Source organism: Delftia sp. WSY_7 (genome assembly GCF_043104845.1).
In the GTDB taxonomy this organism is placed as follows: domain Bacteria; phylum Pseudomonadota; class Gammaproteobacteria; order Burkholderiales; family Burkholderiaceae_C; genus Comamonas; species Comamonas tsuruhatensis.
In genome coordinates this window covers 278,571-334,065 of sequence record NZ_JBICLB010000033.1, presented here as the reverse complement: position 1 = coordinate 334,065, position 55,495 = coordinate 278,571, and the positions used below count along the sequence as shown (strand labels likewise).

General features: G+C 67.6%; 48 protein-coding genes and 1 riboswitch (2 of these 49 only partly in view). Of the genes, 20 read left to right on the top strand and 28 right to left on the bottom strand.

All coding sequences use genetic code 11. The features are described from left to right. The 3 genes from rng to ACF8ME_RS13660 form a co-directional block, all read left to right on the top strand. Nucleotides 1-31, top strand: the 3' end of a protein-coding gene (gene rng, locus ACF8ME_RS13670; RefSeq protein ID WP_016453532.1) for a ribonuclease G. 1,457 nt of this gene lie to the left of the window's left edge; 31 of the gene's 1,488 nt are visible here — the last part of the coding sequence; the start codon falls outside the window, past its left edge; it ends in the stop codon at nucleotides 29-31. Between the two features lie 179 nt (nucleotides 32-210). Further along, nucleotides 211-2,112 (top strand): LodA/GoxA family CTQ-dependent oxidase, encoded by a 1,902-nt coding sequence (locus ACF8ME_RS13665; RefSeq protein WP_392416936.1) that lies wholly within the window; start codon nucleotides 211-213, stop codon nucleotides 2,110-2,112. A 15-nt stretch (nucleotides 2,113-2,127) separates the two neighbouring features. Then, a complete protein-coding gene (locus ACF8ME_RS13660; RefSeq protein ID WP_392416934.1) occupies nucleotides 2,128-3,357 on the top strand; it encodes an NAD(P)/FAD-dependent oxidoreductase in 1,230 nt (409 codons plus the stop codon). On the opposite strand, the gene ACF8ME_RS13655 is transcribed toward ACF8ME_RS13660, so the two are convergent. The 8 genes from ACF8ME_RS13655 to lptF form a co-directional block, all read right to left on the bottom strand. After that, complete coding sequence (locus tag ACF8ME_RS13655) at nucleotides 3,293-4,288, bottom strand: tripartite tricarboxylate transporter substrate binding protein (RefSeq protein ID WP_017407653.1); 996 nt, start codon at nucleotides 4,286-4,288, stop codon at nucleotides 3,293-3,295. The two genes, ACF8ME_RS13660 and ACF8ME_RS13655, sit on opposite strands and share 65 nt — an antisense overlap. A gap of 439 nt (nucleotides 4,289-4,727) precedes the next feature. Further along, a complete protein-coding gene (locus ACF8ME_RS13650) occupies nucleotides 4,728-6,947 on the bottom strand; it encodes a TonB-dependent siderophore receptor (RefSeq protein ID WP_392416932.1) in 2,220 nt (739 codons plus the stop codon). Nucleotides 6,948-7,024: 77 nt separating this feature from the next. Beyond that, nucleotides 7,025-7,987 carry a helix-turn-helix transcriptional regulator gene (locus tag ACF8ME_RS13645; protein ID WP_392416930.1) on the bottom strand — a complete coding sequence of 321 codons (963 nt, stop codon included), beginning with the start codon at nucleotides 7,985-7,987 and terminating at the stop codon, nucleotides 7,025-7,027. An 83-nt stretch (nucleotides 7,988-8,070) separates the two neighbouring features. Next, the gene (locus tag ACF8ME_RS13640) at nucleotides 8,071-9,237 is read right to left on the bottom strand and encodes a pyridoxal phosphate-dependent aminotransferase (RefSeq protein ID WP_212645686.1); all 1,167 of its coding nucleotides are present in this window, start codon (nucleotides 9,235-9,237) and stop codon (nucleotides 8,071-8,073) included. Nucleotides 9,238-9,295: 58 nt separating this feature from the next. Further along, entirely contained in the window at nucleotides 9,296-10,237 is a 942-nt protein-coding gene (locus tag ACF8ME_RS13635; protein WP_016445880.1) for a CysB family HTH-type transcriptional regulator, read from the bottom strand. A gap of 64 nt (nucleotides 10,238-10,301) precedes the next feature. Then, nucleotides 10,302-10,715, bottom strand: coding sequence for a sirohydrochlorin chelatase (locus tag ACF8ME_RS13630; protein ID WP_392416928.1), 414 nt, complete (start codon nucleotides 10,713-10,715; stop codon nucleotides 10,302-10,304). A gap of 10 nt (nucleotides 10,716-10,725) precedes the next feature. Beyond that, nucleotides 10,726-11,835: an LPS export ABC transporter permease LptG gene (gene lptG, locus ACF8ME_RS13625; protein ID WP_392416926.1), complete on the bottom strand. Its 1,110-nt coding sequence runs from the start codon at nucleotides 11,833-11,835 to the stop codon at nucleotides 10,726-10,728. Then, nucleotides 11,835-12,962: an LPS export ABC transporter permease LptF gene (lptF, locus tag ACF8ME_RS13620; protein ID WP_016445883.1), complete on the bottom strand. Its 1,128-nt coding sequence runs from the start codon at nucleotides 12,960-12,962 to the stop codon at nucleotides 11,835-11,837. Before lptF ends, lptG begins: the two co-directional genes overlap by 1 nt. Nucleotides 12,963-12,985: 23 nt before the next feature. Here lptF and ACF8ME_RS13615 point away from each other — a divergent pair, with 23 nt between their 5' ends. The 3 genes from ACF8ME_RS13615 to ACF8ME_RS13605 are packed head-to-tail and all read left to right on the top strand — an operon-like array spanning nucleotide 12,986 to nucleotide 15,871. Continuing rightward, on the top strand, nucleotides 12,986-14,575 hold the full coding sequence (locus tag ACF8ME_RS13615) for a leucyl aminopeptidase (protein WP_392416924.1): 1,590 nt from the start codon (nucleotides 12,986-12,988) through the stop codon (nucleotides 14,573-14,575). Nucleotides 14,576-14,620: 45 nt separating this feature from the next. Further along, the gene (locus ACF8ME_RS13610) at nucleotides 14,621-15,052 is read left to right on the top strand and encodes a DNA polymerase III subunit chi (protein WP_016445885.1); all 432 of its coding nucleotides are present in this window, start codon (nucleotides 14,621-14,623) and stop codon (nucleotides 15,050-15,052) included. 3 nt (nucleotides 15,053-15,055) lie between these two features. Then, nucleotides 15,056-15,871, top strand: coding sequence for a hypothetical protein (locus ACF8ME_RS13605; RefSeq protein ID WP_392416922.1), 816 nt, complete (start codon nucleotides 15,056-15,058; stop codon nucleotides 15,869-15,871). 53 nt (nucleotides 15,872-15,924) lie between these two features. Here ACF8ME_RS13605 and ACF8ME_RS13600 read toward each other — a convergent pair whose 3' ends face one another. Next, a complete protein-coding gene (locus ACF8ME_RS13600; protein WP_016445887.1) occupies nucleotides 15,925-16,941 on the bottom strand; it encodes a D-2-hydroxyacid dehydrogenase family protein in 1,017 nt (338 codons plus the stop codon). Nucleotides 16,942-17,377: 436 nt separating this feature from the next. Continuing rightward, on the bottom strand, nucleotides 17,378-18,022 hold the full coding sequence (locus ACF8ME_RS13595) for a DUF4124 domain-containing protein (protein WP_392416921.1): 645 nt from the start codon (nucleotides 18,020-18,022) through the stop codon (nucleotides 17,378-17,380). A 167-nt stretch (nucleotides 18,023-18,189) separates the two neighbouring features. Beyond that, a riboswitch (Fluoride riboswitch) is annotated at nucleotides 18,190-18,253 on the top strand. 81 nt (nucleotides 18,254-18,334) lie between these two features. Between ACF8ME_RS13595 and crcB the strand changes: the two genes are divergently transcribed. Both crcB and ACF8ME_RS13585 read left to right on the top strand, forming a co-directional pair. Beyond that, nucleotides 18,335-18,721 carry a fluoride efflux transporter CrcB gene (crcB, locus tag ACF8ME_RS13590; protein ID WP_016445889.1) on the top strand — a complete coding sequence of 129 codons (387 nt, stop codon included), beginning with the start codon at nucleotides 18,335-18,337 and terminating at the stop codon, nucleotides 18,719-18,721. 178 nt (nucleotides 18,722-18,899) lie between these two features. After that, nucleotides 18,900-19,451, top strand: coding sequence for an ATP-binding protein (locus tag ACF8ME_RS13585; RefSeq protein ID WP_016445890.1), 552 nt, complete (start codon nucleotides 18,900-18,902; stop codon nucleotides 19,449-19,451). Nucleotides 19,452-19,508: 57 nt separating this feature from the next. On the opposite strand, the gene ACF8ME_RS13580 is transcribed toward ACF8ME_RS13585, so the two are convergent. The 3 genes from ACF8ME_RS13580 to ACF8ME_RS13570 all read right to left on the bottom strand — a co-directional run bounded on the left by ACF8ME_RS13580 (nucleotide 19,509) and on the right by ACF8ME_RS13570 (nucleotide 22,006). Beyond that, nucleotides 19,509-20,486, bottom strand: a complete 978-nt coding sequence (locus ACF8ME_RS13580; RefSeq protein ID WP_392416919.1) for a FecR domain-containing protein — start codon at nucleotides 20,484-20,486, stop codon at nucleotides 19,509-19,511. Between the two features lie 4 nt (nucleotides 20,487-20,490). Then, nucleotides 20,491-20,967: a sigma-70 family RNA polymerase sigma factor gene (locus ACF8ME_RS13575; RefSeq protein WP_017405010.1), complete on the bottom strand. Its 477-nt coding sequence runs from the start codon at nucleotides 20,965-20,967 to the stop codon at nucleotides 20,491-20,493. A 157-nt stretch (nucleotides 20,968-21,124) separates the two neighbouring features. Next, nucleotides 21,125-22,006, bottom strand: a complete 882-nt coding sequence (locus tag ACF8ME_RS13570) for a helix-turn-helix domain-containing protein (RefSeq protein WP_160852488.1) — start codon at nucleotides 22,004-22,006, stop codon at nucleotides 21,125-21,127. Nucleotides 22,007-22,147: 141 nt separating this feature from the next. On the opposite strand from ACF8ME_RS13570, the gene ACF8ME_RS13565 reads away from it, so the two are divergent. Continuing rightward, nucleotides 22,148-23,329: an MFS transporter gene (locus ACF8ME_RS13565; protein ID WP_392416917.1), complete on the top strand. Its 1,182-nt coding sequence runs from the start codon at nucleotides 22,148-22,150 to the stop codon at nucleotides 23,327-23,329. Between the two features lie 83 nt (nucleotides 23,330-23,412). Here ACF8ME_RS13565 and ACF8ME_RS13560 read toward each other — a convergent pair whose 3' ends face one another. Both ACF8ME_RS13560 and lexA read right to left on the bottom strand, forming a co-directional pair. Continuing rightward, nucleotides 23,413-23,820: a hypothetical protein gene (locus ACF8ME_RS13560; RefSeq protein WP_016445895.1), complete on the bottom strand. Its 408-nt coding sequence runs from the start codon at nucleotides 23,818-23,820 to the stop codon at nucleotides 23,413-23,415. 159 nt (nucleotides 23,821-23,979) lie between these two features. After that, nucleotides 23,980-24,654 carry a transcriptional repressor LexA gene (lexA, locus tag ACF8ME_RS13555; RefSeq protein ID WP_016445896.1) on the bottom strand — a complete coding sequence of 225 codons (675 nt, stop codon included), beginning with the start codon at nucleotides 24,652-24,654 and terminating at the stop codon, nucleotides 23,980-23,982. A 98-nt stretch (nucleotides 24,655-24,752) separates the two neighbouring features. Here lexA and ACF8ME_RS13550 point away from each other — a divergent pair, with 98 nt between their 5' ends. Next, a complete protein-coding gene (locus ACF8ME_RS13550) occupies nucleotides 24,753-25,742 on the top strand; it encodes an asparaginase (RefSeq protein WP_392416915.1) in 990 nt (329 codons plus the stop codon). Between the two features lie 90 nt (nucleotides 25,743-25,832). Here the strand turns inward: ACF8ME_RS13550 and adk are convergent, their stop codons facing one another. The 6 genes from adk to ACF8ME_RS13520 form a co-directional block, all read right to left on the bottom strand. Further along, a complete protein-coding gene (gene adk / locus ACF8ME_RS13545; RefSeq protein WP_016445898.1) occupies nucleotides 25,833-26,489 on the bottom strand; it encodes an adenylate kinase in 657 nt (218 codons plus the stop codon). 256 nt (nucleotides 26,490-26,745) lie between these two features. Then, the gene (gene kdsB / locus ACF8ME_RS13540; RefSeq protein ID WP_392416914.1) at nucleotides 26,746-27,540 is read right to left on the bottom strand and encodes a 3-deoxy-manno-octulosonate cytidylyltransferase; all 795 of its coding nucleotides are present in this window, start codon (nucleotides 27,538-27,540) and stop codon (nucleotides 26,746-26,748) included. Nucleotides 27,541-27,593: 53 nt separating this feature from the next. Then, complete coding sequence (locus ACF8ME_RS13535; protein ID WP_016445900.1) at nucleotides 27,594-27,776, bottom strand: Trm112 family protein; 183 nt, start codon at nucleotides 27,774-27,776, stop codon at nucleotides 27,594-27,596. Nucleotides 27,777-27,840: 64 nt separating this feature from the next. Next, nucleotides 27,841-28,857, bottom strand: a complete 1,017-nt coding sequence (gene lpxK, locus ACF8ME_RS13530; RefSeq protein ID WP_392416913.1) for a tetraacyldisaccharide 4'-kinase — start codon at nucleotides 28,855-28,857, stop codon at nucleotides 27,841-27,843. Between the two features lie 12 nt (nucleotides 28,858-28,869). Continuing rightward, complete coding sequence (locus ACF8ME_RS13525; RefSeq protein ID WP_012205405.1) at nucleotides 28,870-29,295, bottom strand: biopolymer transporter ExbD; 426 nt, start codon at nucleotides 29,293-29,295, stop codon at nucleotides 28,870-28,872. A gap of 22 nt (nucleotides 29,296-29,317) precedes the next feature. Further along, on the bottom strand, nucleotides 29,318-29,950 hold the full coding sequence (locus ACF8ME_RS13520; RefSeq protein ID WP_016445902.1) for a MotA/TolQ/ExbB proton channel family protein: 633 nt from the start codon (nucleotides 29,948-29,950) through the stop codon (nucleotides 29,318-29,320). 395 nt (nucleotides 29,951-30,345) lie between these two features. Between ACF8ME_RS13520 and xseA the strand changes: the two genes are divergently transcribed. Both xseA and ACF8ME_RS13510 read left to right on the top strand, forming a co-directional pair. Further along, nucleotides 30,346-31,671 (top strand): exodeoxyribonuclease VII large subunit, encoded by a 1,326-nt coding sequence (gene xseA / locus ACF8ME_RS13515; protein WP_392416911.1) that lies wholly within the window; start codon nucleotides 30,346-30,348, stop codon nucleotides 31,669-31,671. Nucleotides 31,672-31,989: 318 nt separating this feature from the next. After that, nucleotides 31,990-32,571, top strand: coding sequence for a superoxide dismutase (locus ACF8ME_RS13510; protein ID WP_016445904.1), 582 nt, complete (start codon nucleotides 31,990-31,992; stop codon nucleotides 32,569-32,571). A gap of 103 nt (nucleotides 32,572-32,674) precedes the next feature. Here ACF8ME_RS13510 and ACF8ME_RS13505 read toward each other — a convergent pair whose 3' ends face one another. Further along, entirely contained in the window at nucleotides 32,675-34,219 is a 1,545-nt protein-coding gene (locus ACF8ME_RS13505; RefSeq protein WP_392416910.1) for an MFS transporter, read from the bottom strand. A 113-nt stretch (nucleotides 34,220-34,332) separates the two neighbouring features. Between ACF8ME_RS13505 and ACF8ME_RS13500 the strand changes: the two genes are divergently transcribed. Continuing rightward, nucleotides 34,333-35,214, top strand: a complete 882-nt coding sequence (locus ACF8ME_RS13500; RefSeq protein ID WP_016445906.1) for a LysR family transcriptional regulator — start codon at nucleotides 34,333-34,335, stop codon at nucleotides 35,212-35,214. 34 nt (nucleotides 35,215-35,248) lie between these two features. Here the strand turns inward: ACF8ME_RS13500 and ACF8ME_RS13495 are convergent, their stop codons facing one another. Next, the gene (locus ACF8ME_RS13495; RefSeq protein WP_392416908.1) at nucleotides 35,249-36,469 is read right to left on the bottom strand and encodes an MFS transporter; all 1,221 of its coding nucleotides are present in this window, start codon (nucleotides 36,467-36,469) and stop codon (nucleotides 35,249-35,251) included. A 123-nt stretch (nucleotides 36,470-36,592) separates the two neighbouring features. Between ACF8ME_RS13495 and ACF8ME_RS13490 the strand changes: the two genes are divergently transcribed. Then, nucleotides 36,593-37,189 (top strand): TetR/AcrR family transcriptional regulator, encoded by a 597-nt coding sequence (locus ACF8ME_RS13490; RefSeq protein WP_026062285.1) that lies wholly within the window; start codon nucleotides 36,593-36,595, stop codon nucleotides 37,187-37,189. A 17-nt stretch (nucleotides 37,190-37,206) separates the two neighbouring features. On the opposite strand, the gene ACF8ME_RS13485 is transcribed toward ACF8ME_RS13490, so the two are convergent. Genes ACF8ME_RS13485 through ACF8ME_RS13475 form a run of 3 tightly spaced genes read right to left on the bottom strand, consistent with a single transcriptional unit; the run spans nucleotide 37,207 to nucleotide 40,177 of the window. Beyond that, on the bottom strand, nucleotides 37,207-38,067 hold the full coding sequence (locus tag ACF8ME_RS13485) for an oxaloacetate decarboxylase (RefSeq protein WP_016445909.1): 861 nt from the start codon (nucleotides 38,065-38,067) through the stop codon (nucleotides 37,207-37,209). Between the two features lie 44 nt (nucleotides 38,068-38,111). Then, on the bottom strand, nucleotides 38,112-39,122 hold the full coding sequence (locus ACF8ME_RS13480; RefSeq protein WP_392416906.1) for a Bug family tripartite tricarboxylate transporter substrate binding protein: 1,011 nt from the start codon (nucleotides 39,120-39,122) through the stop codon (nucleotides 38,112-38,114). Between the two features lie 44 nt (nucleotides 39,123-39,166). Beyond that, the gene (locus tag ACF8ME_RS13475; RefSeq protein ID WP_017405022.1) at nucleotides 39,167-40,177 is read right to left on the bottom strand and encodes a tripartite tricarboxylate transporter substrate binding protein; all 1,011 of its coding nucleotides are present in this window, start codon (nucleotides 40,175-40,177) and stop codon (nucleotides 39,167-39,169) included. 218 nt (nucleotides 40,178-40,395) lie between these two features. Here ACF8ME_RS13475 and prpR point away from each other — a divergent pair, with 218 nt between their 5' ends. Further along, nucleotides 40,396-42,393: a propionate catabolism operon regulatory protein PrpR gene (prpR, locus tag ACF8ME_RS13470; RefSeq protein ID WP_392416905.1), complete on the top strand. Its 1,998-nt coding sequence runs from the start codon at nucleotides 40,396-40,398 to the stop codon at nucleotides 42,391-42,393. On the opposite strand, the gene ACF8ME_RS13465 is transcribed toward prpR, so the two are convergent. After that, nucleotides 42,394-43,314 carry a LysR family transcriptional regulator gene (locus ACF8ME_RS13465; RefSeq protein WP_016453509.1) on the bottom strand — a complete coding sequence of 307 codons (921 nt, stop codon included), beginning with the start codon at nucleotides 43,312-43,314 and terminating at the stop codon, nucleotides 42,394-42,396. It lies immediately after the preceding gene. Between the two features lie 67 nt (nucleotides 43,315-43,381). Between ACF8ME_RS13465 and ACF8ME_RS13460 the strand changes: the two genes are divergently transcribed. After that, complete coding sequence (locus ACF8ME_RS13460) at nucleotides 43,382-44,314, top strand: pyridoxal-phosphate dependent enzyme (protein WP_392416904.1); 933 nt, start codon at nucleotides 43,382-43,384, stop codon at nucleotides 44,312-44,314. 34 nt (nucleotides 44,315-44,348) lie between these two features. On the opposite strand, the gene prpF is transcribed toward ACF8ME_RS13460, so the two are convergent. Further along, the gene (gene prpF, locus ACF8ME_RS13455; protein WP_392416902.1) at nucleotides 44,349-45,560 is read right to left on the bottom strand and encodes a 2-methylaconitate cis-trans isomerase PrpF; all 1,212 of its coding nucleotides are present in this window, start codon (nucleotides 45,558-45,560) and stop codon (nucleotides 44,349-44,351) included. Between the two features lie 655 nt (nucleotides 45,561-46,215). Here prpF and ACF8ME_RS13450 point away from each other — a divergent pair. The 4 genes from ACF8ME_RS13450 to ligA form a co-directional block, all read left to right on the top strand. Beyond that, nucleotides 46,216-49,422, top strand: a complete 3,207-nt coding sequence (locus ACF8ME_RS13450; protein WP_392416900.1) for an EAL domain-containing protein — start codon at nucleotides 46,216-46,218, stop codon at nucleotides 49,420-49,422. A gap of 133 nt (nucleotides 49,423-49,555) precedes the next feature. Then, nucleotides 49,556-53,083: a chromosome segregation protein SMC gene (gene smc, locus ACF8ME_RS13445; protein ID WP_392416898.1), complete on the top strand. Its 3,528-nt coding sequence runs from the start codon at nucleotides 49,556-49,558 to the stop codon at nucleotides 53,081-53,083. A 57-nt stretch (nucleotides 53,084-53,140) separates the two neighbouring features. Beyond that, nucleotides 53,141-54,481, top strand: coding sequence for a cell division protein ZipA C-terminal FtsZ-binding domain-containing protein (locus ACF8ME_RS13440; RefSeq protein ID WP_016445918.1), 1,341 nt, complete (start codon nucleotides 53,141-53,143; stop codon nucleotides 54,479-54,481). Nucleotides 54,482-54,528: 47 nt separating this feature from the next. Continuing rightward, nucleotides 54,529-55,495: the start of an NAD-dependent DNA ligase LigA gene (ligA, locus tag ACF8ME_RS13435; protein WP_034363903.1), read on the top strand. It continues 1,169 nt past the right edge of the window; 967 of the gene's 2,136 nt are visible here — the first part of the coding sequence; its start codon is at nucleotides 54,529-54,531; the stop codon falls past the right edge of the window.

Here is a 55,495-nt window from a genome sequence, read left to right as displayed (position 1 = left end):
ACAGGAGCAGTACGACATCGTGCTGCTGTGAACCGGTATTTATCTTGCCAATTCATTATCAATAGCGATTCGGCATCTTTTGCGCAAATGGGTTCATATGAATCGATTTGCGCCCTGCTATGGATTGTCGATTCCCGATAATTAACTTTGTCTCGGCATTTTTGATACCGTTTGTTGCAATCAGTGCCTCAGCAACTGAAAGGGCGACAAATGGGAATCGACTCCACCATTGTGCGTGCTGCCATACACCCGGGAATTGGTGTGGCGCGTATTGGCAATAGCCCGGATGAGTACTATGTCGGCCCCGAGCTGATGCATGTGCCGCCCATGGCGCCGGGCAGCCTGCGTGATGCGCAGGGCGCGCTCAAGCGCCAGGCTGCGCGCTTTCGCATCTACGGCTACAACGCCGCGGGCGAGGTGGTGCGTGAACTCACGGCCGACCAGGACGAAATCGAATGGGAAGTCGAACTGGCCAATACCAAAGCCGCCTGGTATCAATTCCAATTGGCGCTGGACGTGCCTGAAGCCGCAACGGCCGATCCCACGATTTTGCGCAATGCCACGGTGAAGGACCGGAAAAGCCTGGCCATTCGACCGGGAGCCCGCCGCATTGCCAAAGGCTCGGCCCCGGTGGCATTCGATAGCGGCAGTTTCTGCGGCAAGCCGGTTTATCTGGGCGAATTGCGCATTGAAAAGACGGGCCAGCTTCTCGTGCTGGGAGGCCGGGGCGTCTCTGCCTCCGTGGATGGCTCCAAGGCCACCACGTTCGCGAACAACGAGGGCTGGCATGACGATGTGGCCGACGGCCCGGTGCGCGCGAAGGTCGTCGTGGCCGGCGTTTCCGTGCCGGTGGATGCGGCATGGGTCACGGTTGCGCCGCCCAACTACGGCCCGCAGATGAAGTCGGTGCGCACCATGAAGGACCTGATGGAGGATGTTTTCATCCGCTCGGGCATGGCTGTGTTTCCGCTGCAGGTCTCCTTCAGCCGGCACATTCTGCCCATACTCCAGCGCCAGAGCAGCCTGCAGTGGGCGAACAAGGGCTTTGCCGCCCAGTTCGGCTGGGGTGCCGCCGCCAGTGCGGATGACGAGGCGTGGATCGCCAGGCTCAACAGCCCGGGCACGACCTGGGCCGAGCTGCGCCAGCAGGTGGCCAATGCCTTCCGGCGCTTTGACCGGGACGGCGCATCCCCCCAGCCCTGGCCCTGGCTGTATGGCGACGCCATGGCCGTGCCGCCGGCCGACACGCCGCGCCAGCATGCGGCGCTGACGGCCACGCAGCTGAGGATGCTGGACCTGTGGGCCGCAGGCCACTTTCTCTCCGACTGGACGCGCGGCCAGAAGTACCCGGCCCAGCTGTCCGATGTACCGCTGCAGGAGCAGCCCACCATGCTCGACCATGCCGCCATGGACGACTGCCTGGCCGATGCCTTTCACCCGGGTTGCGAGATCACCTGGCCCATGCGCCACGCCAGCATGTACCGGGCGCCATTTCGCATCCGCGAGGCGGCCGAGAACCCGCCCGAGCTGCAGCTCTACGGCTCGCGGCTCACCCCCGCCGTGGCGCTGTCCGAGAGCGGGCCGCTGTATGCACAGGTGGCCGGTGACCTCACGCGCTGGATGGCCGTTCCCTGGCAGACCGACACCGCCAGCTGCCGCAGCGGCTACTACGCCGGCTACGGCCCGCGCTACGACCCCTACCTGCCCACGTTCTGGCCGGCCCGCGTGCCCAACCAGGTGCTGACGCAGGAGGCCTATGAAAAGGTCATCGATACCGAACTGCCGCGCGAGCAGCGTGTCGCCGCCTTCAACCGGCGCGAGTCGTGGTTCCGCACCCTGGGCGAGGGAGGCTATGAGAGCGAGATCAACCGCATGATCAGCCACTTCGGTGACATGGGCGTCATCGAGAATCGGCCGGGCCCGCGTGGCGACAAGGACTTCCCGCCGGTGATGCAGGTGGAAAACCGCATCGCCCCGGCGCCGTCGCACATGCTCAAGACTGCCGTGCAACCGGCCGGGCAGGAAGCGCCTCCCCGCATCGAGCCCTTCGACGCAGACAACGAAGAGCAGCTGCGCGCCCTGACGCAGCGCGGCCCGGTGCTGCCGCGCTGAATGGCGGCCACGTCTATGTCTGCGCATGCCATGGCCACCGCGCCGCTGCCGGATGAACTGGATGTGCTCGTCGTGGGCGTGGGACCGGCGGGCGCGGCCGTTGCCGCGCAGCTGGCAGGGCATTGCCGCGTGGCGCTGGTAGGACGCGCCGTGCAGGCTGGGCGGGCCATTGGCGAAACCCTGCCCGCTGCGGCCCGGGTGATTCTGTCCGACCTGGGCGTGTGGGATGCGTTCGCGGCACAGGGCCACCGTCCTGCCTGGTCGCGGCGGTCATTGTGGGGAAGCTCCGAGGTCATCTTTCAGGACGCACTGTTCGACCCGCATGGCGCGGGCTGGCACCTGGACCGCAAGCGTTTCGACGCCATGCTGCTGGAGGCTGCGCGCAGCCGTGGCGTGCCCTGCCTGGTGCCCGCCACGCTGCGCAGCCTGCAGCGCCAGCCACCGGGCGCACCCATGCGCTGGCGCTGCCTGATCGATAGGGCGCAGGGCGACCCGGCGCACGGCCCGTTGGAGCTGTCCTGCCGCATCGTGGTCGATGCCACGGGCCGCGCGGCCCGGGTGGCCCGGCAGGCGGGTGCCGAGGTCCGCCGCGACGGCCGCCTGGTCTGTTTTCACGCCTGGGTGGAGCCGCCATCGCATGAGCATGCAGGCACCACCATGATCGAGTCGGATGCCGAAGGCTGGTGGTACAGCGCCGATCTGCCTGATGGCAGTTGCGTGATTGCCTGGCAGACCGATATCGACCTGCCCGAAGCCCGCCGCCTGCGCAGCACGGCGGATCTGCTGGACATGGCCGATCGCACGGCCCTGGTGGGCGCGCGCAGCGTGGGCAGCCAGGTGCTGGAGCCGTTGCGGGTGGCCGCCGCCCACGAGCAATGGCTGGATGCAGCCAGCGGGGCGGATTGGCTGGCCGTGGGCGATGCCTGCCTGTCCTTCGATCCGCTGGCATCGCAGGGCCTGCTCAACAGCCTGGTCACCGGCAGCGAGGCCGCCCTGGCCGTGCGCCGCAGCCTGACGGGCGACGCCGGTGCGTTGCCTGCCTGGGATGCGTGGATCCGGCCGATACGCGCCGCGTACCGCAGCCATCACGAGCACTACTATGCGCTGGAGCCGCGCTGGGCGAACGAGACGTTCTGGGCCCGCCGCCAGCGGGCGCCGGAGGCGGGGAACGGAGCCGGCGTTATTGCCGCTCCAGCTTCGCCGTCTGAACGATGGCATTCCAGCGCTGGTACTCGGCCCGCGTGAATTCGCGGAAGGCCTTGGAGTCCAGCAGGCGCACTTCGCCGCCCAGCGCCGTCACCTTGGACTTGAAGTCGGCATGGCCCGCCACCTTGAGCGTGGCATCCTCCAGCCGCTTGACGATGGCTGCCGGCGTGCCCTTGGGCGCCAGCACGCCGTTCCAGGTGCCGGTCACGAAGGCGGGGTAGCCGCTTTCCTTCATGGTCGGCACATCGGGCAGGGCGGGCAGGCGCTGCTCCGAGGTCACGGCCAGGGCCTTGAGCTTGCCAGACTGCACGAAGGGCAGGGCGGGCGTCACGTTCTCGAAGATGAAATCAATCTGGCCGCCCAGCAGGTCGGTCAGGGCCGGCGCGCTACCCTTGTAGGGCACATGCACCATGTCCAGCTGGGTGGCGCTCTTGAACAGCTCGCCCGACAGGTGGACCGTGGAGCCGCTGCCCGGCGAGCCGTAGCTCATGCCGGTCTTTTGCGCGGCGGCGCGTGCCACCAGGTCCTTCACCGTCCTGGCCGGCGTGCGCGCCTCGTTGACCACCAGCACGTTGGGGATGGTGGTGACCAGGGCCACGTATTCGAAATCGCCCAGGTTCTTCTCGCTCAGGTTCTTGTACAGGCTCTGGTTGATGGCCTGGGTGCCGGCCGTGCCGAACAGCAGCGTATAGCCATCATTGGCCGCCGAAGCCACGCGGCTGGCGCCGATGGAGCCGTTGGCGCCGGAGATGTTTTCCACGATCACGGGCTGGCCCAGCGACTCGGACAGGCCCTGTGCCACCATGCGCGCCAGCACATCGGTATTGCCGCCAGGGGCGAAGGGCACGACCAGCTTGACCGGCCGGGTGGGATAGGCATCCGCCCAGGCCTGGGGCAGGGGCAGCAGCGTAGTGGCGCCAAGCAGCGCGGCCGCGCGCAGGAATTGCTTGCGTGAAAGGGTACGGGGCATGGGGATGTCTCCTTGTCGATGTTCTGGTGGCGCAGCGGCTGGGGCCAGCGGCGGATTTTTCAGGCGGGCCAATGCTGGGCGGTGGCTGTCTTGACGTCAATCAATGTTTTGGCAGGACGTCATGCGGCGGGCGAATGACCTGTTCGGCCTTGCTCGGCAAATGAGAAGGATTGCGTTGACATGCGCCCTTCATTGCACCTGCCATCACGGCGCAAGGCTCCCGGACTCGCCTGTGGCATGGACCGCACCGCTGCTGAATCCGCCTCCGGCGCTGCCGTGCAACTGCCCGCGAACATGCGGCTTTGCGGCGCCTGCGTGGACTTGCGTGGATCTGCGTGGACGTGCACGATGCGCCCCATGGCATGGGCCGGCGCCCGTTACGGCGCCGGGGTGGGGCGGGCATTGCCGATGTCCATGCCGACGCCCATGCCGATGCAGCTCAGAAATCCGCCTTCAGGCTCACCGTCAGATTGCGTGGCTCGCCCCACCAGCCCTGGTTGTAGAAGCCGATCTGGCTGTAGTACTGGCGGTCCAGCAGGTTGTTGAGCTGCACGCTGGCCGACCAGGTGGGGTCGATGCGGTAGTGGGCCGAGAGGTTGACCACCAGGTAGCTGCCCTGGCCGACCTGCACGCTCTGGCGCAGCGGGTTGGTCACGTTCTGCCAGATGCGGCTTTGCCAGCGCAGGTTGCCGCCCAGGCTCAGGCCCTGCAGCGCACCCTCGAAGCTGCGCATGGCCGTGAGCTTGGCCAGGCTGCGCGGGTGCGTGGTGTTGAAGGCTGCGCCGCTGGCGCTGCGCGCCGTGTAGTGCGTGTAGCTGGCGCCCATGCGCCAGCCCCGGGCCGGCTCGCCGCTGAGTTCCAGATCGATACCGCGCACCTGCGCGCCCTTGACTCCCCGGTAGGCCTTCTGGTCCGTGGTGCCGTCGATGAATTCGCCCGTGTCCTGTGCCAGGTTGTCCTGGCGGGTCTGGAACAGCGCGGCAGAACCCTGCAGCCGGTCCTGCAGCCAGGAGCCCTTGAGGCCCAGCTCGAAGGCCTGGCCGGTGACGGGGTCCAGGATGCTGCCTTGCTTGTCGCGGTAGTTCTGGGGCGTGAAGATTTCCGTGTAGCTCAGGTAGGCCGTGTGCCGGGCATCGATGTCCCACAGCAGGCCGGCGTAGGGCGTGATTTCGTTGCTGTAGCGGTAGTCGCGCAGGCTGCCGAAGTAGTTCTGGCGCGTGGACCAGCGGCTCAGGCGGGCGCCGGCCACGGCCGTCCAGCCATCGGCCAGCGAGAAACGCCCCACGGCATAGCCGCCGCTTTGGCGCATGCGGCTGTCGTCGCCGCCGTTGGAGACGTCGGACCAGCCGGGCTCGGCCAGGCTGCCGTTGCGCCAGTCGAGGAAGTTGTCCGTGGCGGGCGGCGTGCCCAGCGGTGCGTAGCGGCGGATGTCGATGTCGTCGCGCACATGGTTCCAGCCCACGGCAATCTCGTGCTGGCGCCCGAACAGCGCGACCGGGCCGCTGGCCGTGAGGTGCAGGCTGTCGCGCGAGCGGTCGCCCCGGTATTTGATGAAGGAGTTGGCCATGCCCAGGCCGGTGCTGGCGTCCGGCGCGCCGCCCCGGTAGACGTAGCGCATGTCGTAGTTGCCGTCGTTGCGGCTGTAGGCGGCGCGCAGCAGCCAGCGGTTGTCCAGCCGGTGCGTCAGGTCCAGCGTGGCCGTGGTGTTCTCCGTGCCGAAATGCGACCAGCGCGTGTTGTTGGACACCGAGCGGTCGAAGTCCGTGCGGCTGCCATCCGCATGGAACAGCGGAAAGCCGGCGCCCATGCCGGGGCTGGTGTTCTTCTGGTATTCGAGGCTGGTCACGAGCCGGGTGGCGGGCGTCAGGGCCGCGCTCACCACGGCGTACAGGCCCTGCCTGCGCTGGCCGAAGTGGCTGACGTAGCTGTCGCTGTCCGATTGCACGGCCACGACGCGGCCATGCACGCGGCCTTCGCGGTCCAGCGGCAGGGACAGATCGGCCTCGGCGCGGCGCAGGTTCCAGCGGCCCAGCGTCAGCGATGCATGGCCCCCCGCCGTCTCGCGCGGCTGCTTGCGCACGAAGTTCACCGTGGCCGACGGATCGCCCGAGCCATTGAGCAGGCCCGTGGCGCCGCGCACGATTTCCACGCGGTCGTAGAAGGCCGTGTCCATGTCGGTGGCGCCGAAGTTCCACAGGCTGTTGATGGGCGAGGCCAGACCGTCGAACTGGAAGTTGCTGACGCCGAAGCCGCGCGAGGAAAACTGGTAGCGGTTGCTGTCGCTGCGGCTGACCGACAGGCCGGGCGCGGAGGCCTCCAGCGTCTGCGAGACCGTGAGCTGGCCTGCATCGTCCATGAGCTGGCGCGTGATCACGCTGACCGACTGCGGTGTCTCGCGCGCCGACAGTTGCAGGCCCGTGGCCGTTCCCGTGGAACCGCTGGTATAGCGGGCCGTGTCTTCGGTGGTGCCGGCATCGGCGGCGGCGCGCACGGTGACGGTGCCCAGTTCGGTGTCGCCTTTCCTGGCAGCGGGCCTGTCCTCGTCGGCGGCCCAGACTGCTGCCGCAGGGGCGGCACACAGGGCACAGATCAGCAGGGACAGCGGGGTCCGCGCGCCTTGGGGGTGTCGCGGGGCGGGGTTTTGGATGCGAATGCTCATCATTTCCATGGTCCTGGGCGTGAGCCCGGATTGTGGGAAATGTGCGCCGCCGCCGCCTGTTCCCGGCGACGCCAGTCCTATGGCTTGCGACGCAGGCTGCCTTGGCTGGGCGCGTGGCCGAAGCGCTGGCGAAAGGCCGTGGCGAAATTGCTGGCGTGCTGAAAGCCCACGCAGTCGGCCGCTTCCTGCACGCTCCAGCCCTGTGCCAGCCGCTCGCGCGCCAGCTGCATGCGGCGCTCGCGCAGCCAGCCGAACACGGTCTGGCCGTAGGCGGCCTGGAATTTCTCGCGCAGCGTGGTCGGGCTCATGCAGGCCAGGCGCGCCAGGTCGTCCAGGCTGTGCGCCTGGCCCGGCGCTGCATCCATGCACTCGCGCACGCGCTCCAGGCCGCGCCTGTCCCGGGGATGGATGCGCGGCAAGGGCGCAGGCCGCGGCTGCGCATGTGCCTGCAGTGCGCAGGCCAGCACCTGCAGCGCAATGCCTTCGCGGTGCAGCCGGGCCAGGCTGCCGCTCCAGACGCCATCGAGCAGCTGGCGCAGCGAGACGGCCAGGTGCTCGGGCAGCGACCAGGCATGCAGTGGCGGGCCGGGTTGCCGCAGGGCCTGGTGCAGCAGCTCGGCCAGTTCGGCATCGGCGCAGGCCTCGGGCGCCTCGATGGACAGGTTGAAGCCGCGCACCGTCTGGCCTGCCGCATGGGTGGCCTTGAGAATCTCGGTGTCGCCGCACGAGAATGCCGCCGCCGCATGGCGCGTCACGCTCAGTGCACGGCGGGCGCCCGGCAACTGCAGCTCGGCCTGGCCGTCGAGCAGGACCACGGCGGTGAAGCGCCGCGGGTGCTCGGATGTGGATTCATAGCCGTGGTCGATGCGGATGTCGGAGCTGACCAGTTGCAGGCCCGAGGGCAGCTGGTGCTCCTGCACCTGCCCCTCGAAGATGCAATCGCTTTCGGAGACGGCAGAGAGAAAGCGCACGCTGAAACCGTGGCGCTGGCGCATGGCGTCGAGCTGCGCCGTGGTGTAGCGCTGGGAGGAGGAGGGCATGGGTGAGCGGAACAAAAGGCCCGCAGCTGGATTCGAGAATGCTTCTCATTATCCGGGGCTGCAGGCCCGCTCGCCCACAAACCTCAGAGTTTGCGCAGCCGATCCAGTGCCGCGCGCAGCGTGCTGTCCTGCTTGGCAAAGCAAAATCGCACCACGCGCTGGTCGAAGCCGTCGCCATAGAAGGCCGACAGCGGGATGGCCGCCACGCCATGCTCCCGGACCAGCCACTGGCAGAACGCGGCTTCGTCCAGGTCCGACACGGCCGAGATGTCGGCGCAGACGAAATAGGTCCCCGCCGTGGGCAGAAGGCGCAGGCGCGAGCCTTCCAGGCCCTGGCGGAAAAGATCGCGTTTGGCCTGATAGAAGGCGGGCAGCTGAAGATAGGGCGCGGGGTCGGCCATGTAGCTGGCCAGGCCCGCCTGCATGGGTGTGTTGACGGTGAAGACGTTGAACTGGTGGACCTTGCGGAACTCGGCCGTGAGTGCGGCCGGCGCGGCGACGGTGCCCACCTTCCAGCCCGTGACATGGTAGGTCTTGCCGAAGCTGGAGACGATGAAGGCGCGCGCCGCCAGGCCGGCAAAGCGCGCGGCGCTCTGGTGCTGGCGGCCGTCGTAGACCATGTGCTCGTAGACCTCGTCACTGATCAGCAGCACGTCGGTGGGCGCCAGCAGCTCCTGCAGCTGCAGCATCTCGGTATCGCTCCAGATGGTGGCGCTGGGGTTGTGCGGGCTGTTGATGATCAAAAGCCGGGTGCGCGGCGTGATGGCGGCGGCAATTTTGGCGAAGTCGGGCTTGAAGCTGCCCGGCGTCAACGGTACGCGCACGGGCACGCCGCCGGCCAGCTCGATGTTGGGCACGTAGCTGTCGTAGCAGGGGTCGAGCACGATGACCTCGTCGCCAGCATGCACGGTGGCCAGGATGGCGGTGAGGATGGCCTGCGTGGCGCCGGCCGTGACCGTGATCTCGGTGCCCGCATCGTAGCTGCGGCCGTACAGCGCCTGCATCTTGTCGGCCATGGCCTGGCGCAGCTGGGGCAGGCCGGGCATGGGCGGGTACTGGTTGTGGCCGGCCTGCATGGCGGCCGTGACGGCATCGACCAGCCTGGGGTCGCAGCCGAAATCGGGAAAGCCCTGGCCCAGGTTCACCGCCTGGTGCTCGGCGGCCAGGGCCGACATGGTGGTGAAGATGGTCGTGCCCACATGGGGCAGGCGGCTGGGGAAGGCGGGCGTGCGGGGCGTGGCAGAAGTCATGGCGGAAACAGCGGACAGCGGGAGCGGACCCGCACTGCAGGTCCGGTGGGGCGGAGGATCAGAGTTCGTAGTCGTGCACGTGGCCGTTCATGGCGCGCATGATGAGATCGCGCGTCAGGCGGTCGCTGAGCAGTTCGGCGAATCGGTAGACGAAATTGCGCAGGTAGGCGCCGCGCTTGATGGCCACGCGTGCCACGCTCTGGCCGAACAGGTGGCCCATGGGGCGCACGACCAGGTCATTGACCGGGTCGTCGCGCATGGCCATTTCGGCCACGATGCCGATGCCCAGGCCCAGGCGCACATAGGTCTTGATCACGTCGGAGTCAATGGCCTCCAGCACGATGCGCGGACGCAGGCGGCGCGTGGCAAAGGCCTGGTCGATCTTGCCGCGACCCGTGAACGAAGGGTGGTAGGTGATCAGCGATTCGTGGGCGATGTCGTCCAGCGTGATGCGCTCTTTCTGCGCCAGCGGGTGGCCTGTGGGCATGACCAGCACGTGCTGCCATTCGTAGCAGGGCAGGGTGACGAGATCGGGGTAGTCGGCCAGGGATTCGGTGGCCATGCCGATGTCGGCCACCTCGTCGATGACCATGCGCGCCACCTCTGCCGGAGTGGCCTGGTGCAGGCTGATCGTGACCTTGGGATACAGGTCGCGCAGCCGTGCCACGGCAGGCGGAAGCACGTAACGGGCCTGTGTGTGGGTGGTGGCAATCGACAGCGTGCCGCTGTCCTGGGCGCTGTACTGCTCGCCGATGCGCTTGAGATTTCCGATCTCGCGCATGATGAGTTCGATGCTCTTGAGCACCTCCAGGCCGGGTTCGGTGATGCGCTTGAGGCGCTTGCCGTGGCGCGCAAAGATGTCGATGCCCAGCTCCTCCTCCAGCTCGATGATGGCCTTGGAGACGCCGGGCTGCGAGGTGTGCAGGGCCTTGGCCGCCTCGGTGAGGTTGAGGTTGCGGCGCGCCGCTTCTTGGACGAATCGGAATTGGTGCAGGTTCATGGCGGTGACAGCAGGGTGCTGCGCGCCATTATGCTGCATTTATATAAAGAAGCGATTCGTTATTTCAGCTTCCCGGTGCGCCACGGGGCTCCGTGGCCACCAGTGCCAGTTCTGCCAGCAGGGCTGTGACACGCGGATGCTCGCCCACGGCCGGCTGCAGGTCCACAACCACCTGCGGATGGGTATCGCTTATCTCCTGCACCAGCTTCGGGATGTCCTCGCGCGCATGTTTGCCCGTGCCAAGGAACAGGGGCAGCACGGTGATGTGCGTGGCGCCGGCCTCGACCAGCCCGCGCGCGGCAGTGGGCAGGTCGGGCGCGCAGGCCTCCAGGTAGGCGCAGGCGGCCAGGGATTGGGGATGCGTCTGCTGAACGGCCTTCAGCACGGCCTCGATGGGTTGGCGCCACAAGGCGTCGCGCGAGCCGTGTGCCAACAGGATCAGTCCGGTCCTGCCGGCAGATGTTGTCTCGTTTTGCATGGCAACGGTCCTAGCGGCGCAGCACCAGCCAGGTGAAGGCCGTCAATGAAAGAAGGCTGTAGAGCAGGCCCGGCGCCGCAGCGGTCAGCCAGGGCGACCAGGCCTGCAGCGTGCCGATGTAGCCGAACACGTTGTTCAGCAGGAAGAAGCTGATGCCGGCCATGACGCCGCCGAACACATAGGCCGCGATGCCGCCCGAGCGGAAATGCAGGTAGGCGAAAGGCAGGGCCAGCACCACCATCACCAGGCAGCTCATCGGGTAGAAGACCTTGCGCCAGAACTCGATCTCGTACTTCTGCGCAGCCTGGCCGTTGGCTTCCAGGTGGCGCACATACTGGAACAGCGAGATGGTGGACATGCGATCGGGCTTGAGCAAAGCGGCCGAGACCATCTCGGCGCTGATGCCCGTCTTCCAGTTCATGCTGTCTTCTTTCTCGCGCTGCAGCACCATGCCGCCGTCGGGCTTGGCCGTCAGGCGGCTGGCCTGCACGCCCTGGAGCATCCATGATTCTCCGTCTTCGCTCACCTGCGCCGATTCCGCATGGATCTGGGCAGAGATGCGGCCCTGGCCGTCAAAGTCGAAGATGCGCACATTCGAGAAATCACCCGGCCCGCGAATGGCACGCACGTTGATGGCAATGGAATGATCGCCCTGGCGCTCCTTGAGCCAGGCACCCGTGGCCCCGCGTGACAGCTGGGCCAGGTGGATGGCGCGGATGTTCTGGCCCGCGTTCTCGGCCGCTGGTGCCAGGTAGTCGCCGGTGCCGAAGGTGACCAGCACAAAGCCCAGGCCCAGCACCATCAGCGTGCGCAGCGCCAGCCAGGGGCCCATGCCGCTGGTGCGCATGATGGTGAATTCCGAACTCTGGGCAAAGCGCGCCATCACGTAGATGGTGCCGATCAGCACGGTGATGGGCATCAGCTCGTACAGGTGGCTGGGAATGCGCAGCACCACGAAAAGCAGCGCGTGCGTGATCTTGTAGCCGTTGTCGCCGCCGCGCCCGACCCATCGCAGCTCATCGACCAGATCGAAGAAGAAGAACAGCGCCAGGAAGGCCAGCGTCACATAGCCGACGGCCGCGATGATGTCGCGGTACAGCAGGTTTCTCAGAACTCTCATCATGGCACCGCCTTCGCGTCGTCCAGGGCAGTCGGCTTGCAGGGCCTGCGCCACAGATCGCGCGGCGACCAGCGCCTGTGCCGCACCAGCAGCACCAGCAGCGCCAGCAGCAACGTGCCGCCGTGCAGCAGGGCCGTCATGGCGGGCATGCTCAGCTTGCCCGAGGCCACCCAGTTCTCGCCCAGCGTCATGAGGTTGTAGTACACGATGAAGGCGAACAGCGCGAGCATGAGGCTGCCGCTGCCACCGGCACGCGGGTTCACGCTGGCCACGGCCAGGCCCAGGATCACGAAGTTCAGCGCCGCCAGAGGCAGGCCTATGCGCCAGCCCAGTTCGGCGCGATAGATGGGTTCGGTGCGCGGCAGCAGCTCATGCGTGTACGTGCTGCGCGCGGCCATTTCCTCGGCGGCGGCCAGATTGTTGCCGCTGCCGAGCTGCGTGCCGTATTCCTTGAACTCGCTGATCTTCACCGAGCCGTCGCTGGTCTGCGTCTCCATGCGCTGGCCGTCGGTCAGCACGGCCATGCGTTCGCCCTTGACCACTTCCAGCCGCGCCCCGCGCGCCGAGGTCACGGACTCGCGCCCGCGCTCATTGGCCACGATGAACACATTGTTGGCAGCGGTGGCGCTGGGCACGTCCTTGTCGATGAAGAACACGCGCGAGCCGCCGGCAGACTCCTGGAACTCACCGGGAGCGATGCGGTCGATGTCGCTGCGCTGCTCGAACTGGGTCTTGATCTGCTCTATCTGCTGATTGGCCCAGGGCAGGATGCCCAGGCCCAGCACGGCGATCACGGCCAGCACCGGCCAGGCAAAGCGCAGCAGCGGGCGCAGCAGGCTGGCCAGTCCCTGGCCTGCGGCGAACCAGATCACCATCTCGCTGTCGCGGTACATGCGCGACAGCGAGCCGACCACGGCCACGAAAAGTCCCAGGCCCAGGATGGTGGGCAACTGGCCAAGCACCGTATATCCCATGACCAGCAGAACGTCGGAAGGGCTGACATTGCCCTTGTAAGCCTGACCCAACGTGCGGATCAGCATCATGGTCATGACGACCGTGATCAGCACCACGACCGTGGCACCGAAGCTGCGGGCCAGCTCTTTGCGTATGGATGAATCGAATAACATTGGCTGAAAGGAAAACGCCGATTATGAACTTTGAACTGAAGCCGTTGACGACTGCCGCTGCAGTACGTGAAAAGTGTGACCTGTTGTTGGTGCTGGTGACCGAAGCCACGGCCACGGGCAGCGACGCGCTGTCCACCCTGGTCGCTCACGCGGTCAAGGCCGGAGATTTCGAAACGGCAGCCGGCAAGCAGTTGGCACTGTACGGCCTGCCGGCCGTGGCCGCCCGCCGCGTCGTGCTGCTGGGCGCGGGCAGCGGCTCGGCCCGCGACGTGCGCCAGGCGGTGGCAGGCGCAGGCTCGGCCCTCAAGGCAAGCGGCGTTGGCAAGGCCGTGCTGTGCTTCGGCTTCGAGGCCACGGGTGGCGCTGTTGCAGCAGCGGTGGTGGCAGCGGCCGATGCCTGCTACAGCTATACCCACACCAAGCCCCAGGCCAAGCCTGTGGCGCTCAAGAAGCTGGTGATCGCGGCGACGGGCGCCAGTGCCGCGTCCGGCAAGTCCGGAGACAAGAGCGGGGACAAGGGCGGCATCGCCGCCGCTTTCAAGATCGCCGTGGCCCAGGCCGAAGGCATGGCCCTGGCGCGCGAATGGGCCAATCGCCCGGCCAACCACGCCACTCCCATGCTGCTGGCCGACGCAGCCCGTGCCCTGGCCAAGCTGCCCGGCATCAGCTGCAAGGTCCACGGCCCCGCCGAAGTCGCCAAGCTCGGCATGGGCGCCTTCATGGCCGTGGCCCAGGGGTCGGAGCAGCCGCTGCGCTTCATCGAGCTGCACTACAACGGCGGCACCAAGGGCGCCGCGCCCGTGGTGCTGGTCGGCAAGGGCATCACTTTCGATACCGGCGGCATCTCGCTCAAGCCTGCCGCTGAAATGGACGAGATGAAGTTCGACATGGGCGGCGCCGCCAGCGTGCTGGGCGTGTTTCATGCGCTGGCCCGGCTGCAGCCGGCCGTCAATGTCGTCGGCCTCATTCCGGCGTCCGAGAACATGCCCGGCGGCGCTGCCGTCAAGCCGGGCGACGTGGTCACCAGCATGAGTGGCCAGACCATAGAAATCCTCAACACCGATGCCGAAGGCCGCCTCGTGCTCTGCGATGCGCTGACCTACGCCGCCCGCTTCAAGCCCCGCGCCATGGTGGACATCGCCACGCTGACCGGTGCCTGCGTCATCGCCCTGGGCGGGCTGCGCAGCGGCATGTTTTCGCCCAGCGACGAGCTGGCCCGTGCGCTGGAGCAGGCGGGCGATGCCGCGCTCGACCCCTGCTGGCGCATGCCGCTGGACGAGGAGTATGGCGAAGGCCTCAAGAGCAATTTCGCCGACATGGGCAATGTGGCGGGCCGCGCAGGTGGTGCGGTCACGGCGGCCAAGTTCCTGCAGCGCTTCGTGGGAGACATTCCCTGGGCTCATCTGGACATCGCCGGCACGGCCTGGAAGAGCGGCGCCGCCAAGGGCGGCACGGGCCGCCCCGTGGGCCTGCTGCTGCACTACCTGCTGGCCTGCGTCGATGCCGGCAAGGCGCCATCCAGGGCCGGCGCGCCCAAGTCGGTTGCGGCGCCCAAGGCCGGCTCTGCCAGCCGCCGCAAGGCAGCCGCTGCAATCCAGCCGGAGCAGGCCTGATGGCATCGCCCCCATCCGCACGGGCCTGCGCGAAAGGAGCGTCGCTTGACTGAAGTGGCGTTCCATTTCAACGCGCCTGACAAGCTGGCCTATGTGTGCCGTCTTGCGCGCAAGGCGCTGCGGCATCGCACGCAACTGGTGGTGCTGGGATCTTCCGCGTCGCTCAAGGCCTTGTCGCCCAGGCTCTGGAGTGTCTCGCCCACCGATTTCCTTGCCCACGCCGTCGAAGGCGATGGGGCCGGCATTGTGGCCTTCTCGCCCATCGTGCTGCTGGAGCGGCTGGACAGCGCGCCACACCACGACATGCTGGTCAATCTGGGCGGCGATGTGCCAGAAGGATTCGAGCGCTTTGCGCGTGTCGTTGAAGTGGTGTCTGCCACCGATGAGGAAGACCGGCATCTGGCCCGGCAGCGCTGGAAGCATTACGTGGCGCAGGGGATTTCCATCAAGCGCCATGACCTGGTCCTCAAGGAGTAAGCCATGAGCGCTCCCTCCAAAACCCCGCCACGCTTTGTTCCCACGCTCACCGATGTCGTGCCGGTCGATGCAGTGCAGTCGCCGGTGGCAGAACCGCCCGCTGTCGCTGCGTCCGAACTGCCGCACAGCGGCGAGACCGATTCCTGGGCGAGCGAAGGCATGCTTGCGCCACGCCGCGGCCTGGTTTCCATGCCCGCGTCCCTGCCGCCGCTGCCCCTGGATCTGCAACCCCAGCGGTCCATGGTCGCCGAGCCTGCGCCGCCTGGACAGGGCCCGCGGCCTGCAGTGCAGCCCGTGCATTCCGACTATCTGCCGCCCAGTGCGCCGTCTGTGGAAATGCAGCTGGCCCAGGAGAGCCGTCTGCTCGAAGTGGCCGAAGTTGCCGAGCCGGCCGATGTGCCAGAGGTGGCCCCGGCTGCATCGATCGAGGGCGACATTCCTGCCGCGCCGGTGGTGCAGGCCGACGCTGCCACGCAAGGGGTCGAGCCGGATCCGGCATCTGCGGCACCTGGAGCACCTAGGGCATCACCCGCCTGTGCATTGCCCACCATGGAGTCCATCTGGGACAGCCACGCGCAGCAGGTCACCGAGGAGTATCTGGTCCATCGCCTCATGCAGCGCGTGGACCTGGTGCTGGACCAGCGCCTGCGCGATGCCATCGCCACGGTGGTGCAGCAGCAGACGCGATCCATCGTCGTGCGCCTGCGCGAAGAGGTGGAGTCGGTGGTGCGCCAAGCCGTCTACGAGGCCGTGGCCGACGAACTGGCCCACCGGGCGAGTGCCGCACGCGGCGATGCTGTACAGGGCGGGGGGCGTTGATCCGTGATCGGGTAGGCGGGTGAAGGGTGAGAGGTGCCCGCCTGACCCGGCCTTCAGCCTGCGCGTGCCGGGCCTGAGAACACCTCGGGATTGAGGATGTTGCTGGGCTGGCCTGCAGCGAAGTTCACCACATTGTCGAAGGCGGCGCGGAAATACAGCTCATAGCTGTCTTGCTCCACATAGCCGATGTGCGGCGTGCAGATGCAGTTCTCCAGCCGCAGCAGTGCGTGGCCCTGGAGAATGGGCTCGCTCTCGAAGACATCCACGGCCGCCAGGCCAGGGCGGCCACGGTTGAGCGCGCCCAGCAGCGCATCGGCCTCCACCAGTTCGGCGCGCGAGGTGTTCACGAACAGGGCTGTGGGTCTCATGCGCGCCAGATCCTGCGCGGTGACGATGCCGCGTGTGGCCTCATGCAGGCGAAGATGCATGGACAGCACATCGGATTCGGCAAAGAAATCCTCGCGCGAAGCGGCGGCCGAAAAGCCGTCGGCCTGGGCCTTCTGGCGCGAGGACTCACTGCCCCAGACCAGAACCTTCATGCCGAAGGCATGGCCATAGTGGGCCACCAGCCTGCCAATGCGGCCATACCCCCAGATGCCCAGCGTGCGCCCGTGCAGCACGCTGCCCAGCCCGAAATTGGCGGGCATGGACGCCGCCTTGAACCCCGATTGCTGCCATGCGCCGTGCTTGAGGTTGGCGATGTACTGCGGCAGCCGCCGCGTGGCCGCCATGATCAGCGACCAGGTCAGCTCGGCCGGTGCGATGGGTGAGCCCACGCCCTCGGCAATCGCAACGCCCTGGTCGGTGCAGGCCTGCACGTCGATATGGGCGCCGGCCTTGCCGGTCTGCGCGATCAGCTTCAGGCGCGGGAGTTTTTCCAGCAACTGCCGGCTGATCTGCGTGCGTTCGCGGATCAGCACGATGATGTCCGCATCGCGCAACCGCACCGACAGCTGGCCCACACCCTTGACGGTATTGGTGAAGACCTTGGCGTTGAACGGCTCCAGCAGCCGCGCACAGTCCAGCTTGCGTACGGCGTCCTGGTAGTCGTCAAGAATGATGATGTTCATTGCCTGTGAATCTCTCATAAGCCTTTGATTTATCTCTGGGTTGCCGCGCAAGAGGTTGTCGGCAAATGTTCTGATCCGCTTTTGCGCTTTGCCCTGGGCATCATCAACGCGTACCTGAACCGGCCTGCCTGACTATTGTGTGACGCTTGCGCAGCCAGGGCCCCGAGGCCCGACGGTCACATTGTCGTTCAACCAGCCCCGGGCTTGAGGCTGAAGGCTTCGGCCCGCGCCAGATCGCGTGGCCGTGGTTACACAAGCCGCGCAGATGCCAGCAAGCCCTGGCAGGTGAAGCCGATCACTGGCACGCTCTGTCGCCCGCGCAGCTGTATCAGCGAATTACACCCTGCAACGCCTTGCGGACCCCTGGTCGGACGGGACTTGGGGGTTGCCACCTGCCGGCGAAGCCGGTGAAGGCCGAGAGTGTGATGGACCGCGCTCAGTCGCACTCAATCATGGTTCCACCCAGTATTCGGCAGCTCCGCCCTTGACTGTCACTGATGAATTGGCCGTTGCGGTTGTAGATTCCGCCATTGCTGTCGTAGCAAAGTGCACCCTTGCAACTGGATAGAGGAACAGGCTGAGCCGCCCGCGGTGTGAAAACCGGCTTCGGTGGTTCCTGCATCAGCGGCGTATTGGAGCCGCATGCAGCATTGACGCTGGTGATTGCTGCATTGGTGCGTATCCGTTTTTCATCCAGGGAAAGGGTGCGAATGCTGGATACGAATTCCAGCTCCTTGCGCGCCTCCTTGCACTGGGAGGATGCGCCGAGCTGCTCCGGTGCAGGAGCATTCGCCTTGCGGGCCTGCTGTTCGATGACGCGCTGCTGGCTCTCGACCTGGCGCTGCTGCATTTCGTTCATCTGGCGCTGCTGCTTTCGCTCATTGGCCTCCGCGGCCTCGGCCCGTTCGCGGTAGATTTCATCGTCCGATTTTTTGCGCTGTATCAGTGCGCCGGATTGGTCGCTGCTGCAGGGGCTGTCTGAAAAAATCAGTTTTCCAGAAACATCCTTGCATTGATAGACCTGGGCGGCGGCAGGTAAAGCCAGAAATGTCGCAACGATTGTCAGAGTCAATAGGCGCATATGCATCTCGGTGAATGAATGGGAGTGATGGTATCCCGGTACGGTGAATCGGTTGAGGTTAAGTTATTCCAATAGGCCGCTGCAAGGGATGCAGGGTCGGTATTGCCGCCACGGGATGGCTGCCTGTGCTCGCTTGCCCGGAGTAAACTCGACCACCGCAGCAATGGCTGCACGATGGGAATGGAGCTTCCCGAAACCGCCCTGCAAGGGGCTGATGGCTCCTGCCTTGGTGGTGCGTGTCCTGCCGGTGGCAGGGCCGTGCCTTGATCCTGCCCGGCGCGCCCGTCCCGGTTGTTTGATGAAAGGACGGTCATGGGTATCTATGGTTTCATTTTGGTGTTCGTGGGCGGCGGCCTCGGCTCCGCGCTACGGCATGGCTCGAACCTGCTTGCACTGCGGCTGGTGGGCAGTGCCTATCCGCTGGGCACCTTGGCGATCAATGTGCTGGGCGCTTTCGTGATGGGGGTGGTGGTGGAGTGGTTTGCGCTCAAGACTTCGCTGCCGCAGAGTGCGAGGCTGTTCATCACCACGGGCATTCTGGGCGGCTTCACAACGTTTTCGACCTACGCACTGGAGATCGGCATGCTGTACGAGCGCGGCGACTGGCTCGCTTCCGTGCTGTATGCGCTGGGTTCGCTGGTGCTGGGCGTTGCCGCGCTGTTTGCGGGGCTGGGGCTGGTTCGGATGGTGGCCCATTGAGGCGCCCTGATTGCGCTATGCTGTGCGCCATGGCCCGCCTGAACGCAACGCAGATTATTCGCACCATCCATTGGATGGTGGGTTAGCCAGCGGCCTTCGGCGCCATGCAACCCGCCCAGAGGAGGCGGGTTTTTTCATTCCGCCTCCAGGGTTTTCACAAGCCTTTCAGGAGATGGATATGCAGGTTCTCGAACCGTCCCGCCATGCGGACGACGCCCAGGCCGATTCCCGCGCTGCGCGGCCGGCCACGCTGCACATGGTCTGCGGCAAGATCGGCTCGGGCAAGTCGACGCTGGCACGGCAACTGGCGGCGCAGCCCGGCACGGTGCTGGTCAGCGAGGATTCCTGGCTGGCCGGTTTGTATCCCGGCGAGATGCAGTCGGTGGCCGACTACGTGCGCTGCAGCGCGCGGCTCAAGGGATTGATGGGGGCGCATGTGCAGGCGCTGCTGGATGCCGGCGTTTCAGTGGTGCTGGACTTTCCTGCCAACACGCTGGAAGGCAGAGGTTGGGCGCGCAGCGTGTTCGAGAGGGTGGGTGCCTCCCACCGCCTGCATTTCCTGGATGTGCCCGATGAGGTCTGCAAGCAGCGCCTGCGTGCGCGCAATGCGGCGGGGGATCATCCCTTTCAGGCAAGCGATGAGCAGTTCGACCTGATCACCAGCTACTTTGTCGCGCCTTGCGCACAGGAGGGCTTCGACGTGGTGCATCACCCGTATGTGCGGGCCTGACCGCAAAGGCCGTGCGGCCGCCGGCTCGCCCACTGGAACGCCTCCTCGATCGCCTACTCAATCCCCGCCAGACCGTGCCTGCACTTGCACCCAATAGCGTGTACGGGTGCTCAACTGCAAGGGGAAGCGGCTGACGAGCGCGGCCAGGGCGCGATCGGTGTCGTCCACGGGAAAGGCGCCCGAGACACGCAGGCCTGCCACCTCGGGCGTGCAGCCCAGGTAGCCGGGCCGGTAGCGGGCGAGGGCGTCGATCAGCTGGCCCAGCGGCATGTCCAGCGCGATCAGTCCGCCTTCGTGCCAGCTGGCGGCAAAGGGATCGGCAGACGCGGGTGGCTGGGCGGCGCTGGCCGAGAAGGCGGCGTGTTGCCCGGCCTGCAGCTCGGTGGGGGTGGCTTCGCTGTCCAGGGGCTGCAGGCGCACGGCCTTTTCCTGCACGTTGACATGGCACAGGCCGTCGTCCGCGACATGGACCGTGAAGCGCGTTCCCAGGGCCAGCACATGGCCTTGCGGGGTTTGCACACTGAAGGGGCGGCCCAGTGCGTCTGGCCCGGTGGCGACGAGGATGCGGCCGCGGTAAAGGCGCAGCAGGCGCTGGCGGTCGTCGAAAGCCACGTCCACGGAGGTGGCTGTATCCAGGGCCACCAGGGAGCCGTCGGGCAGCGTCAGGTCGCGGCGCTCGCCAGTGGCGGTGCGATGAGCGGCCTGCCAGTGCTCGAGCGGCGCGCCTTTCCAGGCGAGCCAGGCCGTGGCACCGCTGCCCAGGCCAAGGGCCACAGCACGCACCGCAGAACGGCGATTGGGGTCGGAGCGGCGGCCCAGCGCCTGGCGCGCCAAGGGTGCGGGCAGATGCGACAGCTGTGCGGTGACGGATTGCACGCGCAGCCAGGCGCGCTGGTGGGCGGGGTCGGCCTCGTGCCAGTCCGTCCATGCCTGCTGCAGGCTTGGCGTCACCGCGGTGCCGCGCAGTTTCACGTGCCAGGCAGCGGCCTCATGCAAGGCCCGTCGGTCGTTGCTTTCCAAAGATCCCTCGCCCATGTGGCTATGCCAGGACCAGGCAGCAATGCTCCATCGCCCGGGTCAGGTAGTTGCTGACGGTGCGCAGCGACACGCCCAGGCGCTCGGCGATCTCGGGGTAGCTCAGTTCCTCGAAATGGGACAGGACGAAGGCTTCGCGCACCTTGGGTGCAAGGCCCTGGAGCATGCGGTCCACGTCGAGCAGGGTCTGCTGGACGATGGCCTGCTCCTCGGGCGAAGGCGCCAGCGACTGCGGCAGCTGGGCAAGATAGTCCAGATAGGACTGCTCCAGCGTGCGGCGGCGAAACAGGTCGGTGACCAGGCCGCGGGCGATGGTGGCCAGGTAGCGCCTGGGCTCGCGGATGTCCTGCTGCGGCACTGGCGAGCGCAGCAGGCGCACGAAGGTGTCCTGGGCCAGGTCGGCCGCATCGTCACGGTTGCCCAGGCGCTTGCGCAGCAGGCTTTCCAGCCAGGGATGGTGATTCTGGTAGAGGCTGTGCACGGAGAGGGCTTGTGCGAAAGAAGCGGGGAGGCCGGGCGTAGAAGCCGAGATGGGCAACGTGGCGGTCTCGGTTGCAAAAGATAATAAGAATGCTTATCAATTATCTTTCACGCAGGCTTTACTCCTGAGGACTGGGTATCTTTCTGTTGCATGTGCGCTACAGGGAGATGCTGGCGGAACTTCCACGCCGGCCCTGCGCCGGGCGATTGCGCTGGTAGGCGCTGGGCGGAGCGCCAAAGCTGCGCCGGAAGACGGCGGTGAAGGCGCTGGGACTGTCGTATCCATGGGAGAGCGCCACTTCCAGGACCGAGGCGCCAGCGGCCAGCCGGGGCAGGCTGAGCAGAAGACGGGCCTGGCGGCACCATGCGCCGAAGTTCATGCCGGTCTCGCGCAGGAACAGGCGTGCCAGCGTGCGGGGATGCATGTGCAGCCGCTGTGCCCAACTGGCCAGGCCGGCGTCCTGCGATGGGTCGTCCACAAAGCTGCGGCAGCAGGCGGCCAGGGCGCCATGCCGGGGCATGGGCACGTGCAAGGACAGGGCGCGGGCGCGCTCCATTTCGTCGAGGATCAACTGCATGACACGCTCCTCCCTGCCGCCCAGCGGGTAGTCCATGGGCAGCTCGATGGCCTCCAGCACGAGTTCGCGCAGCAGGGGCGTGACCTGCATCACTCGGCAGTCTTGCCACAGGCCGGGCCGCAGCCCCGGCTCCACGAACACGGTGCGCATGGCCACGGGGCCGGCGGCCATGTGGATGGCGTGCAGGGACTGTGGTGGAACCCAGACGGCGCATCCCGGGGGGACGACCCAACTGCCCGAATCCGCGCGGATCAGCATCACTCCCTCGGTGGCATGCAGCAGCTGGCCGCGGCGGTGGGCATGCGGTGCGATGGCAGCGCCGGCCGCCATGTCTGTGGCAAAGGCCACGACCGGGCGGGCCGTGTGCTCGCCGTGCGGGGGCAATGGAGCGGCCGCAGGCACGTCATCCAGGCAAGCGCGTGTGCGGGCATGGGAAAGTGGGCCACTTTGCCGGGTTGTCATTTTCTCGACGATTGTTGTTGCTTCGTAGCAGGAATGCAGATCATGCACTTTCTACGATGACCCACTTTCAATCCGCAGGAAAGTGGCAGGTATGGAGATGATTTCCCTTTCGAGAATGACGGACGTGACAGGAGGCAGGGCATGAACCGCGCACGTCTGGGGCTGCTTACGGGCACGCATGCCATCAACGACCTCTACCAGGGACTGGTTCCTGCGCTGTTGCCCTTCATGGTGCTGGAGCGCGGCTACAGCTATACGGAAGCCAGCGGCCTGATGCTGGCGGCCACGGGCCTGTCGAGCATGGTCCAGCCGCTGTTCGGCCTGTATGCCGACCGGTCGCCACGGCCCTGGATGGTGCCGGCCGGCTTTGTGGTGGCCGCCCTGGGCCTGGCCCTGGTGGGCATGAGCCCGGACTACTGGGTCAGCTGGTTGGCTGCCGTGCTGTGCGGCCTGGGGATCGCGGCCTACCATCCGTCCGCAACGGTGGCGGCCCGCATGGCGGGCGGCGGCTCGCAGAAGGCGATGAGCGTGTTTTCGGTGGGCGGAACGGCGGGGGCATCGTTCGCTCCCATGCTGGCTGCGGCCGTGGTGGGCGCAGGCGCCTTGCACCGCAGCTGGATGCTGGCCCTGCCTGCAGCGGCCATGCTGGTGCTCTGGTATGCCTGTACTTGGCGGGATGGAGCCAAGGACCATTGCGCCACCCGGCGCCTGGCCGTGGCTCAGGGCGAATTGCCCGCCAACCACTGGCGCGCCTTCTTCCTGCTGTGCGGGGTCATCGTCTGCTGGTCGATTCCCTATGTGACGGTGCTGTCCACCCTGCCCATGTTCGTGACGCGCGAGCTGGGCGGCTCGGACTTCATGGGAGCGGCCACGCTGACCTCATTCACAGCCGCTGCGGCGGTGGGCACTTTGCTGGGGGGCACGCTTGCAGATCGCCGGGGGCGCACGCAGGCCATCCGCGCCGGCTACCTGTTGGCATTGCCTGCCCTGGCGGCCCTGGCCCTGGCCTCCACGCCATGGATGGCGCTGGCCTGCACCATGGCCCTGGGCGTGTGCATGTTTCTTCCGTTTGCCGCCCAGGTCACGCTGGCCCAGGACTATCTGCCGCGCAACCAGGCCACGGCCAGCGGGCTGACCCTGGGGCTGGCCATGTCGATAGGCGGCATGGTGGCGCCGTTGTTCGGCATGCTGTCCGATGCGCGCGGACTGCGTTTTTCGTTGAGCGTCGTGCTGTGCATTCTGTGCGTTGCCGCGGCGCAGGCGTGGTGCATGCGCAATCGGCGCAGCGAGGGGAGTGCTGCACCGGCGGCTGTCAGGGCCTGATGCGCAGCCCCTGCCGCTGGGCAAAGCAAGAGACAGGCCCGGGCTCTCGCAGACCGGGTGGACGGGTTGGTCTCAGGGCGACCTCAGGCCGGTGTCTGCGCGCCGTGCGCTTCCATGCGTTCCAGGGCGGCACAGACATCGGCCATGCGGCCCGAGATGAACAGGCATTCGGGCTGCTCCTGCGGCGAGCGCTGGATGATGCGCAGACCCGAAGGCAGGGCCTGATCTGCCGGAAGTGAGGGCAGTTCGGGTTGCAGGGGCAGCAGCAGCTGCGCATCCCTGTGTTCTGGCAGCCGTGCTGACTTGCTGCGCCGCTGCTGGCTGCGGCGGCGTGCCTTGCTGAAGGACAGGATGGTCGCCTGCTCGGATTGCACAGGCGATTCGGGCTGGATGGTGCGCATGGCGGGCTCCATGGCGGCGGCGGGCAGGCGAATGCCCTGTGCCAGGCGCAGGAAGGACAGAGAAGACAGTGTTGGCAGAGCGAATCCCATGTGACGACTCCTGTTGGCGTATTTCAAAGAGGCATGGACACAGGCAGGATTGCGGTTTGCGGGCAAAGCTCCGCCCAGGGCGAAGCTGCAAGGCTTCGCGCCTACCACCTGGGCGGTGCATGAAGTAGGGGGCAACCCGTGCAGGGCTGCCTGTCCGGTTTACATGGACATGCTGTTGCGGATCAGCCCCACGGCCAGGCCTTCAATGGCAAAGGCCTCTTCGGGAGCGACGCGGATCACCGGGTAATCGGGGTTTTCCGGCAGGAGCTCCACGCCCTGCGTGGTGCGGCGCAGACGCTTGACGGTGACTTCATCTCCCAGGCGTGCCACGACGATCTGCCCGTTGCGGGCTTCATGCGCGGACTGCACGGCCAGCAGATCGCCGTCCATGATGCCCGCGTCGCGCATGGACATGCCGCGCACGCGCAGCAGATAGTCCGGGCGGACCTGGAACAGGCTGGGTTCGACGGAATAGGTCTGGTCAATATGTTCCTGGGCGAGAATGGGCGAGCCCGCCGCAACGCGGCCCACCAGCGGCAGCATCAGCGGCGCCAGGGCCGACAGCGGCAGCCCGAAGCTGGTGCCGCGTGCGGCATTGATGTTGCGCACGGTGTCGGTACGCAGGCGAATGCCGCGGGAGGTGCCGCTGACCAGTTCGATCACGCCTTTGCGGGCCAGGGCCTGCAGATGTTCCTCTGCTGCGTTGGCGGACTTGAAGCCCAGCGTGTTGGCGATTTCCGCGCGGGTGGGGGGCGCGCCCGTGCGGGAGATGGCGGCCTGGATCAGGTCCAGGATCTGTTGCTGGCGGGCGGTGAGCTTGGGATGGTCGAGCATGGCGTGCGTCCGGTCCTTGAATTCAGATGGCAGGCAGAGAAGTCATCTGATGATTTATACAGTATCTGTATTTTTAACCAGTTTTCCAAGAGGTGCAAGTGGGGCAGTCAAAGTTGGTGATTCTTGGCACGGGCGGCACCATCGCCGGCCGGGCGGATTCGCAGTCGCAGGCAGTGGGATACAAGGCCGGACAGATCACGGTGCAGTCGCTGCTCGATGCCGTGCCGGATCTGGAGCAGCAGGCGCTGGGGCCTGTGCAGACGCAGCAGATCGCGCAGGTGGACAGCAAGGATATGGACTGGCCCGTGTGGCGCGCGTTGCTGCGTGCCTGCACGCAGGCGCTGGAGGATGCGGACACACGCGCCGTGGTGATCACGCATGGAACGGACACGCTGGAAGAGACGGCCTGGCTGCTGCACAGCCTGCTGCCTGCCACCAAGCCCATAGTGCTCACTTGCGCCATGCGCCCGGCCACGGCCCTGCTGGCCGACGGACCGCAGAATCTGCGCGATGCCGTGACCGTGGCCGCCAGCGGCGGGCGCAGCGGTGTGTGGGTGGTGGCCGGCGGCGAAGTGCATGCGGCGGCCCAGGTGCAAAAAGTCCACCCTTACCGACTGCAGGCCATGCGCTCCATGGAAGGTGGCCCGCAGGCCCTGGTGGAGGAAGGGCGCGTGCGCTGGCTGGTGGCTGATGCGCCGGTCACGCCGGTCGTCCCCGTTGCGCGGATGGTGATTTCCGCTCCCGCTCTGTCTGACCTGCTGGCGCTGGATGACCTGCCCTGGGTCGAGGTGGTGTTCAGCGTTGCCCTGGCGCGAGCCTGCGGCGTGGATGCGCTGGTGGCCGCAGGCGTGCGCGGCATCGTGGTGGCCGGCACGGGCAATGCGACCGTTCACGAAAGCATGGAAGCGGCCTTGCTGCGTGCGCGCGACAAAGGCGTCTGGATCTGGCGGGGCACGCGCTGCGCCGAAGGCCTGCCCGTTGCCTCGGGGCTTGGCACGGACCCCGCAGAGGCCGATCTGGTCCAACTGCCCGTGGCCAAGGCGCGGATTGCCATGATGCTGGCGCTGGCCGCGCAGCCGCGCGACTGATCCTCTGGGCGTCGCCGGCGCTTCAGATGCAGGCGGGCAACAAAAAAGCACCCGGCGGGTGCTTTTCTGGGGTCTGGCGCATGGCCTGCGTCATTCAGCCAGTGCTGCCAGGGCGCGCTGGGTGATGTCTTCCACCGAGCCCAGGCCGCTGATGGCGCGGTACTTGGGGGCTGCTGCGGCTTCCTTCTCGGCCCAGGCGCGGTAGTAGTCCACCAGCGGGCGGGTCTGGCTGCTGTAGACGTCCAGGCGCTTCTTGACCGTTTCTTCCTTGTCGTCCTCGCGCTGCACCAGCGGCTCGCCGGTCACGTCGTCCAGGCCTTCGACCTTGGGCGGGTTGAACGTGACGTGGTAGGTGCGGCCCGAAGCGGGGTGGGAGCGGCGGCCGCTCATGCGCTCGATGATGGCATCGAAGGGCACATCGATCTCGAGCACGTAGTCCAGCTTCACGCCGGCGGCCTTCATGGCGTCGGCCTGGGGAATGGTGCGGGGAAATCCGTCGAACAGGAAGCCGTTGGCGCAATCGGGCTGGGCAATGCGCTCCTTGACCAGATTGATGATCAGGTCGTCGCTGACCAGTTGGCCGGCGTCCATCACGGCCTTGGCCTGCTGGCCCAGGGGCGTGCCGGCCTTGACGGCGGCACGCAGCATGTCACCGGTGGAGATCTGGGGAATGCCGTACTTCTGGCAGATGAAAGCGGCTTGCGTGCCTTTGCCGGCGCCGGGTGCGCCCAACAAAATCAGTTTCATGGAAGTCCTTGAGGAGAGTAGAAATTCTTGTCTGCCGGATCGGCCCACCGGGGCGGACAGTCCATGCGTCATTTTTTTGTCGCGGGCAAGGATAGCACGCACAGGGCCAACACTGGCTTACACGCACGGGGCAAAACTGTCGCCTGTGCAATCGCCAAAACCTGCGTTTTGCTGTCCGACAAAACCGCATGGGCGGCGTTGCTGCAAATGGCGATGCCCGGCATCGCCATTTGTGCGTTTTCAGCGGCCGGCCGATTCAGGCCGGCGGGTTGGACAGCTGGGCGCGCACCCGCTCCAGATCCTCGCGCGTGTCCACGCCAGGGCCAGGTGCATGGGGTGTGACATGGACGGCGATGCGGTGGCCGTGCCACAGCGCACGCAACTGCTCCAGGGCCTCCAGTGCCTCGGTGGGTGCCTGGGAAAGCTGGGGGAAGCTGCGCAGGAAGCCGGCGCGATAGCTGTAGATGCCGATGTGGCGCAGCGGTGCGAAGCCGGGGTGGCCCAACGCTGCCGATGCCGTCTCCCACCATGCCTGGTCCGCATGCTCGCGCGCGAAGGGAATGGGCGCACGGCTGAAATAGTGGGCCATGCCCTGGCCATCGCAGACGACCTTGACCACGTTCGGGTTGACGAAGTCGGCAAGGCTGTCAATGGCATGCGCCGCCGTTCCCATGCTGGCCGAAGGTTGCCGGGGCAGCAGGGCGGCCACGGCGTCGATGAGTTCGGGGGCGATCAGCGGCTCGTCGCCCTGGACATTGACCACGATGTCATCGCCATCGAGACCCAGCAGCGCGCAGGCCTCGGCCAGTCGGTCGCTGCCGCTGGCATGGTCGTTGCGCGTGAGCACGGCCGCCACGCCATGCGCGGCACAGGCGGCGAGGATGCTTTCGTCATCGGCTGCGACCACGCACCGTGCGGCGCCGCTGCGGCTGGCGCGCTGTGCCACGCGCACGACCATGGGAAGCCCTGCAATGTCGGCCAGGGGCTTGCCCGGCAGGCGGCTGGAAGAAAGGCGGGCGGGAATCAGAACCGTGAAGGGCGCGGAGGACATGGTGCGTGCAGGAGTGAGGCGAAGGCGTGGGGCGGCGCAGGTGATGGGAAAAATCAGTCCTCGATCTCGTCGTCGTCCAGCGTGCGGGCCTCGGTTTCCAGCAGCACGGGAATGCCGTCGCGCACCGGGTAGGCCAGGCGCGCGCTGCGCGAGACCAGTTCCTGGTGCTCGCGGTCAAAGCGCAGCGGGCCTTTGGTGACGGGGCAGACCAGCAGTTCGAGAAGTTTGGCGTCCATGGCGGATCCTGTGTTTTGAAGGGAAAGGGCGGGCCGTGGCAGCCAGCCGAGACGGAGATGATAGTCAGGCGGGGCAGGGGCGCAGTGCCTGCAGCCGCTCATCCAGCAGCGCCCAGAAATCCGCCGGCAGCTGCAATTGCAGCGCAACCGCCCAGGCCTGGGGATGGGTGCGCCACAGCTTGACGGCATCTTTTTCGGTGCAGACCAGCGGGTCTTCGTTGCGCCCCAGGCGCTGGAAGCTCTCAAAATTATAGTGATCCGGCAGCGCCTGGACATGCTCCAGCGTCAGGCCTTGCTCGCGGGTCAGCATGGAGAAAAAGCCCTCGGGCCGGGCCACGGCGGCCACGGCCTCCACGGGTCGTCCGCGCAGGGTCGCCAGGGGAATGCGCTCACCGCGCGCATTGACGCCTTCAGCGGCCAGTTGGCGATGCATGGCAAAGGCGGGTGCATCCGTTGGCGGGCAGGTACCCGCGTGCAGCACGGCGGTGACGGGGCGCGGCCAGGGCTCGCGCAGCGGGCCGGCCGGCAGCAGCCAGCCGTTGCCGATGCCGTCGTCATTGAAGACGCACAGCTCGATGTCGCGGGCCAGGGCCAGGTGCTGCAGGCCGTCGTCGCTGATGACCACATCCACCTGCGGGTGGCGGGCGCGCAGGGCCTGGACGGCCTCGATGCGCTTGCGGGCCACGAAGACCGGCACGCCGCTGGCACGCGCCAGCAGCGCGGGCTCGTCACCCACGTCGGCGGGGGCGCTGTCAGGACGGGCCTCGCGGCAGTCGTCCGTGCTGCGACCATAGCCGCGCGAGACGATGCCGGGACTCCAGCCGCCATCGCGCAGATGGCGGGCCAGGGCGAGCGTGACGGGGGTCTTTCCGGCGCCGCCCGCAATCACGTTGCCGACGACGATGACCGGAATGCCGGCCTGGCCCCCACGCCTGAAGCCCAGTGCATATGGCAGCCGATGCAGGCCCAGCAGGGCGCGGTACAGCAGGGACAGGGGAAGGAGCGCGCAGGCCAGCGGACCGCGGCGGCGCCAGGCCGCGCGAAGCCCCCGGGCTGCGGGGGCAGGACCAGTCCGGGGCATGGCGGCTTGCCTTCAGCGCCCGGCGCTGGCCGAGGTCTGCGTGGCGAAGGTGATCTGGGACAGTCCGGCGCGGCGCGAGGCTTCCATCACCGATACCACGGACTGGTGCGGCGCAGTGGCATCGGCGCTGATGATGACCACGCTGTCCTTGCCGGCGACGGCCGCTGCGGCCAGCGCCTGGGTCAGGCCGGTGACGCTGCGGTCTTCCACGGCGGTCTTGTTGATGGCATAGCGGCCATCGGCTGCGATGGCGACGATGATTTCGCGGGGCCGGTCGCGCTGCTGCTCGACGTCGGCCACCGGAAGGGTCAGCTGTAGCTCGGTGAACTTGCTGTAGGTGGTGGACAGCATCAGAAAGATCAGCACCACCAGCAGCACGTCGATGAACGGGATCAGGTTGATCTCGGGCTCGTCACGGCGGCGGGGACGGAAGTTCATGTCAGGTCTTTCGCGTGCTGGTTCACTTGCCGCCGACGCGGGTGAGGTGGCGCACGAACTGTTCGGAAGCCAGCTCCATGCCCAGCAGGTAGCCGTCGACGCGGGCGCGGAAGTAGCGCCAGAAGATCAGGGCCGGAATGGCGACGATCAGGCCGAAGGCCGTGTTGTACAGGGCGATGGAGATGCCGGCTGCCAGCTGGGCGGGGTTGCTGCCGCCGGTGGCCGATGCGCCGCCTTGCGAGCCGAAGATCTCGATCATGCCGATCACCGTGCCCAGCAGGCCCAGCAAAGGGGCGGCAGAGGCGATGGTGGCCAGTGCGCTCAGGTGCTTTTCCAGCGTGTGGGCGGCGGCGCGGCCGGCGCCTTCCATGGACGCGCGCAGCTCTTCTTCGCTGCTGTCCGGATGGGCCTGCAGTGCGCGCAGCCCGCTGGCCAGGACCTCGCCCAGCGTGGAGTTCTGTGCCAGTTGCTGCACGACTTCCTGACTGGGCAGGCCGCGCGAGGACACGGAAATCGCCTCGCCCAACAGGGCAGGCGGCGCAACACGGGCTGTTTTCAGCGCCACGAAGCGTTCAAAGACCAGGGCCAGAGCCAGGATGGAGCAGGCAATCAGTGGCCAGATCGGCCAGCCTGCGGCTTGTATGATCGACAGCAAGTTGTTTTCCCCCCGCGTTTAACTGCAGCCGACGATTATGGCCCAGCCATGTGGCCGGTCCAGGCGTCCCGGCTGCGCGATCGGCCTAAAACTGTGACCGGGCGCAGCATCCAGGCAACGGGCGGTGTCCCGGTTTCCGGCCTCGGGCTTGCTCATATAGCACAATTTTCTGTGGATAACTTTGTTATCAAGCTGCCTGCGCAGATGCGGCGGCGACGGCGAATGACCACTGTGACAAATGTGAATTCTTTGTTTCAGTAAAAAATCTCTTATTAATCAAATGCTTGCGAGGTATTCTTGAGATTGCTTGTGCAAATCATCGCCAAAGTGCCTCTTCAAGGCTGCATCTGCCGGCCTGTGGAGAATGTTGCACTGCATGCTGACCGGGAGCCCGCATGAGCGGTGCATTTGGCGCAATGAATCCAGCAGCGGCGCCGCTGGTCTGGGAAGTCGGCGCGCTGTGCCGCGCCGTGAGCGATGCCTTGCAGGCGCGCTTCAATCCGGTGGCGGTGCGCGGCGAGATCAGCGGCTTCTCGCGCGCGGCCAGCGGCCATTGCTACTTCAGCATCAAGGACACCGGCGGGCAGATCCGCTGTGCCATGTTCCGGCGCGCGGCCCAGCTCATGGACTTTTCGCCGCGCGATGGCGAGCTGGTCGAGTTGCGGGGCCGGCTGGGTGTCTACGAGCAGCGCGGTGATCTGCAACTGGTCATCGAAAGCATGCAGCGTGCAGGCCAGGGCGCACTGTTCGAGCAGTTCCTGCGGCTGAAGGCGCAGCTGGAGGCCGAAGGCCTCTTCGATGCGGCGCGCAAGCGCAGCCTGCCGCCGCTGCCGCGCGGCATTGGCGTGGTGACTTCGCCGGGGGCTGCCGCGCTGCACGACGTGATCACCGCGCTGCGCCGCCGCGTGCCCCACATCCCCGTGGTGCTGGTGCCGGCCCTGGTGCAGGGCGCGCAGGCACCGGCCTCGCTGATCGACGCGTTGCAAAGGCTTTATGGGCTGGCGCAGGAAGGCGCGGGATCGGTGGCCGGCGCGCCGCACATCGAAACCATCTTGCTGGTGCGCGGCGGCGGCTCCATCGAAGACCTCTGGGCCTTCAATGACGAGCGCCTGGCCCGCACCATCGTGCAAAGCCCGGTGCCGCTGATCAGCGGCGTGGGGCACGAGACCGACTTCACCATTGCCGACTTCTGCGCCGACCTGCGCGCGCCCACGCCCACGGCGGCGGCGGAGTTGGTGAGCCAGCCGCGCGAAGTCTGGCTGGGTGCGCTGCAGCTCATGCAGGGCCGGCTGGAGGACGGGGTGCAACGGCTGCTGGACCGCCAGCAGCAGCGCCTTGACCTGGCGTCGCAGCGCCTGGGCCGGCCCAGCGAACAGCTGGCGCGCAGCCGGCTGCAGCTCAGCCGCCAGGCGCAGCGCCTGCGCCATGCCATGCAGTTGAGGCTGCAGCGCATGGACCATGCGGGGCAGGGCCTGCAGGCGCAGCTGCCTGCGGGCATGCGCCGCGGCCTGGACAGGCGTGCGGATCACCTGGCGCGCATGGAGCTTCGCCTGCAACTGCTGGACCCGCGCCTGGTGCTGCAGCGAGGTTATGCCCTGCTCACCGATGCCGAGGGCCATCCCGTGACCGAGGCGCGCCGTGCGCCACCGGGCACGGCGCTGCAGGCGCAACTGGCGGACGGCAGCCTGGACCTGGTGGTGACGCAGCCGCGCCTGCTCTGAACTGCGGCCCGCTGTGTGCAGCGTTCGGCGTGCAGGGAGTGGCGGGCGGCAGGCGGTATCCGTGTAGGCCGATTGGCCGGATTGCGGTCAATTCACATCCACCCTCGCGGCAGCGGGCCAAGATGGCCGATTTGGAGCGCGCTTTCGCCGCAGGGTCACGAACTTGTTCCTACAATGCCCGTTCGGGTGCGTGAGGGCCAGGGCTCGCAGCAATGCGCGCAATGCAGGCCCCGCGCGACGGTCACGGCAGGCGCTGCATGCGCTCTGCGCAACAGGTGCTGGCCCGTCCTAAAAGATTTCAACCACGAAGGAAACACCATGGAACATACCTTGCCCCCTCTGCCCTATGCGATTGACGCGCTGGCACCCCACTACAGCCAGGAAACGCTGGAGTACCACCATGGCAAGCACCACAACGCCTATGTGGTGAACCTGAACAATCTGCAAAAGGGCACCGAATTCGAAAGCATGACCCTGGAAGAGATCGTCAAGAAGTCTTCCGGCGGCATCTACAACAACGCAGCCCAGATCTGGAACCACACCTTCTTCTGGAACTGCATGGCCCCCAACGGTGGCGGCGAGCCCACCGGCGCCCTGGCTGACGCCATCAACAAGAAGTGGGGCAGCTATGCCGCCTTCAAGGAAGCCTTCGTGAAGTCGGCCGTGGGCAACTTCGGCTCCGGCTGGACCTGGCTGGTGAAGAAGGCCGATGGCTCGGTGGACATCGTCAACACCGGCGCCGCCGGCACGCCCCTGACCACGCAAGACAAGGCCCTGCTGACCGTGGACGTCTGGGAGCACGCCTACTACATCGACTACCGCAACCTGCGTCCCAAGTTCGTCGAGACCTTCCTCGACAAGCTGGTGAACTGGAAGTTTGCCGAGCAGAACTTCGCCTGATCGAAGCACCTGCCAGCAATGTGCACGCGCAACGTGCACGCAGCGCCCAAAAAGCCCCGAAAGGGGCTTTTTTGCTTTCTGGCTGAGGCCGGGGGGCCGCCGTTCAGCGGCGCTGACCGCGCAGCCGCCACCCCGTCCACAGCGCCGTGCACACCAGCAGCAGCGTGGCGCCGGCGATCACGGCGCTGAAACCCTGGCCGAAGGCCGTGCGTGCCAGTTCGGTCAACTGGTGCGCGGCCTGAGGCCTCAGCTGTTCGGCGGCCAGCAGGGCTTCGTCCAGGCTGTCGCGCACGGAATCGGGCAGGGCCAGGCCCAGCCCCTCAGGCAGGCGCAAAGAGCCTGCGTACACGGCCGACAGCAGGCTGCCCATCAGCGTCACGCCCAGGGCGCCGCCCAGCTCGTATGACACCTCCTCGACCGAAGCCGCCATGCCTGCACGGTCTGCGGGAGCGCTTTGCATGATGGTGCTCGACGCCGTGGTCATGGCCGCGCCTATGCCCAGGCCCAGCAGGGCCAGCGCCCCCGCCTGCGGCCACCAGCCCATGTCATGGACCAGCAGGTAGCCGCCCATGCCCAGGCCCGACAGCAACAGGGAGGCCGGCAGCATGCGGGCCCCACCCAGTCGCGGCAGCCAGTGGCCTGCGACGGGGCCGGCAACAAAGGCGGCCAGCGGCAGCGGCAGCACGGCCAGGCCCGCCTGCAGCGGAGACAGGCCCTGCACCAACTGCAGGCGCTGGCTGAAGACCAGTTCCATGCCGATCAGCGCTGCCGCAGCCACCAGGGCCGAGGCCACAGCCGTGGCAAACGCCGGGTTGCGGAACAGCGCGAAGTCCAGCAGCGGGTCGCTGCTGCGGCGCTGGCGCCGCACGAACAGCGCGAGAAAGCCCAGGCCCAGCACCAGGGCCACGGCGGCCAGGGCCCAGTCGGGCGACTGTTTGCCGGCTTCCTTGATGGCGTAGGTGCTGCCCACCAGGCCTGCCATGACCTGCAATGAGCCGATGAAGTCCCAGGGCCGCTCCGAGGTGGCCGTGCCTGCGGGAATCAGCCAGCCGGCCAGGGGCAGGGCGAGCAGCACGATGGGCACATTGATCAGGAACACCGAGCCCCACCAGAAGTATTCGAGCAGCAGCCCGCCCACCACCGGCCCGAATGCCGCGCCGCCCGAGGCCACCGAGGCCCAGATGCCGATGGCCAGCGCGCGCTCGCGCTCATCGGCAAAGCTCAGGCGGATCAGGGACAGCGTGGCCGGCATCATCATGGCCGCGCCCACGCCCAGCAGCGCGCGCGCCGCAATCAGCAGGGCGGGCGAGGGCGCAAAGGCCGCGCACAGCGATGCCAGGCCGAACACGTACAGCCCGGCCATGAACAGCCGCTTGTGGCCGAGCCTGTCGCCCAGCGTGCCCATGCCCAGCAGCAGGCCGGAAACCACCAGGGCATAGATATTGACGATCCACAGCTTGGCGGAGGCCGTGGCCGCCAGGTCATGCGTGAGGCGCGGCAGTGCCGTGTAGAGCACCGTCATGTCGATGACGATGAGCAGCAGCGCCACCGAGACGATGGCCAGCACCAGCCAGCGGCGCGGGTCGGCCGCCAGAGATTTGGAGGGATGCCCCGCAGCGGGGACCCGGTTTTGCGTCGTGAACGCCATAAAGCACCTGTTTGCCCCTGGCCTTGTGGGCCGGAGCTTCCTTTGGATGAAAGCCGCAGTTTCCATCAATAAAATGCTTTATCAAAGTTTGATTCAATCCATAAAATTGATGAATGGAATGGACACTGGACAGACTGAGGCATTTCGTGGCGGTGGCCGAGGCCGGCACCATGACCGAGGCTGCGCGCCGCCTGGGCCGTGCGCAATCGGCCGTGAGCACGGCCATCGGCCTGCTGGAGGCCGATCTGGGGCTGGAGCTGTTCGACCGTGTGGGACGCCATGTGCGGCTCACGGCCGCAGGCGAGGTCATGCTGCTGGAGGCCCGGTCCCTGCTGCACCAGGCCCAGGCCATGGACCACCGCGCACGCGCCCTGGCCGCAGGCGGGCAGGCGCGCCTGGCCGTTGCGCTGGACGAGGCATTGCCCTATGTGCCGCTGGCCCAGCTGTTCAAGGAGCTGGCGGCACGCTTCCCGGCCATGGAGCTGACCGTGCTGAACGGCACGGCCTCCGAAGTGGCCGAGCATGTGGCGGCGCAGCGTGCCCAGGTCGCCTTCCAGTTCGACCGAGCGCCTGCGCCGGCCACCTGTGCCCAGCGCCATATCGGCAGCGTGCCGCAGACCATTTGCGTGGCCAAGGGCCATGTGCTCGATGGCGCAGAGCCCTTGACGCGCAGGCAGCTGGCCGCGCACCGCCAGTTGCTGATGCACATCGAGGGCGTGGAGGACACCGTGCTCAGTCCCGCCGTCTGGCGCTCCAACAGCTTCTATGTGATTGCCGACATGGTGGCCGACGGCCTGGGCTGGGCCATCCTGCCGGTCAATATTGCCGAGTTCGGCGATCTGCGCCCGCATCTGCGGCAACGCGCCTGCGAGGGGCTGGCGCTGCCGCCGCTGACCGTGCGCATGCTCTGGCTGGAAGGGCTGGCGCCCGGGGTCGAAGCGCTGTGGATGCGCCAGCGCCTGGCCGAGCTGCTGGCCTTGATGGCCACGGCCTGAGCGGTCTGGGCTGGCGCGGGCGTTGGGGCCGTGTTCAGGTGCAGGCAGCGGCTGCGTCTTCGGCAGGCGGGCTCTCTTTCGCTCGTGCCTGGCGTGCGGCCAGCACGCCCAGGGCCCACATGACAGCACCGGCCAGCAGCGCCACCACGAAGGAGATGCGCGCGCCCCACAGGTCGGTGGCCCAGCCGGCGGCGGCCGCGCCCAGGGCCACGCCCATGGCAATGCCGGTCAGCAGCCAGGTCATGCCCTCCGTCAGGCGCTGGGGCGGCACCTGCTGCTCCACCAGGCCCATGGCCACAGTGATGGTCGGGCCGAAGGTAATGCCGGCCAGCAGCACGGCCAGGGTCAGCGTGAACACATTGGTGGCCAGCAGCAGGGGCACGGCCGTGATGCAGACCGAGGCGCCCACCCAGGCGATCTGGCGGTGCAGCGGCGCCTTCAGGCGCAGCGTGCCGAACACCAGTCCCATCACGCAGGAGCCCAACGCATAGAACGAGAGCACGATGCTGGCCGCCGCCGGCTGGCCCTGCTGCGTGGCAAAGGCCACGCTGGCCACGTCGATGGTGCCCACGATGATGCCCTGGGCCAGCATGAACAGCGCCAGCGTGCGCACCACGGGATGGCGGGCCAGCGACTGCTGGCGCGTGCGCCGCTGCGATGTGTCCACGGGTGGCTCTGTACGGCGCTGGGCCACGAACAGCGCCACGCCCACCAGCAGCAGCAAGGAGGCGGCCAGCGGCCCGGCCTCGGGGAACAGCACCATGCTCAGGCCGACCGACAGGGGCGGGCCGACGATGAAGCAGACATCGTCCAGCACGGCCTCCAGCGCATAGGCCGTCTGCAGTTGTGGCGTGCCGCGCAGCAGCACGGTCCAGCGCGCACGCACCATGGCCGGCATGCTGGGCAGGGCACCCACCAGCGCTGCCAGCACCAGCAGCAGCCACTCCGGTCCCTGCCAATGCGCGCAGGCCAGCAGCGCAAACATGGCGGCAGCACTCACGGCCGCTGCCCAGGGCAGGACCTTGCGCTGACCATGGCGGTCCACCAGGGCCGAGATGCGGGGCGCCAGCACCGCGATGGACAGCGCAAAGCAGGCAGCGACCGCGCCGGCCAGCGTGTATGCGCCGCGCTGCTGGGACAGCATGGTGATCAGGCCGATGCCCGTCATGGAAAGGGGCAGGCGGGCCAGGAGACCGGCCAGCACAAAGGCGGCCGTGCCGGGCCGGGTGAACAGCTGGCGGTAGGCGTGGAGCATGGAAACCTCGGAAAAACGGACAGGCCGCTGCAATCACATACGCGGCGTATGTCAGCGATTCTACGGGCTGCCCGTGACGCGCCGTATCATTGGCATACGTTTTGTATGTGAATGGAGTGCGCCATGCGCAAAAGCCGGGCCAGCATGATCGAGGAGACACGCGCCAAGCTCATCGAGGCTGCGCGCGAGGCCTTTGGCAGCCAGGGCTATGCCCAGGCCTCCATGGACGAACTGACGGCCAAGGCCGGCCTGACGCGCGGCGCGCTGTACCACCATTTCGGCGGCAAGCCGGGCCTGCTGGCCGCCGTGGTGGCGCAGATGGATGCCGAAATGGACGCACGCCTTGAGCAGGTGCTGGCCGACCATGCAGATCCATGGGAGGGGTTCCTGGCCTACTGCCGTGCCTACCTGGCCATGGCGCAGGAGGGCGAGATACGCCGCATCGTGCTGCAGGATGCGCGCGCCGTGCTGACGGGCACGGACCAGGGCGAGCAGCACCGTGCCTGCATCGCCTTCGTGGCCGGCTACCTGGAGCAGCTCATGGAGCGCGGCGTGATCGTGCGTGCCAATCCGCTGGCCATGTCGCGCCTGCTCAATGGCTGCCTGGTGGAGTCGGCATTCTGGATTGCCGAGGAAGGGGCGCCCCCCGAACGCCTGCAGCAGGCGCTGCAGGCGCTGGAGCTGACGCTCAAGGGGTGGAAGGCGCCTGCGAGGGGCTGACCGCCCTCGCTCGTGCTTCACTCGTACTTCTTTTCCAGCGCGTCCCAGAACGGCTTGTTGACCAGGCGCTGGCGCTCGGCAAAGGGGGCGACCACGGCGGGGTTCTCGTCCACCCTGCGCTCGTTGCGCAGCTGGCCCAGCGCCTTTTGCATGCCGGCCACGGCGCCTTGCAGCGCGGCATTGGCATACAGCACCAGGCCATAGCCCAGGTCTGCCAGTTCGCCCGCGTCGGTGATGGGCGTCTTGCCTCCGATCACCATGTTCATCAGCTGCGGCGTGGACAGGCGCTGGGGCAGGGCGCGGATTTCTTCGGCCTGGGTCACGGCCTCCACGAACAGAATGTCGGCTCCCGCCTCGGCAAAGCGCTGGGCGCGCTCGACGGCAGCCTCGAAGCCCTGCGTGGCGCAGGCATCGGTGCGCGCCATGATCAGCGTGCCCTGGTCGCGGCGTGCGTCCACGGCGGCCTTGATCTTGCCCAGCATTTCCTCGGTGGAAATCACTTCCTTGCCATTGAAATGGCCGCAGCGCTTGGGGCTGATCTGGTCCTCGATCTGGATGCAGTCGGCGCCCGCGCGCTCCAGCGTGCGCACGGCGTGGTAGGTGTTGAGCGCGTTGCCGAAGCCGGTGTCGGCATCCACGATCAGCGGCAGATCCACGGCGTCGCGGATGCGGGCCGTGTGGTCGGCGATGTCGGTCAGGCCCATGAAGGCCTGGTCGGGCAGGCCGAACCACATATTGGTCACGCCAGCGCCGGTCACATAGATGGCCTCGAAGCCGAGATCGGCCACGACGCGCGCGGACAGTGCGTTGAATGCGCCGGGCACGAGCACGCCGCGGCGCGCTTCGGCCAGGGCCTTGAGTTGTTGCTTGGTGTTCATGGAGGGTTCTGTCGGATGAGGAAAAGTGCTGCGCGGGTGGGCGCTCAGTCCAGCGTGATGTTGGCGTTCTTGATCACCGGGCCCCACTTGGCGCGTTCGGCCTCGATGAACTTTCCGTAGGCCTGGGGTGTGCCGCCCATGACCATGCCGCCCGTGTTCTCGATCATGGCGCGCACCTCCGCGTCCTTGAGGGCCTCGTTCACGGCCTTGTTCAGGCGCTCGATCACGGCCGGCGGCGTACTGGCCGGCGCGATCATGCCCAGCCAGTTGTACGACTCGAAGCCCTTGATGCCCGCCTCATCCAGCGTGGGCACGCCGGGCAGCACCTTCAGGCGCTGCTTGCTGGACACGGCCAGCGCCTTGACCTTGTCGCCCTGGATGGCAGGCAGGGCCGCATAGCCCATCTCGAACATGAAGGCCAGGTGGCCGCCCATCAGGTCGGTGGCTGCCAGCGCGCCGCCTTTGTAGGGCACATGGACCATTTCCGTGCGCGTCTGGAAGGCCAGCAGCTCGCCCGACAGGTGGTGGGCACCGCCCACGCCCGACGATCCATAGGTCAGCGTGCCGGGCTTGGCCTTGGCTGCCGCGACCAGTTCGGCCACGGTCTTGAACGGCTGGTTGGGCGCCGTGGTCAGGATCAGCGGCGCCTCTTCGATCAGGATGATGGGCTGCAGGTCGCGTGCGGCGCTGTAGGGCAGCTTTTTCATCAGCATGGGATTGGTCACCAGCGGACCCGGCGAGCCGAAACCGAAGGTATGGCCGTCCGTGGCCTTGGCGATGGCATCCGTGCCCGTCACGCCGCCCGCGCCGCCGCGGTTGTCGATCACGATGGGCTGGCCCAGGCTCTGGCCTATCTTGTCGGCGATCTTTCGGGCCCGCGTATCGGCAAAGCCGCCAGCCGCATAGGGCACGATGAGCTTGATGGGGCGCGAGGGCCAGGCATCTGCGCCCTGGGCCACGGCGCTGGCGGGGGCAGCGAGCAGGGCGGCAGCGGTGGCGATGGCGCTGAGGGCCAGGCCCATGCCCAGGCGGAGGGTGTTGCGGCGGGTATTCATGGTGTCTTGTCTCGGTTGGGATCGGTGGTGATGGCGCAAGCGGTTCACTTTTCCTGCATGTTCGCGGCCTTGACGATCTCGCCCAGGCGCTTGCGTTCGGCGTCTGTGAACTTCACGAACTCGGCGCGCGTGCCGCCGATGGGTTCGATGCCCAGGCCCTTGAGCTTTTCCACCGTGGCCGGCTCCTTCATGGCCTTGTCCACGGCGGCGGCCAGCTTGTCCAGGATGGCAGGCGGCGTCCCCTTGGGCGCATGGATGCCGGCCCAGTGCGCGATCTGCAGCTCGGCAAAGCCCTGCTCCACGGCGGTGGACAGCTGCGGATAGGCCGAGATGCGCTGCGTCCAGGTGGTGGCCAGGGCCTTGAACTTGCCTTCGTTGAGGATGTGGGGCAGGGCGATGATGCTGGCCTCCGACGTGCCCTCCACCTGCCCGCCCAGCACGGCCGTCGTGCTCTCCGACCCGCTCTTGTAGGGCACGGGCTGCAGCTGGGCGCCGTACTTCACGTTCAGCATCTCGGCCACGAAATGCGGCGTGCTGCCCGTGCCGGCCGTGGCGAAATTGAAGCCCTGGCCCTTCTTCGATGCCTCGACGAAATCGCGCAGGTTCTGGTAGGGCGCGTTCTTGGGAACCACGATCACGGACGGCGCCAGGCCGATCATGGCCACCGGAACCAGCGCATCGTCCTTGAACGGCATGGTCTTCTTGATCATGCTGTTGGAGATCACGCCAGCCGCGCTCACCAGCAGGGTGTAGCCGTCGGGCTGGGCCTTGGCCACGATGTCGGCGCCCACCGTGCCTCCCGCACCCGCGCGGTTGTCGACCACCACGGGCTGGCCCAGGATCCTGGACGCGCCTTCGGCAGCCGATCGTGCCATCAGGTCATTGGCGCCGCCTGCCGAGAACGGCACCACCAGGCGAATGGGGCGGGTGGGCCAGGCATCGGCGGCGCCGGCAGCCCGTGCAGCGACGGAGCAGGTCACGCCGGCCAGCGGCAGCGCGGCGGCAAGCAGGGTGGCCAGGGCGGTGCGGCGGGGCAGGCGGGATGGCTGGTTCATGGGGTCTCCTGGAAATGCTTGAAATGATTGAAACGCCTGGCCTGTTGCAAGTGGCATGCCACCGGATCAAAGGGTAAACCCTTGATATCGCAAGTTGTTGATGTGAATGGGTTTTGTGTTTCTTGAAAAGCCTGCTCTGCAGGCATTCATCGATTCGCCCGGTGCGGTGTTGCATGAATGAAATAATCGGTTGCATGAATGAATCAGTTGTGCCTTCCATGCATGCAACCCCTTCCGGCCCCCGCGCAGCCTGGCCGCGCGTCGTCACCGTGGGCCGCCACCGCATCGGCCGCGTGCTGGAGCGCATGTCGCTGGCCGTGGGCGACCAGGTGCGCGTGGAGCATGTCAGCGCGGCCTTTGACGATGCCGTGCAGGCCGTGCGTGCGCTGCAGGCGGTCGAGCCCATAGACGCCCTGGTGGCCGCAGGGGCCAGCGGCGCCTGGGTGCGCGAGCGGGTTGATATCCCCGTCGTCATGATCGAGGTGCGCGGGTTCGATCTGCTGCAGGCGCTGGCCAGCGCACGTGCACTGGCCCAGTCCGGCGGCACGCCGCGCATCGGGCTGGTGTCGTTCGACCATCCCTCGCCGCATCTGGCCCAGTTCGACGCGCTGTTCGGCGCCGGCATTGCGCAGTTCAGCTACCACGGACCCGAAGATGCCCAGGCCTGCGTGCGTGCGCTGCAGGCCGCCGGCGTGGGCGCCGTCGTCGCGCCGGGCCTGGTGGCCGACCTGGCCGAGCAGGCCGGCATTCCCAGCGTGCTGCTGTACTCCGATGGCGCCGTGCTGCAGGCCCTGCGTGACGCCGTGCTGCTGGCCCGCCACCGCCATGCCGAGCGCGCCCGCCACCAGCGGCTGGAAACCGTGCTCGGCCAGTTGCAGGACGGCGTGGTCGCCGTGGACACGCAAGGCCGCATCCAGGCCCTGAACCCCACTATGGCCGCGCTGCTGGGCGCGCCCGCCAATGCGCTGCATGGCCGGCTGCTGGACGAGGTGGCACCCGCGCTGGCACTGGCACAGGCGCTGCAGTCGCAGTCCCTGGAGCCCGAAGGCAGTGAAGACGTGGTCCAGCTGGCCATGCGCACCCTGGTGGTACGGCGCGCGCCCATCGTGGAAAACGGCCAGCTCACGGGCGCCTTGCTGGTCTGCCGCGACCCGGCCACCATCCAGCGTGCCGACCGCCACCTGCGCGCCAACCGCAGCCTGCGCGGCGCGGGCGTGCGCTGGCGCATCGAAGACTACGCGGGCGACAGCGGGCCCGCCCAGCGCGTGCGCCGCCTGGCGCGCCAGTTCGCGGCCAGCGATGCCACCGTGCTCATCCAGGGCGACAGCGGCACGGGCAAGGAGTTGCTGGCCCAGGGCATGCACCGCGCCAGCCGGCGCGCGGCCCAGCCCTTCCTGGCGGTGAACTGCGCGGCCCTGGGCGAAAGCCTGCTGGAGAGCGAACTCTTCGGCTACGACGAAGGCGCTTTCACCGGCGCGCGGCGCGGCGGCAAGACCGGGCTGATCGAGGCGGCCCATACGGGCACCTTGTTCCTGGACGAGATCGGCGACATGCCGCTGGCCCTGCAGTCCCGCCTGCTGCGCGTGCTGCAGGAGCGCGAAGTGCTGCGCGTGGGCTCCACCACGCCCGTGCCGGTGGACCTGCGCGTCATCGCCGCCACGCACGCCGATCTGGCGGCCCTGGTCGAGCGCGGTGAATTCCGGCGTGACCTGTTCTACCGCCTGGCCGTGCTGCGCCTGTCCATGCCCGGACTGCACGAACGCGGACCGGCCGATGTCCATGCCCTGGCCCGCGCCATGCTGGCGCGGCGCCTGCGCACGCAGTCGCTGCAGGCGGAAGGGCCATCGCTGGAGCCCTTGCTGGCGGCCTTGCTGGAGCTGGCATCCGGCCACCGCTGGCCCGGCAATGCGCGAGAGCTGGACAACTGGGTGGAACGCCTGCTGGCCTGCCGCCACGACCTGCGCGACAGCGCGGGCCGCGTGGACATGGGCCGCTTGCGGGAGCTGTTTCCTGAATGCGACGGGGCTGGGCAGGGTACCGTTCAGGCCCTGCCAGCGCAGCAGCGGCAACTGCAACTGCGCGAGGCCCGGCGCGATGCCGAGCGCCAGCGCATGCGCGAAGTGCTGGAGCAGGTACAGGGCGACCAGCGCCGCGCTTGCGAGATCCTGGGCATCAGCCGGGCCACGTTGTGGCGCAGGCTCAGGGCGCCGGACTGATCAGGGTGCATGGCCACCCAGCCGCTCGGCCAGGAAATCCATCAGCACGCGCAGCTTCAGTGGCAGATGTCTGGTGGGCGGGTGAAGAATCCACAGCTGGCCGCTGTAGTTGGGCAGGAAGCTCCAGTCCGGCAGCACCTGCACGATGCGCCCGTCCGCCAGGGCCTGCCGTGCCGTGAAGCGGGGCAGGCTGGCGATGCCGATGTGCTGCAGCACGGCGTCCAGCCGCACACCGGTGTGGTTGGCCGCATAGCGCCCGCGCACGGCCACGGTGACGGTCTTGCCGCGGCCGCGCAGCTTCCAGTGCGCGTCGCCGGGCTCCTCTCCCAGGTAGATGCAGCTGTGGGCCTTGAGGTCCAGCGGATGTGCGGGCGTGCCGTGCCGGGCCAGGTACTGGGGCGAGGCGCACAGCAGATGGTCGATGTCCATCAGGTGGCGGCCCATGAGCCCTGGCGGCGGGTGGTTGGTGATGCGTATGGCTAGGTCCACGGGGTCATCGATCAGGTCCATATAGCGGTCTTCCAGCCGCATTTGCACGTCGACCTCGGGATACAGGGCCAGGAAGTCGGGCATGTGGGGATGGACCACGGTATGGCCCACGGCCTTGGGCACGCTGATGCGCACCAGGCCGCGCGGCTGCGCGTCCTGAAGCAGGGATGCAGCCATGACGGCCTGCGCGGCGCCCACCATGTCCAGGCAGCGCGCATGCACTTCGCGGCCGGCCTCGCTCAGGCGCAGCTTGCGCGTGGTGCGTTCCAGCAGGCGCAGGCCCAGCGCCTTTTCCAGCCGCGCCACGCCCCGGCTGGTGGCCGATGGCGTGCTGCCCAGCTGACGCGCGGCCTCGGAGAAGCTGCCCGTGTCCACCACCTTGACGAAGATGGCCATTTCCCCGAACAGGGGCAGGGCTTGATTTGTGCTCATGGCGCAAAGAATATTTGAAAAGCCAAGGGATTATCGCGGCTGAACGCCAGTCCTACACTGCCACCCCATGCCTTTGCACACCTTCACTCCCCTTATCCCGTCCCATGCCCTGAGCCAGGCCAGCGGCCAGAACATCTGGCTCAAGCTGGACGCGCTGCAGCCTTGCGGATCATTCAAGCTGCGCGGCATAGGCCATGCCTGCGAGACCCTGGCGGGCCAGGGCAAGAAGGGCTTTGTGGCCTCGTCGGGCGGCAATGCCGGCATTGCCGTGGCCTATGCGGGACGGCAGCTGTCGATGCCCGTCACCGTGGTCGTTCCCCAGACCACGACCGAGCATGCACGGGCATTGATCCGCGCCCAGGGCGCCGAGCTGATCGTGCATGGCTCCGTCTGGGACGAGGCCAATGCGCTGGCCCAGTCCCTGCTGGGTGCCGACGATGCCTTTGTCCACCCGTTTGACGATCCGCTGCTGTGGGCCGGGCATTCCACCCTCGTCGACGAACTGGCCGCAGCCGGCTTCAAGCCCGACGCCGTGGTGCTGGCCGTGGGCGGCGGCGGCCTGCTGGCCGGCGTGGTGCAGGGCCTGGAGCGCCACGGCTGGACCGATGTGCCCGTGATCGCGGCGGAGACGGCCGGCGCCGATTCCCTGGCGCAGTCCCTGGCCCAGGGCCGCCGCGTACTGCTGGACCGCATCACCAGCGTGGCTACTTCGCTGGGCGCGCGCCAGGTCTGCCAGAGGGCCTTCGATCTGGCGCAGGTGCACCCCGTGCGCAGCGCCGTGGTGACGGATGCGCAGGCGCTGCAGGCCTGCCTGCGCTTCATTGACGACCATCGCCTGCATGTGGAGCCGGCCTGTGGCGCCGCGCTGGCCCTGGCCTACGGGCGCGCTCCTGCGTTGCAAGGCTTCCAGCGCGTGCTGGTGGTGGCCTGCGGCGGCACGACGAACACGCTGGAGCAGCTCCAGGCGTGGCGTGGGGCGGCGCTGGCAGCCGAGGCGTGAGCACGGCTGCGGCCTGAAGTCCCGGCCCGCGCATTCATGCGGCGTTCAACACCTCGCCGGGGACCCTGATCCAGCCTTCCATCAGGATGCGTGCGCTGCGGCTCATCAGGGCCTTGGTCACCTGCCACTGGCCGTTCACCAAACGGGCCTCGGCGCCCACGCGCAGCGTTCCGGAGGGGTGGCCAAAGCGCACGGCGCTGCGCTCGCCGCCGCCTGCCGCCAGATTCACCAGCGTGCCCGGCACGGCCGCTGCGGTGCCGATGGCCACGGCAGCCGTGCCCATCATGGCGTGGTGCAGTTTGCCCATGGACAGGGCGCGCACCAGCAGGTCCACGTCACCCGATTCAATGCGCTTGCCGCTGGATGCCGTGTAGGCGGCCGGTGGCGCCACAAAGGCGATCTTTGGCGTGTGCTGCCGTCTGGCGGCCTCGGCCAGGTCCTTGATCAGCCCCATCTGCAGCGCGCCGTGGGCGCGTATGGCCTCGAAGCGGGCCAGGGCCTCGTCGTCCGTGTTGATGGCGTCCTGCAGCTCGCAGCCCGTGTAGCCCAGGTCCTGGGCGTTCAGGAAGATGGTCGGAATGCCCGCGTTGATCAGCGTGGCCGCCAGGCTGCCCACGCCGGGCACGTCCAGCCGGTCCACGAGGTGGCCTGTCGGGAACATGGCTTCGCCATCGTCTCCTTCATCGGCGGGATCCAGGAACTCCAGCGCCACTTCGGCGGCCGGGAAGGTCACGCCATCGAGCTCGAAGGAGCCGGTCTCCTGGACCTGGCCTTGCGTGATGGGCACATGGGCCACGATGGTCTTGGCGATGTTGGCCTGCCAGATGCGGATGGTGACCGTGCCGTTGCGAGGAATGCGCGCGGGATCTATCAGTCCCATGTGGATGGCGCAGGGCCCCACGGCGGCCGAGAGGTTGCCGCAGTTGCCGCTCCAGTCCACAAACGGCTGGTCGATGGCGACCTGGCCAAACAGATAGTCCACGTCATGGCCTTCCCGCGTACTGGGAGCCAGGATCACGGCCTTGCTGGTGCTGGACGATGCATTGCCCATGCCGTCGATCTGCTTGCCGTAGGGGTCGGGGCTGCCCAGGGCGCGCAACAGGATGGCGTCGCGCACGGGTCCGGGGTGCCGGGCCGCCTCGGGCAGATCCTGCAGGCGAAAGAACACGCCCTTGCTGGTGCCGCCGCGCAGGTAGGTGGCAGGGATGCGCAACTGGGGAAGAAAGGTTTCGGGGATCGCGCCCATCTCAGGCCTCCTGTGCTGTTGTTCGTATCTGTGTCTGTTCTTGCGGTCTGCCGATCGCCGGAGCGCGCAGCCTCTGGCGGCGGTTGATGCCCATGGACGGTGTCCCCTGCGGTGTCAGGCGATGGCAGTAGGCCAGGTTTGTTGCAAGCGCCATGCCATCCGCATCAAGGGAAAACCCGTGCAAGCCTTGCAGCGCGCCAGCACAGGGCGTGTGCACTGCGGTGCTGGCTGCCGCCGCAACATTCGTTTCACTGTTGTTTCAAAATTGCTGCTTTTGATTTCATGGATGAGGGAGTGTGCAACGGTTCGGTCCCCAGTCCCACGCCGGCCTGCGGAGCTCTCTAGGGTTTGCCCGGGCCAGCCTTCAGCAAGTGTGCTTGCAGACGATAGAGGAAGGGTGTTTGTAGGATTTGTCTTATCCATGGTTCGCCTGCCGCGTGCCGAAATCCATTTATCCTCGCGCTCTGCTCCACATGGCCTGTACTGCCCTTTCCGGTGAACCTGCCATGGGGCTGGCAACGAGCGGTTCCGTGCTCCTGGACCGATTTCCCGTGACCGCCTATTCCGCCTTAGCCGCTCCATGTCAGTTTTTGCCCAGCGCACGCTTGTAGCCATCCGGGCCGCTTGGCCAGCCGCAACCGTCATGGCGGTGGGCATGTGCCTGAGCGCTGTGCTTGCCTTGCAGCAGCAGCGGGCGCTGGAGCGTATCGACCTGCAGCGCCATACCCAGCAGGCCCAGTCGGCCCGCCAGGCGCTGGAGATGCGCCTGGATGCCTACGCGGTCATGGTCCAGCATGTGGCCAACCAGCTGGCCGCCTCTCCCGAGATGGGGCAATCGGCCTTCGCGCGCATGGCGCAGGCGCTGCGCATACAGGCGCAGCCGGGCATGCAGGCGCTGTCCTTTACACGGGCCGCAACGCAGCGCGGTCTGCCCGGCCAGGATCAGGCCTTCACCGCCCGGCCCGGGCCCCACTATTTCTTCATCGACTATCTCTGGCCGCTGGAGGGCAACGAGTCCATTGCCGGCCTGGACATGCACGACCGCCCCAGCCTCATGGCCAGCATGGTGCGCAGCCGCGACAGCGCGGCCGCCGTGGTCTCGGCACCGTTTGCGCTGAAGCAGCCCGGCGAGCATGCCACCGCCGTGCTGGTGCGCGCGCCTGTCTTTGCGCTTGTGGACCACCAGTCCCCGGACGGGGAGGCCGCGCAGCCGCTGTTTCTGGGGACTGCCGACGTCAGCGTGCGCGTGCACGACCTGGTGCAGGACCTACATGAACGCGGCTTTCTGCGCCGGCTTGCGCTGGCCATGCATGACGCAGGCCCGACCTCGCCCCTGCCGCCGGCCGGCATATCGCCGCTGCCGCTGTACCTGGGCGCGGCCTGGCCGGAGCGCGGGCAGGAGGCGGCCGGCATGGGCGACACCGGCCAGGTGGTGCTGGAGCAGACGCTGCAGGCCCAGGACCGGCTGTGGCGGTTGAACTTCATTCCCATGGGGACGGCCCTGTCCTGGATCGAGCGTGTCCAGCCCCTGGTTCTTTTCGCGCTGGGCATGCTCGTGTCGGCCCTGCTGGCGTCGCTGGCGGCGGCCTGGTGGCGGCGCCATCCTTCCAGCTGGGCCCAGCTGCGCGCCTCCTCCCGCAGCATGCGCGAGAGCGATGCCCGCTTTCAGGCCCTGTTCGAGCAGGCTGCCGTGGGCGTGGTGCAGGTCGATGCGGCCAGCGGCAACGTCCTGCATGTGAACCGCAGGTACTGCGACATTACGGGCCATGAGGCGCAGCAGCTGTGCCAGCGGCCCCTGCTGGCCCTGTTGGCGGCCGAAACCCTGGAGGGCGACCGGGTGCTGCTGCAGGAACTGACGGCGGGCCAGCGCGGGGCCCTGCAGATCGAGCGGCAGCTGCGGCGCCGCGACGGCACCCTGGTCTGGGTGGAGCTGCATATCTCCGCGCTGGGCCATGGCCCGTCCCGGCGGCTGATGGCGCTGGTGCAGGACATCAGCGCGCGGCGCCACCTGCAGCAGATGCAGCGCGATGGATCGCGCCATCTGCGCATGGTCATCCAGCGCCTGCCTCTGGGCTTGGCCATGCTTCAGGACGACGGCCGCTTCGCCTACTGGAACGAGGAATTCATGCGCCTGGCGGGCCACGGTGCCACGGCCGGCATGGATGGTGATGGCTGGTGGTGCAACATGTGTCCCGATGAAGCCCGCCGCCTGCGCATGCAGCGCCGCTTCGAGGCCGCGCAGGCGAGGGCGCGCGTGGCACAGAGCCTGCACAGCGGCGAGTCCGACAGCTGCGGCACCCTCAACTGCGAGGAATACCAGCTCATGGGCAGCGATGGCCGCACGCGTTCCGTATCGATAGGCGGTATGCTGCTGGACGAAGGCTGCCTGCTGATCCTGCAGGACCAGAGCCAGCGCAAGACCGCCGAAGAGGAAATCCGCCGCCTGGCCTTTCACGACGCGCTCACCGGCCTGCCCAACCGCCGCCTGCTGGTGGACCGGTTGCAGCAGGCGCTGGCCTCCAGCCGCCGGCGCGGGCGCTGCGGCGCCGTCATGCTGCTGGACGTGGACAACTTCAAGGCCTTCAACGACAGCCTGGGGCTGGAGCTTGGCGATGTGCTGCTGCGCATGATTGCCGAGCGCCTGGCGCAGTCCCTGGGGCCCGAGGCCACGCTGGCCCGCCACAGCGGCGATGACTTCGTCGTGCTGCTGGAGGACCTGGGCAAGGACTCCATGCATGCGGCCTCGCAGCTGGAAGGCGAGGTCCAGCGCATGCGTTCGCTGCTGCAGCAGCCGCTGCAGTTGGCAGGCCAGTCCTGCCACATCACGATGAGCATTGGCGCCAGCCTGTTCGGCGAGCAGGAACTGAGCGCCGACGAGGTGCTGCGCCGCGCCGAAATGGCCATGTACCAGGCCAAGGGCATGGGGCGCAACACGCTGCAATTCTTCGATCCGCAGTTGCAGGCCGTGCTGCGCTCTCGCACGGCCATGGAGCAGGAAATGCGCGAGGGCCTGGTGCGCAGCCAGTTCGTCCTGTACTACCAGCCGCAGATGGCGCACGGACGCATCGTGGGCGCCGAAGGCCTGCTGCGCTGGAACCACCCGCGCGAAGGGCTGGTGCCGCCCTCGCTCTTCGTCTCGCTGGCCGAGGAGACCGGCCTGATCCAGCAACTGGGCGAATGGGTGCTGGGCGAGGCCTGCAGGCAGCTGGCGCAATGGGCGGCGGACCCCGAAATGGCCTGCATGGTGCTGGCCGTCAACGTCAGCCCGCGCCAGTTCCACCAGGCGCGCTTCGTGGAGCAGGTGCTGCAGGCGCTCAAGGAGCACGGCGCCAACCCGCGCCTGCTCAAGCTGGAGCTGACCGAAAGCCTGCTGCTGGCCGACGTGGACGACACGGCCGCCAAGATGGCCACGCTCAAGGCCCACGGTGTCGGCTTCTCGCTGGATGACTTCGGCACAGGCTATTCCTCGCTGGCCTATCTCAAGCGCCTGCCGCTGGACCAGCTCAAGATCGACCGCAGCTTCGTGCGCGACGTGCTCAGCGACCCCAACGACGCGGCCATTGCGCGCACCATCGTCGCCCTGGGCACCAGCCTGGGACTGCAGGTCATTGCCGAAGGCGTGGAAACCGAGGCGCAGCGCCAATTCCTCGAAGACCAGAGCTGCCACGTCTGGCAGGGCTACCTGCTCAGCCCGCCCGTGCCCGTGCGCAGCTTCGAGGCCCTGGTGCGCGAGGCCGCCCCCTTGCAGCGCCCCCCGGCCTTGAGCCCCGCATGCCTGACCCCGCCGGCGCAACACCGGCCCGAAGTGGCGGAATGCACGGACGCCAGCACGGGGCCAGAGGTCCCTTCAAACCATTCTTGACATTCGCAGCGGCCCCGCCCGGGCCGCTTTCCATTCTTGAGAGGGGGTGGCGCGCGGTATCATCCCGAGCTGCCTTGTTCTTTCCCCACCTCCTTGTTTGTCCGTTCGCCGCGGACCGCTTTGTGCCTGCATCGTGCGCCTGAATTCCATCAAGCTGTCCGGCTTCAAGTCCTTCGCCGAGCCCACCAACTTCATGCTGCCGGGTCAACTGGTGGGCGTGGTGGGCCCCAACGGCTGCGGCAAGTCCAACATCATGGATGCGGTGCGCTGGGTGCTGGGCGAAAGCAAGGCCAGCGAGCTGCGCGGCGAGTCCATGCAGGACGTGATCTTCAACGGCACCACGCACCGCAAGCCGGCCAGCCGCTCCAGCGTGGAACTGGTTTTCGACAACAGCGACCACCGTGCGGGCGGCCAGTGGGGCCAGTTCGGTGAGATCGCCGTCAAGCGCGTGCTCACGCGCGAGGGCAACAGTAGCTACTTCATCAACAACCAGGCCGTGCGCCGCCGTGACGTGCAGGACGTGTTCCTGGGCACGGGCCTGGGCCCGCGCGCCTACGCCATCATCGGCCAGGGCACGATCAGCCGCATCATCGAGTCGCGCCCCGAGGAGCTGCGCCTGTTCCTGGAAGAGGCCGCAGGCGTGTCCAAGTACAAGGAGCGCCGGCGCGAGACCGAGAACCGACTCTCGGCCACCACCGAGAACCTCACGCGCGTGGAGGACATCCTGCGCGAGCTCAACAACAACCTCGACCGGCTGGAGAAGCAGGCCGAGGTGGCGGCGCAGTACAACGCGCTGCAGTCCCAGGTCACGCTCAAGCAGCAGCAGCTGTGGTTTCTCAAGCGCGCCGAGGCCGAGGCCGAGCAGGACCGCGTGCGCGTGGAGGGCCTGAAGGCCGTCAACGAGCTGGAAGAGCGCATGGCCGACATCCGCAACAACGAAAGCGGACTCGAAACCCTGCGCCAGGCCCACTACGACGCCAGCGACCAGGTCAACCAGGCCCAGGCCAAGCTCTACGAATCCACGGCCGAGGTCGGCAAGCTGGAGGCCGAGATCCGCTACGTGCTCGAAGGCCGCCAGCGCGTGCAGCAGCGGCTGCAGCAGCTGTCCGAGCAGGTGCTGCTGTGGAACAGCCGCCGCGAGGAGGCCGAAGCCGAAATCGAAAATCTCGACGGCGCCGGTATGGACGCCGAGGAACAGGCCGAGATGCTGGCCGCCCAGGTCGAGGAGCAGAGCATGCGCCTGCCCGACCTGGAAGAGGCGCTGCGCAATGCCCAGAAGGCTGATGCCGACCAGCGCGCCAGCGTGGTGCAGGTGCAGCAGCAGATCCAGGTGCTGGCCGCCGAGCAGCGCAGCCTGGACGAGCAGCGCCGCCAGTTCGAGACCCGCTTCGAGCGACTGCGCGCCGACCGCAATGCGCTGGAGACACCCGACGAGGCCCGCCTCCACAATCTGCAGTCCCAGCTGAACGAGGCCCGCGAACTGGCTGAAATGGCCGATGCCGTGCTCAACGAGCTGCAGGACTCCGTGCCCCAGCTCGATGAGGACCGTCGCACGCGCCAGCAGGCCGTCAATGCCGAGGCCGCGCGCCATGCCGACCTGTCGGCGCGTCTGGAAGCCCTCAAGGCCCTGCAGGAAAAGGTCAAGACCGACGGCAAGCTCCAGCCCTGGCTGGCCAAGCACGGCCTGGACGGCATGCAGGGCCTGTGGAGCCGCATTGCCATCGAACCCGGCTGGGAAAACGCGCTGGAGGCCGCGCTGCGCGAACGCCTGGGCGCGCTGGAAGTGGGCCGGCTCGACATGGTGCGCGGCTTCCTGGGCGCAGGCGGGCACGATGCGCCGCCCGCGCGTCTGGCCTTCTTCAGCCCGCCGCAGGGCGCCCCCGCGCCCGCGCCGGGGCGCTGGCAGCACCTGTCCGATCTGCTGCGCGTGAACGATGCCGGCCTGCGCGCCGTGCTCGGCGACTGGCTGCAGGACTGCTACACGGCGCCCACGCTGGAAGAGGCGCTGTCGCGCCGCGGCGAGCTGCGGCCCGGCGAGACGGTCTATGTGCCCACGGGCCATGCCGTCAGCAGCCACAGCGTGAGCTTCTATGCGCAGGACTCGGAGCAATCCGGCCTGCTGGCACGCGCCCAGGAAATCGAGCACCTCGAAAAGGAAGTGCGCGCCCAGGCGCTGATCTCCGACGAATCGCGCACGGCCCTGGTGCGTGCCGAAAGCGCCTATGCCGAGGCCTCGCAGCGCTTGGTCAGCGCCCGGCGCGAGGCCAGCGAATCGCAAGGCCGCGCCCATGAGCTGCAGGTCGAGACCCTGCGCCTGTCGCAGCTGGCCGAGCAGGCCCGCGCGCGCAATGCCCAGATCAGCGCCGACCTGGCCGAGGTCGAGGCCCAACTGTCCGACATCGAGGAGCGCCGCGTGGCGGCCGAAGCCCGCTTCGAGGAACTGGACATGCAGCTGGCCGACAGCCAGGAGCGCCATGCCCAGCTGGGCGACAAGGTGCTGGAGTCCGAGCGGCGCCTGAACGAATCGCGGGAGCAGCTGCGCACGCTGGAGCGCCAGGCCCAGGAGGCCACCTTCTCGCGGCGCAGCCTGGAGGCGCGCCGGGGCGAACTCAGCCGCACCATAGAGACGGCCAGCCAGCAGGCCCGCTCGCTGGCCGACGAGCAGCAGCGCGCGCAGGACGAACTCACGCGCCTGACCGATGCCGCCGCCCAGGGCGGCCTGCAGGACGCGCTGGATCTGAAGATGCAGCGCGAGCAGGCCGTGGCCGCGCGCCGCAGCGAATATGACGACCTGACCAACAAGCTGCGCGCCAGCGACGAACGCCGCCAGCAGCTGGAGAAGGCGCTGGACCCGCTGCGCCAGCGCATCACCGAATTCCAGCTCAAGGAGCAGGCCGCGCGCCTGGGCCTGGAGCAGTACTCCACCTTGCTGGAGGAGGCCGGTGCCGACCTGGCCGCCGTCTCCCAGTCCATTGCCGAGGCCAATGTGCGCATGCACGGCCTGCAGGGCGAGATCGACCGGCTGCACCGCGAGATCGCCGCCCTGGGCGCGGTCAACCTGGCGGCGCTGGACGAGCTGAAGCTGGCGCGCGAGCGCAAGACCTTCCTCGACGCGCAGACCGAGGACCTGACCCAGGCCATGAACACGCTGGAAGATGCCATCCGCAAGATCGACGCCGAGACGCGCGAGCTGCTGTCGGGCACCTTCGAGACCGTGAACGGGCACTTCGGGCGCATGTTCCCCGAGCTGTTCGGCGGTGGCCAGGCCAAGCTGGTGATCACCGGCGATGAAATCCTCGACTCGGGCGTGCAGGTGATCGCGCAGCCGCCCGGCAAGAAGAACCAGACAATCCACCTGCTGTCCGGTGGCGAAAAGGCGCTGACGGCGATTGCCCTGGTCTTCGCCATCTTCCAGCTCAACCCGGCGCCGTTCTGTCTGCTGGACGAGGTGGACGCGCCGCTGGACGACGCCAACACCGAGCGCTATGCCAAGCTGGTGGCCAGCATGAGCAAGGGCACGCAGTTCCTGTTCATCAGCCACAACAAGATCGCCATGGAAATGGCGCAGCAGCTCATCGGCGTGACCATGCAGGAGCAGGGCGTGTCCCGCATCGTGGCCGTGGACATGGAGTCCGCGCTGTCCATGGCTGAGCTATCCTGAGCATGTCCGCAACCTTCCGAACCTATTTGCTGGAACGACGTTTCATTCCTTCATTCCATGAGTAACCTGCAAATCAGTCTGGCCGTCCTGGGCTTTGTGGTGCTGGCCCTGATCATTGCCTACAACAGCTGGTCCGCACGCCGCAACGCACCCAAGCGCGCCGACCCCGTCGAAGAGGCGCAGCGCGATCCCTCGCGCCATGAGCCCGGCATGGACACCGTGGGCCACGGCCCGGACCTGACGCACAGCCTGCGCGAGCCCGTGCTGGGCGACTTCGGCACGGCAGCCCCGGGCCAGAGCCCTGCCGCCGTGGACCGCTTTGCCGAAACCGATGCCGAACTGGCCCATCTGGTCCAGCTCGAAGAGCAGCAGCGCCAGGCCGAGGCCCAGGCCGCTTTGGCGGCCAAGGCAGCCCAGGCGGTGCAGACCGCGCAGGCTGCCCATGCCCTGCAGGCGGCTGAAGACGCCAGCGCATCGGCACCCGCATCTGCGTCAGTGCCTGCGCCATCCCCGTTGGCACCGCAGTCCATCGAGCCTTCCCTCAACGACGCGGCCCTGACCAGCGCTGCGGCCAGCCGGCCGGGCCTGGATGCGCTGATCGATGCCATTGCCCCCGTGCAGGTCGGCCAGGCCGTGCCTGGCGAGCTGGCGCTGCAGGCCCAGCCGGCCACGCGGCGCGCGGGCAACAAGCCGTTTGCCATCGAAGGCATGAACCAGTCCACCCACCAGTGGGAGCCGCTGCAGCCCGGCCAGCGCTACCTGGGTTTCCAGGCCGGCGTGCAGCTGGCCAACCGCACGGGTGCGCTCAACGAGATCGAGTTCTCCGAGTTCGTTGCCAAGGTGCAGCGCTTTGCCGACGCGCTGGGCGCCACGCCCGACGTGCCCGACATGCTGCAGGAGGTGGCGCGTGCGCGCGAGCTCGACCAGTTCGCCAGCGAGCACGATGCCCAGCTCACCTTCATGCTGCGCGCACGCCAGGCCTCCTGGAGCGCGGGCTATGTGCAGCAGAACGCATCGCGCCAGGGCTTTCTGCCGGGCTCCATGCCCGGGCGCATGGCCCTGCCTTCGCCCACGCCCGGCATGCCGCCGGTGCTGGTGCTCAACTACGACCCGCAGGCGGCCATGGCCGACGACCTGGACACCTCGGTGGTGCGCGAGTTTCTGCTGAGCCTGGACGTGCCCCAGGTGCCGCGCGGCGAGCAGGCCTTCGTGCAGCTGCGCCAGGTGGCCGAGCGCCTGTGCCAGACCATGGATGGAGTGCTCTGCGACCAGAACGGCTACCTGCTGCCGGCCATGGCGCTGGACCCCATCCAGCACGACCTGGAACAACTCTATGACAAGCTCGACAGCCGCGAGCTGTCGGCGGGCTCCATGCTGGCGCGGCGACTGTTCAGCTGACGCGGCGCGGTGCCCCTGGTGCACAACAGGCTCCTGGCCTCAACCCCATGAACGACAATCTGGATCTCTTCTCCGGCGCAGCCCCCGCGGCGCCGGAGTCCGGGGCCGCCCCCGACAAGGTGCTGGCCAAGGTGCAGGCGCTGCGCGCCCAGCTCAACCAATGGGCACATGAGTACTACGTGCTGGACACGCCCACCGTGCCCGACGGCGAGTACGACCGCGTCTTCCAGCAATTGCAGGCATTGGAAGGTGCCTACCCCGAACTGGTCACCCCGGACTCGCCCACGCAGCGCGTGATCGGCGCCGTGCTCGACGGCCTGATGCCCGTGCGCCATGCCGTGCCCATGCTCAGCATCCGCACCGAGACCGACAACGAGGCCACGGGTGCCGAGGCCTTCGACGCACGCATCCGCAAGGAGCTGGAACTGGCCGAAGGCGCACCGCCCGTGGAATACGTAGCCGAGCCCAAGTTCGACGGCCTGGCCATGAACCTGCGCTACGAGAACGGCCGCCTGGTGCAGGCCACCACGCGCGGCGACGGCGAGGTGGGCGAGGACGTCACACACAACATCCGCACCATCCGCAAGATTCCGCTGTCCCTGCCCGAAGGCAAGGGCGTGCCGCCCGTGGTCGAGGTGCGCGGCGAGGTCTACATGGGCCGCGCCGACTTCGTCCGGCTCAACGAACGCCAGCAGGCCGCCGGCGGCAAGAGCTTTGCCAATCCGCGCAATGCGGCGGCGGGCTCGGTGCGCCAGCTGGACTCGGGCATTGCTGCGCAGCGACCGCTGTCCTTCTTCGCCTATGGCCTGGGCGAGATCACGCCGGCCGCGCAGGGCGGCCCCGACTTCGGCACCCACTACGCCATGCTGCAGACGCTGCGCGACTGGGGCTTCCCGGTGGCGCCCCAGGTCTGCATTGCCAAGGGCGCGGCCGAGCTGGTGGCCTTCCACCAGCGCATGGGCGCCGAGCGCGCCACGCTGCCCTACGAGATCGACGGCGTGGTCTACAAGGTCA

What these genes read in the sequence shown, in the direction of transcription:
- ACF8ME_RS13665 (WP_392416936.1), top strand. Translation starts at nt 211, where the DNA reads ATGGGAATCGACTCCACCATTGTGCGTGCTGCCATACACCCGGGAATT.
- ACF8ME_RS13660 (WP_392416934.1), top strand. Translation starts at nt 2,128, where the DNA reads ATGTCTGCGCATGCCATGGCCACCGCGCCGCTGCCGGATGAACTGGAT.
- ACF8ME_RS13655 (WP_017407653.1), bottom strand. Translation starts at nt 4,288, where the DNA reads ATGCCCCGTACCCTTTCACGCAAGCAATTCCTGCGCGCGGCCGCGCTG.
- ACF8ME_RS13650 (WP_392416932.1), bottom strand. Translation starts at nt 6,947, where the DNA reads ATGAGCATTCGCATCCAAAACCCCGCCCCGCGACACCCCCAAGGCGCG.
- ACF8ME_RS13645 (WP_392416930.1), bottom strand. Translation starts at nt 7,987, where the DNA reads ATGCCCTCCTCCTCCCAGCGCTACACCACGGCGCAGCTCGACGCCATG.
- ACF8ME_RS13640 (WP_212645686.1), bottom strand. Translation starts at nt 9,237, where the DNA reads ATGACTTCTGCCACGCCCCGCACGCCCGCCTTCCCCAGCCGCCTGCCC.
- ACF8ME_RS13635 (WP_016445880.1), bottom strand. Translation starts at nt 10,237, where the DNA reads ATGAACCTGCACCAATTCCGATTCGTCCAAGAAGCGGCGCGCCGCAAC.
- ACF8ME_RS13630 (WP_392416928.1), bottom strand. Translation starts at nt 10,715, where the DNA reads ATGCAAAACGAGACAACATCTGCCGGCAGGACCGGACTGATCCTGTTG.
- lptG (WP_392416926.1), bottom strand. Translation starts at nt 11,835, where the DNA reads ATGAGAGTTCTGAGAAACCTGCTGTACCGCGACATCATCGCGGCCGTC.
- lptF (WP_016445883.1), bottom strand. Translation starts at nt 12,962, where the DNA reads ATGTTATTCGATTCATCCATACGCAAAGAGCTGGCCCGCAGCTTCGGT.
- ACF8ME_RS13615 (WP_392416924.1), top strand. Translation starts at nt 12,986, where the DNA reads ATGAACTTTGAACTGAAGCCGTTGACGACTGCCGCTGCAGTACGTGAA.
- ACF8ME_RS13605 (WP_392416922.1), top strand. Translation starts at nt 15,056, where the DNA reads ATGAGCGCTCCCTCCAAAACCCCGCCACGCTTTGTTCCCACGCTCACC.
- ACF8ME_RS13600 (WP_016445887.1), bottom strand. Translation starts at nt 16,941, where the DNA reads ATGAACATCATCATTCTTGACGACTACCAGGACGCCGTACGCAAGCTG.
- ACF8ME_RS13595 (WP_392416921.1), bottom strand. Translation starts at nt 18,022, where the DNA reads ATGCGCCTATTGACTCTGACAATCGTTGCGACATTTCTGGCTTTACCT.
- crcB (WP_016445889.1), top strand. Translation starts at nt 18,335, where the DNA reads ATGGGTATCTATGGTTTCATTTTGGTGTTCGTGGGCGGCGGCCTCGGC.
- ACF8ME_RS13585 (WP_016445890.1), top strand. Translation starts at nt 18,900, where the DNA reads ATGCAGGTTCTCGAACCGTCCCGCCATGCGGACGACGCCCAGGCCGAT.
- ACF8ME_RS13580 (WP_392416919.1), bottom strand. Translation starts at nt 20,486, where the DNA reads ATGGGCGAGGGATCTTTGGAAAGCAACGACCGACGGGCCTTGCATGAG.
- ACF8ME_RS13570 (WP_160852488.1), bottom strand. Translation starts at nt 22,006, where the DNA reads ATGACAACCCGGCAAAGTGGCCCACTTTCCCATGCCCGCACACGCGCT.
- ACF8ME_RS13565 (WP_392416917.1), top strand. Translation starts at nt 22,148, where the DNA reads ATGAACCGCGCACGTCTGGGGCTGCTTACGGGCACGCATGCCATCAAC.
- ACF8ME_RS13560 (WP_016445895.1), bottom strand. Translation starts at nt 23,820, where the DNA reads ATGGGATTCGCTCTGCCAACACTGTCTTCTCTGTCCTTCCTGCGCCTG.
- lexA (WP_016445896.1), bottom strand. Translation starts at nt 24,654, where the DNA reads ATGCTCGACCATCCCAAGCTCACCGCCCGCCAGCAACAGATCCTGGAC.
- adk (WP_016445898.1), bottom strand. Translation starts at nt 26,489, where the DNA reads ATGAAACTGATTTTGTTGGGCGCACCCGGCGCCGGCAAAGGCACGCAA.
- kdsB (WP_392416914.1), bottom strand. Translation starts at nt 27,540, where the DNA reads ATGTCCTCCGCGCCCTTCACGGTTCTGATTCCCGCCCGCCTTTCTTCC.
- ACF8ME_RS13535 (WP_016445900.1), bottom strand. Translation starts at nt 27,776, where the DNA reads ATGGACGCCAAACTTCTCGAACTGCTGGTCTGCCCCGTCACCAAAGGC.
- lpxK (WP_392416913.1), bottom strand. Translation starts at nt 28,857, where the DNA reads ATGCCCCGGACTGGTCCTGCCCCCGCAGCCCGGGGGCTTCGCGCGGCC.
- ACF8ME_RS13525 (WP_012205405.1), bottom strand. Translation starts at nt 29,295, where the DNA reads ATGAACTTCCGTCCCCGCCGCCGTGACGAGCCCGAGATCAACCTGATC.
- xseA (WP_392416911.1), top strand. Translation starts at nt 30,346, where the DNA reads ATGAGCGGTGCATTTGGCGCAATGAATCCAGCAGCGGCGCCGCTGGTC.
- ACF8ME_RS13510 (WP_016445904.1), top strand. Translation starts at nt 31,990, where the DNA reads ATGGAACATACCTTGCCCCCTCTGCCCTATGCGATTGACGCGCTGGCA.
- ACF8ME_RS13505 (WP_392416910.1), bottom strand. Translation starts at nt 34,219, where the DNA reads ATGGCGTTCACGACGCAAAACCGGGTCCCCGCTGCGGGGCATCCCTCC.
- ACF8ME_RS13500 (WP_016445906.1), top strand. Translation starts at nt 34,333, where the DNA reads ATGGAATGGACACTGGACAGACTGAGGCATTTCGTGGCGGTGGCCGAG.
- ACF8ME_RS13495 (WP_392416908.1), bottom strand. Translation starts at nt 36,469, where the DNA reads ATGCTCCACGCCTACCGCCAGCTGTTCACCCGGCCCGGCACGGCCGCC.
- ACF8ME_RS13490 (WP_026062285.1), top strand. Translation starts at nt 36,593, where the DNA reads ATGCGCAAAAGCCGGGCCAGCATGATCGAGGAGACACGCGCCAAGCTC.
- ACF8ME_RS13485 (WP_016445909.1), bottom strand. Translation starts at nt 38,067, where the DNA reads ATGAACACCAAGCAACAACTCAAGGCCCTGGCCGAAGCGCGCCGCGGC.
- ACF8ME_RS13480 (WP_392416906.1), bottom strand. Translation starts at nt 39,122, where the DNA reads ATGAATACCCGCCGCAACACCCTCCGCCTGGGCATGGGCCTGGCCCTC.
- ACF8ME_RS13475 (WP_017405022.1), bottom strand. Translation starts at nt 40,177, where the DNA reads ATGAACCAGCCATCCCGCCTGCCCCGCCGCACCGCCCTGGCCACCCTG.
- prpR (WP_392416905.1), top strand. Translation starts at nt 40,396, where the DNA reads ATGCATGCAACCCCTTCCGGCCCCCGCGCAGCCTGGCCGCGCGTCGTC.
- ACF8ME_RS13465 (WP_016453509.1), bottom strand. Translation starts at nt 43,314, where the DNA reads ATGAGCACAAATCAAGCCCTGCCCCTGTTCGGGGAAATGGCCATCTTC.
- ACF8ME_RS13460 (WP_392416904.1), top strand. Translation starts at nt 43,382, where the DNA reads ATGCCTTTGCACACCTTCACTCCCCTTATCCCGTCCCATGCCCTGAGC.
- prpF (WP_392416902.1), bottom strand. Translation starts at nt 45,560, where the DNA reads ATGGGCGCGATCCCCGAAACCTTTCTTCCCCAGTTGCGCATCCCTGCC.
- ACF8ME_RS13450 (WP_392416900.1), top strand. Translation starts at nt 46,216, where the DNA reads ATGTGCCTGAGCGCTGTGCTTGCCTTGCAGCAGCAGCGGGCGCTGGAG.
- ACF8ME_RS13440 (WP_016445918.1), top strand. Translation starts at nt 53,141, where the DNA reads ATGAGTAACCTGCAAATCAGTCTGGCCGTCCTGGGCTTTGTGGTGCTG.